The sequence below is a fragment of the Streptomyces sp. NPDC046870 genome (assembly GCF_040704595.1).
Taxonomy (GTDB): domain Bacteria; phylum Actinomycetota; class Actinomycetes; order Streptomycetales; family Streptomycetaceae; genus Streptomyces; species Streptomyces argyrophylli.
Window position 1 is genome coordinate 114759 of record NZ_JBEYXM010000018.1, and the last position, 45655, is coordinate 160413.

General features: G+C 72.8%; 40 protein-coding genes and 1 pseudogene. 21 read left to right on the plus strand and 20 right to left on the minus strand.

The genetic code is table 11. From position 1 onward, the window contains the following. Window positions 1–36: 36 nt before the first annotated feature. Window positions 37–816 carry an exodeoxyribonuclease III gene (locus tag AB0946_RS30015; protein ID WP_366763795.1) on the plus strand — a complete coding sequence of 260 codons (780 nt, stop codon included), beginning with the start codon at window positions 37–39 and terminating at the stop codon, window positions 814–816. A gap of 15 nt (window positions 817–831) precedes the next feature. Beyond that, the gene (locus AB0946_RS30020) at window positions 832–1251 is read left to right on the plus strand and encodes a DUF6278 family protein (protein ID WP_366763796.1); all 420 of its coding nucleotides are present in this window, start codon (window positions 832–834) and stop codon (window positions 1249–1251) included. 394 nt (window positions 1252–1645) lie between these two features. Here the strand turns inward: AB0946_RS30020 and AB0946_RS30025 are convergent, their stop codons facing one another. Both AB0946_RS30025 and AB0946_RS30030 read right to left on the minus strand, forming a co-directional pair. After that, complete coding sequence (locus AB0946_RS30025; protein WP_366763797.1) at window positions 1646–3211, minus strand: CocE/NonD family hydrolase; 1566 nt, start codon at window positions 3209–3211, stop codon at window positions 1646–1648. Between the two features lie 108 nt (window positions 3212–3319). Beyond that, window positions 3320–4066: a hypothetical protein gene (locus AB0946_RS30030; RefSeq protein WP_366763798.1), complete on the minus strand. Its 747-nt coding sequence runs from the start codon at window positions 4064–4066 to the stop codon at window positions 3320–3322. 109 nt (window positions 4067–4175) lie between these two features. Between AB0946_RS30030 and ggt the strand changes: the two genes are divergently transcribed. Further along, the gene (gene ggt / locus AB0946_RS30035) at window positions 4176–5978 is read left to right on the plus strand and encodes a gamma-glutamyltransferase (protein WP_366763799.1); all 1803 of its coding nucleotides are present in this window, start codon (window positions 4176–4178) and stop codon (window positions 5976–5978) included. Between the two features lie 134 nt (window positions 5979–6112). Here the strand turns inward: ggt and AB0946_RS30040 are convergent, their stop codons facing one another. Both AB0946_RS30040 and map read right to left on the minus strand, forming a co-directional pair. Beyond that, entirely contained in the window at window positions 6113–8656 is a 2544-nt protein-coding gene (locus AB0946_RS30040; protein WP_366763834.1) for an ATP-dependent Clp protease ATP-binding subunit, read from the minus strand. 202 nt (window positions 8657–8858) lie between these two features. Beyond that, entirely contained in the window at window positions 8859–9635 is a 777-nt protein-coding gene (map, locus tag AB0946_RS30045) for a type I methionyl aminopeptidase (RefSeq protein ID WP_366763800.1), read from the minus strand. A 61-nt stretch (window positions 9636–9696) separates the two neighbouring features. Between map and AB0946_RS30050 the strand changes: the two genes are divergently transcribed. The 8 genes from AB0946_RS30050 to AB0946_RS30085 all read left to right on the plus strand — a co-directional run bounded on the left by AB0946_RS30050 (window position 9697) and on the right by AB0946_RS30085 (window position 19244). Next, window positions 9697–9948 carry a helix-turn-helix transcriptional regulator gene (locus tag AB0946_RS30050; RefSeq protein WP_366763801.1) on the plus strand — a complete coding sequence of 84 codons (252 nt, stop codon included), beginning with the start codon at window positions 9697–9699 and terminating at the stop codon, window positions 9946–9948. Between the two features lie 423 nt (window positions 9949–10371). After that, the gene (locus AB0946_RS30055; protein ID WP_366763802.1) at window positions 10372–11211 is read left to right on the plus strand and encodes a nitrilase-related carbon-nitrogen hydrolase; all 840 of its coding nucleotides are present in this window, start codon (window positions 10372–10374) and stop codon (window positions 11209–11211) included. After that, complete coding sequence (locus tag AB0946_RS30060) at window positions 11208–12491, plus strand: aspartate aminotransferase family protein (RefSeq protein ID WP_366763803.1); 1284 nt, start codon at window positions 11208–11210, stop codon at window positions 12489–12491. The genes AB0946_RS30055 and AB0946_RS30060 overlap by 4 nt, the downstream gene beginning before the upstream one ends. Window positions 12492–12508: 17 nt before the next feature. Then, window positions 12509–14074 carry a PucR family transcriptional regulator gene (locus AB0946_RS30065; RefSeq protein ID WP_366763804.1) on the plus strand — a complete coding sequence of 522 codons (1566 nt, stop codon included), beginning with the start codon at window positions 12509–12511 and terminating at the stop codon, window positions 14072–14074. Between the two features lie 155 nt (window positions 14075–14229). Beyond that, the gene (locus AB0946_RS30070; RefSeq protein WP_366763805.1) at window positions 14230–15072 is read left to right on the plus strand and encodes a nitrilase-related carbon-nitrogen hydrolase; all 843 of its coding nucleotides are present in this window, start codon (window positions 14230–14232) and stop codon (window positions 15070–15072) included. 101 nt (window positions 15073–15173) lie between these two features. Next, window positions 15174–16568, plus strand: coding sequence for a dihydropyrimidinase (gene hydA / locus AB0946_RS30075; RefSeq protein ID WP_366763806.1), 1395 nt, complete (start codon window positions 15174–15176; stop codon window positions 16566–16568). An 11-nt stretch (window positions 16569–16579) separates the two neighbouring features. Continuing rightward, entirely contained in the window at window positions 16580–17599 is a 1020-nt protein-coding gene (locus AB0946_RS30080) for a TIGR03842 family LLM class F420-dependent oxidoreductase (protein ID WP_366763807.1), read from the plus strand. A 121-nt stretch (window positions 17600–17720) separates the two neighbouring features. Then, on the plus strand, window positions 17721–19244 hold the full coding sequence (locus AB0946_RS30085) for an NCS1 family nucleobase:cation symporter-1 (RefSeq protein WP_366763808.1): 1524 nt from the start codon (window positions 17721–17723) through the stop codon (window positions 19242–19244). 128 nt (window positions 19245–19372) lie between these two features. Here AB0946_RS30085 and AB0946_RS30090 read toward each other — a convergent pair whose 3' ends face one another. The 4 genes from AB0946_RS30090 to AB0946_RS30105 all read right to left on the minus strand — a co-directional run bounded on the left by AB0946_RS30090 (window position 19373) and on the right by AB0946_RS30105 (window position 22566). Then, complete coding sequence (locus AB0946_RS30090) at window positions 19373–20041, minus strand: hypothetical protein (RefSeq protein ID WP_366763809.1); 669 nt, start codon at window positions 20039–20041, stop codon at window positions 19373–19375. A 184-nt stretch (window positions 20042–20225) separates the two neighbouring features. Further along, window positions 20226–21290 carry a biotin/lipoate A/B protein ligase family protein gene (locus tag AB0946_RS30095; RefSeq protein WP_366763810.1) on the minus strand — a complete coding sequence of 355 codons (1065 nt, stop codon included), beginning with the start codon at window positions 21288–21290 and terminating at the stop codon, window positions 20226–20228. A 117-nt stretch (window positions 21291–21407) separates the two neighbouring features. Next, complete coding sequence (locus tag AB0946_RS30100; RefSeq protein WP_366763811.1) at window positions 21408–22049, minus strand: flavin reductase family protein; 642 nt, start codon at window positions 22047–22049, stop codon at window positions 21408–21410. Between the two features lie 58 nt (window positions 22050–22107). Further along, complete coding sequence (locus AB0946_RS30105) at window positions 22108–22566, minus strand: MarR family transcriptional regulator (RefSeq protein ID WP_366763812.1); 459 nt, start codon at window positions 22564–22566, stop codon at window positions 22108–22110. Window positions 22567–22775: 209 nt separating this feature from the next. Between AB0946_RS30105 and AB0946_RS30110 the strand changes: the two genes are divergently transcribed. The 6 genes from AB0946_RS30110 to AB0946_RS30135 all read left to right on the plus strand — a co-directional run bounded on the left by AB0946_RS30110 (window position 22776) and on the right by AB0946_RS30135 (window position 29308). After that, a complete protein-coding gene (locus AB0946_RS30110; protein WP_366763813.1) occupies window positions 22776–23729 on the plus strand; it encodes an ABC transporter permease in 954 nt (317 codons plus the stop codon). 139 nt (window positions 23730–23868) lie between these two features. Next, window positions 23869–25689 (plus strand): gamma-glutamyltransferase, encoded by a 1821-nt coding sequence (locus tag AB0946_RS30115; RefSeq protein WP_366763814.1) that lies wholly within the window; start codon window positions 23869–23871, stop codon window positions 25687–25689. A gap of 108 nt (window positions 25690–25797) precedes the next feature. After that, a complete protein-coding gene (locus tag AB0946_RS30120; protein ID WP_366763815.1) occupies window positions 25798–26643 on the plus strand; it encodes an inositol monophosphatase family protein in 846 nt (281 codons plus the stop codon). Window positions 26644–26731: 88 nt separating this feature from the next. Next, window positions 26732–28150: an NAD(P)/FAD-dependent oxidoreductase gene (locus AB0946_RS30125; RefSeq protein WP_366763816.1), complete on the plus strand. Its 1419-nt coding sequence runs from the start codon at window positions 26732–26734 to the stop codon at window positions 28148–28150. 21 nt (window positions 28151–28171) lie between these two features. After that, the gene (locus AB0946_RS30130; protein ID WP_366763817.1) at window positions 28172–28681 is read left to right on the plus strand and encodes an O-acetyl-ADP-ribose deacetylase; all 510 of its coding nucleotides are present in this window, start codon (window positions 28172–28174) and stop codon (window positions 28679–28681) included. Between the two features lie 162 nt (window positions 28682–28843). Beyond that, the gene (locus AB0946_RS30135; RefSeq protein ID WP_366763818.1) at window positions 28844–29308 is read left to right on the plus strand and encodes a hypothetical protein; all 465 of its coding nucleotides are present in this window, start codon (window positions 28844–28846) and stop codon (window positions 29306–29308) included. Between the two features lie 28 nt (window positions 29309–29336). Here the strand turns inward: AB0946_RS30135 and AB0946_RS30140 are convergent, their stop codons facing one another. Together AB0946_RS30140 and AB0946_RS30145 are read right to left on the minus strand one after the other, a co-directional pair. Continuing rightward, on the minus strand, window positions 29337–31070 hold the full coding sequence (locus tag AB0946_RS30140; protein ID WP_366763835.1) for a PLP-dependent aminotransferase family protein: 1734 nt from the start codon (window positions 31068–31070) through the stop codon (window positions 29337–29339). 51 nt (window positions 31071–31121) lie between these two features. Further along, window positions 31122–31829: a phenylalanine--tRNA ligase beta subunit-related protein gene (locus AB0946_RS30145; protein ID WP_366763819.1), complete on the minus strand. Its 708-nt coding sequence runs from the start codon at window positions 31827–31829 to the stop codon at window positions 31122–31124. A gap of 341 nt (window positions 31830–32170) precedes the next feature. On the opposite strand from AB0946_RS30145, the gene AB0946_RS30150 reads away from it, so the two are divergent. The 3 genes from AB0946_RS30150 (at window position 32171) to AB0946_RS30160 (ending at window position 35110) form a co-directional block, all read left to right on the plus strand. Continuing rightward, window positions 32171–33043, plus strand: coding sequence for a methylenetetrahydrofolate reductase (locus AB0946_RS30150; protein ID WP_366763820.1), 873 nt, complete (start codon window positions 32171–32173; stop codon window positions 33041–33043). Window positions 33044–33130: 87 nt separating this feature from the next. Further along, window positions 33131–34609: an AlkA N-terminal domain-containing protein gene (locus AB0946_RS30155; RefSeq protein ID WP_366763821.1), complete on the plus strand. Its 1479-nt coding sequence runs from the start codon at window positions 33131–33133 to the stop codon at window positions 34607–34609. A 9-nt stretch (window positions 34610–34618) separates the two neighbouring features. Then, window positions 34619–35110 carry a methylated-DNA--[protein]-cysteine S-methyltransferase gene (locus AB0946_RS30160; protein WP_366763822.1) on the plus strand — a complete coding sequence of 164 codons (492 nt, stop codon included), beginning with the start codon at window positions 34619–34621 and terminating at the stop codon, window positions 35108–35110. A gap of 39 nt (window positions 35111–35149) precedes the next feature. On the opposite strand, the gene AB0946_RS30165 is transcribed toward AB0946_RS30160, so the two are convergent. The 3 genes from AB0946_RS30165 to AB0946_RS30175 all read right to left on the minus strand — a co-directional run bounded on the left by AB0946_RS30165 (window position 35150) and on the right by AB0946_RS30175 (window position 37610). After that, a complete protein-coding gene (locus AB0946_RS30165) occupies window positions 35150–35875 on the minus strand; it encodes a Sir2 family NAD-dependent protein deacetylase (protein ID WP_366763823.1) in 726 nt (241 codons plus the stop codon). Between the two features lie 138 nt (window positions 35876–36013). Beyond that, complete coding sequence (locus AB0946_RS30170; RefSeq protein ID WP_366763824.1) at window positions 36014–36508, minus strand: NUDIX hydrolase; 495 nt, start codon at window positions 36506–36508, stop codon at window positions 36014–36016. 28 nt (window positions 36509–36536) lie between these two features. Next, window positions 36537–37610, minus strand: a complete 1074-nt coding sequence (locus AB0946_RS30175) for an ADP-ribosylglycohydrolase family protein (protein WP_366763825.1) — start codon at window positions 37608–37610, stop codon at window positions 36537–36539. A gap of 165 nt (window positions 37611–37775) precedes the next feature. Between AB0946_RS30175 and AB0946_RS30180 the strand changes: the two genes are divergently transcribed. Continuing rightward, on the plus strand, window positions 37776–38912 hold the full coding sequence (locus AB0946_RS30180; protein WP_366763826.1) for a glycerate kinase: 1137 nt from the start codon (window positions 37776–37778) through the stop codon (window positions 38910–38912). Window positions 38913–39062: 150 nt separating this feature from the next. On the opposite strand, the gene pssA is transcribed toward AB0946_RS30180, so the two are convergent. The 7 genes and pseudogenes from pssA to AB0946_RS30215 form a co-directional block, all read right to left on the minus strand. Beyond that, window positions 39063–39881, minus strand: coding sequence for a CDP-diacylglycerol--serine O-phosphatidyltransferase (pssA, locus tag AB0946_RS30185; RefSeq protein WP_171159550.1), 819 nt, complete (start codon window positions 39879–39881; stop codon window positions 39063–39065). Window positions 39882–39903: 22 nt separating this feature from the next. Next, window positions 39904–40560 carry a phosphatidylserine decarboxylase gene (locus AB0946_RS30190; RefSeq protein WP_171151175.1) on the minus strand — a complete coding sequence of 219 codons (657 nt, stop codon included), beginning with the start codon at window positions 40558–40560 and terminating at the stop codon, window positions 39904–39906. Between the two features lie 170 nt (window positions 40561–40730). Next, entirely contained in the window at window positions 40731–41936 is a 1206-nt protein-coding gene (locus AB0946_RS30195; RefSeq protein WP_366763827.1) for an acyl-CoA dehydrogenase family protein, read from the minus strand. A 2-nt stretch (window positions 41937–41938) separates the two neighbouring features. After that, complete coding sequence (locus AB0946_RS30200) at window positions 41939–42451, minus strand: MaoC family dehydratase (RefSeq protein ID WP_366763828.1); 513 nt, start codon at window positions 42449–42451, stop codon at window positions 41939–41941. Window positions 42452–42456: 5 nt separating this feature from the next. Beyond that, window positions 42457–43422 (minus strand): CoA ester lyase, encoded by a 966-nt coding sequence (locus AB0946_RS30205; protein ID WP_014675984.1) that lies wholly within the window; start codon window positions 43420–43422, stop codon window positions 42457–42459. Continuing rightward, window positions 43419–45470: a protein meaA gene (locus tag AB0946_RS30210; RefSeq protein ID WP_366763829.1), complete on the minus strand. Its 2052-nt coding sequence runs from the start codon at window positions 45468–45470 to the stop codon at window positions 43419–43421. Before AB0946_RS30210 ends, AB0946_RS30205 begins: the two co-directional genes overlap by 4 nt. 17 nt (window positions 45471–45487) lie before the next feature. Then, window positions 45488–45655: pseudogene (locus AB0946_RS30215) on the minus strand (crotonyl-CoA carboxylase/reductase); the annotation flags it as partial.

The following is a 45655-nucleotide window of genomic DNA, read 5'->3' on the forward strand; positions in this document are numbered from 1 at the left end:
GCGGCGTTGTCGGACCCGCCAGGTAGGTTGTGAAGCATGCGCATCGCTACCTGGAACGTGAACTCGATCACCGCCCGCCTTCCCCGGCTGCTGGCCTGGCTGGAGAGCAGCGGCACCGACGTGCTCTGCCTCCAGGAGGCCAAGGTCGCCGAGGAGCAGTTCCCGTTCGACCAGCTCCGCGAGCTGGGCTACGAGGCCGCGGTGCACGCGACCGGCCGGTGGAACGGCGTGGCGGTGCTCTCCCGCGTCGGCATCGAGGACGTGGTCAAGGGCCTGCCCGGCGACCCGGGCTATGACGGCGTGACCGAGCCGCGCGCCCTCGCGGCGACCTGCGGCCCGGTCCGCGTCTGGTCGGTGTACGTGCCGAACGGCCGCGAGGTCGGCCACCCGCACTTCGCCTACAAGCTCCAGTGGTTCGAGGCGCTGAGGGCGGCCGTGCACGGCGACGCGCAGGGCAGCCGCCCGTTCGCGGTGCTGGGCGACTACAACGTCGCGCCGACGGACGACGACGTCTACGACCCCGCCGCCTTCGAGGGCTCCACCCATGTCACCCCGGCCGAGCGCGCCGCGCTGGCCGCCCTGCGCGAGGCGGGCCTGGACGACGTCGTGCCGCGCCCGCTGAAGTACGACCACCCCTACACCTACTGGGACTACCGCCAGCTCTGCTTCCCGAAGAACCGCGGCATGCGCATCGACCTGGTGTACGGCAACCAGCCGTTCGCGGACGCGGTCAAGGACGCCTACGTCGACCGCGAGGAGCGCAAGGGCAAGGGCGCCTCCGACCACGCGCCGGTGGTGGTCGACCTGGACGTGTGATGCCACGCTGGGTCCATGAACCTTCCGTTCCTGGGCCCCCGGCACGCGAAGAAGGCCGGAGCGGCGCTCCGCGCCGACCCCGAGGCGGTCGCCGCGCTGCTGTCCGAGTGCGAGCTGCTGCGCTCGCAGGCGGCTCGGGCGGGCGTCCTCCTCGACGACACCCCGGCCTCCCTTGAGGCCCTGGACCAGATGGTCCCGCGCTGGCGGGACGACCCGGAGATCCTGCCCTGGCTGGGCCACGACGCCGGGCTGTACCTGGGTACGGTCGTCGTGCGCACCGTACCCGGCGCCGCCTGGCGGATCCGGCCCGACGGCGAGCCCGTCGTACGCCTCGCCTCCGGCCGTGCGGTGGAGGTGGTGCCGGCCGGGGAGGAGTGGGCGGTGAGCGGGGTTCCCGAGCTGTCCCAGCTGTACGCGGAGATCTCCGAGACCTGACGCCCGGGCCGGCGCCGCGCCCCTGTCATCCCGCTCGCCGTCGGCGCACCGCCGCCGCGCGGGCCCGGCAGCACCGATCCCCTCGAACGCGCCCGGGCCGGGGCCCCGTTCGCGCCCGCCGTGCGCGAGCCCCCTACGAGGAGTTCCTCCCCGCGGGGAACCCATCGCCTCCAACCTCGACTACGATTTGCCGTTCATCCCTGTGGTGATGGTGAGGTCGCCGATCCGCATCGGATGTGCGTGCTGCTCTCCCGGTTCGCCGACCGGGTGTCCCGGCGGGAGCGGCGCGGCCCCAGGACCAGGGGACGGCGCACGCCGCTGCCGGGTCCCGGGGGCGCTGCCGTCAGGGGGGCGGCAGTTCAACGGGCCAGGCTCGTCCGGCGGCAGCCGGAGATCACTGCTCGCCGAGCGGGACGGACACGTACGACGGGTCGTCCGGGGGCGAGGAGAAGGTCAGCTGCGCGCCGGACGGGTTGTGCTCGGCGTAGAGCGGGTCGACCGTGTCGACCACCAGCGCGAGGCGGTGCCCGGCGGGGACGTCGTAGGCCGTGGAGTACAGGTCCACGTCGACGGCGAACGGTTCGCCGGGCGTCCGCCCGTGCCAGGTCCAGGGTGCGTGCGTGACGAGCTTGCCGATGCCGAGCGGGCCCACGTCGTACAGGTAGGCGATGAACGTGCCGCTCTCCCCGGTCGGGGTGAGCGTGGTGTGCAGGGTGGCCGTGCCGCGCACCCGCTGGGCGGTGCCGTACCTCTCCGACTGCCACACGGCCGCCCAGCGGCGCGGCAGCAGCGGCACGTAGGCGGTGGGCGGCAGTTGGGCGACCTGGTCCAGGATGCTGGAGAGGAAGACGGTCCCGCCGTCCGCGCCGGAGTCGACGTTCGCGTGGATGGTGGGCGAGCCGGTGAGTGCGACCTCGCGCCGGCTCGCGGTGACCGACTTCCAGTCCCGGTAGCCCTCGTACGCCCCCGCGGTACGGGACGTGAGCCGGACCGGCTGCTCGCGGTCGACGCCGTTGTCGGCGCCCCCGAGGTAGTGGTCGAACCAGCGCCGGGTGTCCGTCCACACGTCGTTGGGCAGTCCGAACAGACCGGTGAGTTCGGGTGTCGCGTGGTCGCCGGGGCGCAGTTCGAGCCGCTTCGGGACGGTCAGCTTCTCGTAGAAGGAGGCGTACTGGTTCACCGGGAACACCGTGTCGCCCCAGGCGTTGGCCAGCATGACGGCGGCGCCGTTCTTGTTGAGCTGGTCCACGTACGTCATGGCGGAACGTTTCCGCCCCCAGTCGATCATCTCCTGTTCCTTCGACAGGTCCGAGGCGTACAAGTTGTCGAAGATGGCGCGCAGTTCGGCGCTCTCGCGGCCGGTGAGGGTGGCCGCGCCGTCCAGCACGGCCGCCGCCTGGAGGTGCTGGGTGCGGCCCGAGTAGATGGAGTCGATCAGGTCGGCCCACCCGCTGAGCGCGGCCACGGCCCGGACACGCTTGTCGTGCGCGGCGGTGAGCAGGCTGATCCCGGCGCCGTACGACACCCCGGCCATGCCGATGTGCTCCGGGTCGGCCGGGGTGTGGGCGAGGGCCCAGTCGATGACCCTGGAGGCGTCCGCCGTGTCGGGCGGGCCGGCCACTTCTATCCGGCCGCCGGACTGCCAGAACCCGCGCACGTTGTAGGTGAGCACCACATAGCCGGAGTCGGCCAGCTCCCGGGCCTGGGCCAGGTACTCCACCTGTGGCAGGCCCCAGCTGGTGGGAAGCACGATGAGCGGGTAGCGGCGTGAGCCGTCGGCGCCCCCGGGGGTGAGGACGTTGGCCTTCAGTACGGTGCCGCCGTCGCCGGCGATGTCGACGAACCGGACGCCGGGGGCGGCCTCGGCGGCCGGTGCCAGACCGACGACCGAGCCGGCGAGCAGGGCCGCCGAGACGGCTGTGGCGGCGGAGGCGCGCAGCGCGGTGCGGCCGTGTCCCATGGGTCACTCCTTCACTCGTGTCCGTGCAAAGTGACCCGACGGTAACCGTGCCCTCTTACCGCAAGTAACCCGTCGGTAAGTTACGTGCGGGTAAAGATTGTTGAAGTGTCACTCGGCGGTGCTGGGAGCGGGCTCCGGCAGCGGTGTCCGTGCCGCCCGCGTCACGTCCGCCACCAGCTCCACCACATCCGGGCCGTACGCCTGGGAGTTGACGACCTTCAGCAGCAACACGAAGGAGCCGCCGCCGTACTTGCGGGCCAGCCGCTCGTGGTGGCGGGCGAGGTAGCGGGTCGCCGCCTGGTTGGTGATCGCCCGTTGGCCGCAGAAGAGGAACACCGGGCGGGTGTCCGGACCGCCGTCCGCGGTGAGCCGGGCGAGCAGCACGTACTCGCTGCGGCCGCCGTCCATGCGGTACTCCTCACCGCCGATCCGGATGGCGCCGACGTCCGGGCCCGTCGCGGCCTCCGCGTTCATCCGCACGCCCGGCAGCAGCGAGGAGAGGTGGGCCTCCATCCGGCGGTTCGAGGCGGGACCGCCGAGGCAGAACTCCGTGCGCTCGCCGAACCCCTGCTGGGCGGCGTCGTGCGCGACCACCCGCGCGTGGGCGTTGCAGTCCTTGATGAGGGCGGACAGTTCCAGCAGGGCGAACACGTCGTGCCGCATCACCGACAGCTCCGGTCCGCCCGCGTTGCGGTTGACCACCAGCAGCGACTCGGCGTGGTCCGGCAGCCCGAAGAAGACCTGCTTGCGGCGCAGCCGGCGCTTCCACAGGTACGTCCGGGCGACCCAGCCCAGCGCGGCCGAGACGCCCGCGGCTATGACTCCGAGGACGATGTTGCGCACGTCGTCGTTCATGGCCGCGCATGGTAGCGGGCCCGGGCGACGGCCACGGTGCGCAGGCGTACTGTCGGTAGTACCGGTTATCCGGTTACGCTGCGCGGACTTGTCCCGACGGGAGGTACGGATGGGTCGTCCAGGCACGCGGAAACTGGCGGTTCTGGCGGTCTCGGCCGCCGTGGTGTCGATGGGGGCGGCCGCGCCGCCCGCCGCCACGGCGGACAGAACGCCGGCGAAGGTCCCCGTGGCCGTCGGCTACGGCGGCGCCGTCGCCAGCGTCGACGCCGACGCATCCGCCGCCGGCATCGAAGTGCTCAAGCACGGCGGCAACGCGGTCGACGCCGCCGTCGCGACCGCCGCCGCGCTCGGCGTCACCGAGCCCTACTCGGCCGGCATCGGCGGAGGCGGCTACTTCGTCTACTACGACGCCAAGTCCCGCACGGTGCACACCATCGACGGACGCGAGACCGCGCCGCTGAGCGCGGACGCCGACCTGTTCACGGAGAACGGCAAGCCGCTCGCCTTCGCCGACGCCGTCAGCAGCGGCCTGAGCGTCGGCACCCCGGGCACGCCCGCCACCTGGCAGCAGGCGCTGGACCAGTGGGGGAGCAAGCGGCTCGGCACCCTGCTGAAGCCCGCCGAGCGCATCGCCCGGGACGGCTTCACGGTGGACGACACCTTCCGTGCGCAGACCGCGTCCAACGAGACCCGGTTCCGCTACTTCCCGGACACCGCCAAGCTGTTCCTGCCGAACGGACGGCTGCCCGTCGTCGGTTCCACGTTCAGGAATCCCGAACTCGCCCGGACCTACGAGCAGCTGGGCCGGCAGGGCGTCGGCGCCGTCTACCGCGGTGACATCGGCGACGACATCGTCAAGACGGTCGAACACCCGCCCGTGGACCCCGCCTCCGGCTGGAACGCCCGCCCCGGCAAGCTGGCCGAGAAGGACTTCGCCGTCTACCGCGCCAAGTTCCAGGCGCCCACCAGGACGTCGTACCGCGGTCTGAACGTGTACTCCATCGCGCCCTCCTCCTCCGGCGGCACCACCGTCGGCGAGGCGCTGAACATCCTGGAGAACACCGACCTGTCGAAGGCGAGCGAGGTGCAGTACCTGCACCACTTCATCGAGGCCAGCCGCATCGCCTTCGCCGACCGCGGGCGCTGGGTCGGCGACCCCGCCTTCGAGAACGTGCCGACGAAGGAGCTGCTGTCCCAGCGGTACGCCGACTCCCGCGCCTGCCTGATCAAGGACGACGCGGTCCTCGCCAGCCCGCTCGCTCCCGGCGACCCCCGGCACCCGGCGTCCTGCGGCCAGGGCGGTACGGCGGCCCCGACGACCTACGAGGGGGAGAACACCACCCACCTCACCGCGGCCGACAAGTGGGGCAACGTCGTCGCCTACACGCTCACCATCGAGCAGACCGGCGGCAGCGGCATCACCGTCCCGGGCCGCGGCTTCCTGCTCAACAACGAGCTGACCGACTTCTCCTTCGCCCCGGCCAACCCGGCCGTGCACGACCCGAACCTGCCCGGCCCGGGCAAGCGGCCGCGCTCCTCCATCTCCCCGACGATCGTCCTGGACCGGCACAACAGGCCGGTCGTGGCGCTCGGTTCACCCGGCGGCGCGACCATCATCACCACCGTGCTGCAGACGCTCACCGGGTTCCTGGACCGGAAACTGCCCCTGGTGGACGCGATCGCCGCACCGCGCGCCAGCCAGCGCAACGCCGCCCGGACCGAGCTGGAACCCGGGCTGTACGACAGTGACCTGCGCAAGCGGCTGGAGGCCATCGGGCACAGCTTCAGCCTCAACCCGGAGATCGGGGCGGCCACGGGCGTGCAGCGGCTGCCGGACGGCAGGTGGCTGGCCGCCGCCGAGAAGGTACGGCGCGGCGGCGGCTCGGCGATGGTGGTCCGCCCGGCGCGCTGACGCCGAGCCGGCCGCGGCGCGCCGGAGGACGTCGTGAGCGGGTTGTCGGGCGGAACCGGGGTGACGCCCCGGAGCCCGGCCGACAGCCCGCCCGGCACGACATCGGCCGGGGTGGATGGTCCCCGGCCGCCGGGTCAGAGTTCGGGCGCGGGCGGCCGGTCCGCTTCCGTGCGGAACTCCAGCCGTCCGTCCCGCGCGTCCACGGTCACCCGGCTGCCCTCGGAGATCGTGCCGTCGAGCAGCAGCCGCGACAGCTGGTTGTCCACCTCCCGCTGGATGGTGCGGCGCAGCGGCCGGGCACCGTACTCGGGCTGGTAGCCGCGCTCGGCGAGCCAGTCGACGGCCGCGCCCGTGAACTCCACCGAGACGCCCTGCCCGTCCAGCAGCCGCCGGGTCGTCTCCAGCAGCAGATCGGTGATCTGCCGCAGCTGCTCGCTCGTCAGCTGCCGGAAGACCACGATCTCGTCGATCCGGTTCAGGAACTCCGGCCGGAAGTGCTCGCGCAGCGGCCGCAGGATCTGCTCGCGCCGCGCCGCCTCGTCGGCCTCCGCACCGCCCGGCCCGAAGCCGATCCCGGCACCGCGCCGGGTGATCGCCTCCGAGCCCAGGTTGCTGGTCATCACGATGACCGTGTTGGTGAAGTCCACGGTCCGGCCCTGCGAGTCGGTGAGCCGGCCGTCGTCGAGCACCTGGAGCAGGATGTTGAACACGTCCGGGTGCGCCTTCTCCACCTCGTCCAGCAGCAGCAGCGAGTACGGGTGCCGGCGCACCACCTCGGTGAGCTGGCCGGCCTCCTCGTGGCCGACGTACCCCGGCGGGGCGCCCACCAGCCGGGAGACGGTGTGCCGCTCCTGGTACTCGCTCATGTCCAGCCGGACCATCCGGTCCTCGCTGCCGAACAGCGCCTCCGCCAGCGCCCGCGCCAGCTCGGTCTTGCCGACGCCGGTCGGGCCGAGGAACAGGAAGCTGCCGATGGGCCGGTTCGGGCTCGCCAGGCCGGCGCGGGAGCGCAGCACCGCCTCGGACACCACGGCGACCGCCTCCTCCTGGCCCACCACCCGCTGGTGCAGGTGCCGCTCCAGGCCGAGCAGCCGTTCCTTCTCCTCCTGGGTGAGCCGGCTGACCGGGATGCCGGTCTGCCGGGACACCACCTCGGCGATGGCCTCCGCCGTCACCTCCAGGTCCTGGCCCTCGTCGGCCTTGGTGCCGCCGGTCACCTGGGCGATCCGCTGCTTCAGCTCGCCGATCCGGTCGCGCAGCTGCTTGGCCTGCTCGTAGTCCTCGTCCGCGACCGCCTGGTCCTTGTCCCGGACCAGCTGCTCGACCTCGCGTTCCAGCGCGCGCACGTCCGTGCCCTTCGTCCGGGCACCGAGCCGGACCCGTGCGCCCGCCTGGTCGATCAGGTCGATCGCCTTGTCCGGCAGCCGCCGGTCGGTGAGGTACCGGTCCGACAGCTCCACGGCGGCGACCAGCGCCTCGTCGGAGTAGCGGACCTGGTGGTGGGCCTCGTACCGGTCGCGCAGCCCGCGCAGGATCTCGATCGTGTCCTCGGGCGTCGGCTCGGGCACCAGGACCGGCTGGAACCGGCGGGCCAGTGCCGCGTCCTTCTCGATCCGGCGGAACTCCTCCAGCGTGGTCGCGCCCACGATGTGCAGCTCGCCCCGGGCGAGCGCGGGCTTGAGGATGTTCCCGGCGTCCAGCGTGCCGCCCTCGCCGCCGGAGCCCGCGCCCACGACGGTGTGCAGCTCGTCGATGAATACGATCAGCCGGTCGGAGTGGGCGCGGATCTCCTCCACGATGTTGTTGAGGCGCTCCTCGAAGTCGCCCCGGTAGCGGGTGCCGGCCACCACCCCGGTGAGGTCCAGGGCCACCACCCGGCGCCCTGCCAGGACGTCCGGGACCTCGCCGTCCGCGATCCGCTGGGCCAGGCCCTCCACGATGGCCGTCTTGCCGACGCCCGCGTCACCGATGAGTACCGGGTTGTTCTTGCCGCGCCGCGACAGCACCTCGATGGTCTGTTCGATCTCCGTCTCCCGGCCGATGACCGGGTCGATCCGGCCCTGCCGGGCCATGTCGGTCAGATCGCGGCCGTACTTGTCCAGGGTCGGCGTGCCGGTGGGCCGCTGGCGCTGCCGCTCCGGGCGGGGCGGCGCGCCCTCCGGCGCCTCGGGCGGCAGGCCGCCCGCCGAGAACCGGGCCGCGTGCAGGATGTGCCCGGCCGCCGAGTCCGGGTTCGCCGCCAGCGCGCTCAGCACGTGCTCCGGGCCGATGTACCCGGCGCCGCTGGCCCGCGCCATGTCGTGCGCGTCCAGCAGGGCGCGCTTGACCGCCGGGGTCAGCGACAGCGAGGTCGGCGGCGGTGCCTCGCCGGGCTGGTGCTGGACGGGGCCCGCCCGGTCGTCGATCTCCGTCGCGAGCGAGTCCGGGTCCGCGCCCGCCCGGCTCAGCAGGCTCCGGGTGGGCTCCGTCGACACGGCCGCGCGCAGCAGGTGCTGGGTGTCCAGATCCCGGCTGCCGTGCTCGGCCGCGTACTGGGCGGCCCCTCTGACCAGCTCCCGGGCCGGCTGGCTGAGAAGGCGGCCGATGTCGATGTGGCGGGGCCCGGGGGCTCCGCCCGAGCCGCCGAAGAAGCGGGCCAGGAATTCACCGAAGGGGTCAGGAGGGTAGCCGTTGGTCATCGCGTGGGTTCCTTCGCTGACGACATGCGGAGCGGCCGGGTAACCCGGGGGCGGGTTGCTCATGCCCACGATGACACGATCCTTGAGGGCGGGCACGTTCGCCCAGCGGAGTGCGGGGCCGGTCCCGCGCGGCGGCCGGAGGCGTGTCGTGACCGCTCGCGCCCGGGGGGCGGGTCCGCGTCCGCGACACGCCCCGCGCCGCTCAGGAAGCCTCGCGGGCCGTCAGGACCCGGGGGCCGTCCTGCGTGATCGCGACCGTGTGCTCGCAGTGGGCCGCGCGGGAGCCGTCGGAGGTGCGCAGGGTCCAGCCGTCGGCCGCCGGGTGGTAGGCGTCGCTGCCGCTCGCGATCACCATGGGCTCGATGGCGAGGACCATCCCCGGGCGCAGCGGAAGGCCGCGGCCGGGGCGGCCCTCGTTCGGGACGTCGGGCTCCTCGTGCATACGGCGGCCCACGCCGTGGCCGCCGAAGCCGTCCGGGATGCCGTAACCGGCCGTACGGCAGACCCGGCCGACGGCGTGCGCGATGTCGCCGACGCGGTTGCCGGCCACCGCCGCCTCGATGCCCGCGGCCAGCGCCCGCTCGGCGGTCTCGATCAGCCGCAGGTCCGCGGGGCGCGGGCTGCCCACCGTGAAGCTGATCGCCGAGTCGCCGGCCCAGCCGTCCAGCAGCGCGCCGCAGTCGACGGAGAGCAGGTCGCCGTCGCGGAGCCGGTACCGGGTGGGGATGCCGTGGACGATCGCGTCGTTCACCGAGGCGCAGATCACCGCGGGGAAGGGGGTCGGCGCGAAGGAGGGGCAGTAGCCGAGGAACGGCGAGGACGCGCCCGCCTCGCGCAGCACCTCCCGGGCCACCTCGTCCAGCTCCAGCAGGGAGACGCCGACGTGCGCGGCCTCCCGTACGGCCGTCAGGGCCCGGCCGACGACCCGGCCCGCCGCGTGCATCGCGTCGATCGACGTGTCCGTCTTCAGTTCCACCATGCCAATTACTATACCGGTATTTGAATGGGTGTAGGGGTGGGGTGGTATTAGAATGGGTCGTATGGTGCGCACCCCCCTCACCCCCGAAGAGCGTGAACGCGGCGAGCGGCTCGGGCAGTTGCTGCGGGCGGCGCGTGGCGGGCGCAGCATGGTCGACGTCGCCGCCGAGGCGGGCGTCTCGGCCGAGACGCTGCGCAAGATCGAGACGGGGCGGGCGCCGACGCCGGCGTTCTTCACCGTGGCCGCGCTGGCACGCGTCCTCGGCCTGTCGATGGACGAGCTGGTCGCCCGGTGCGCCCTGGTGACCGCCTGAAGGGCCCCGTACGGCGGGGCCGGGCGCGCCACGGCCGAGGCCCCGCGACGGGCGCTCGCGCACTGCCGGAAAACTACGGGTAGCGGGCCCGTAACGCCACTGGTGTTGCCTGGTGCGCGGCAGGCGGCCGACCACGTCCGCGTCCGTACTCCCGGCGGGGCCGCCCGGCGGCACCGGGACCCCGGGCACGCGGCGCGTGCCGCCGGGTGCCGCGTGACGGACCGGGGTGGATAGTGTCCCGGTGTGTCACGATCCGTGCCCCGGGGCCGGGCCGGCGGCTCACCCGCAGGGGTGCCAATCGAGATCGACTCAGCGGGTTGGCGGCGATGGTCTTGGCAAGGGCCGCGCGGAGGCTTACTTTCGTCCCTCTACGGCCTGCTCTACGGGCGTAGAGGCTCTGACGTCGTGTCGAAGGAGCAGCTCATGACCAACGTCGTCCGCGCCGCTCTGGTCCAGGCCACCTGGACCGGCGACACCGAGTCCATGATCGCGAAGCACGAGGAGCACGCCCGCGAGGCGGCCCGCCGGGGCGCGCGGATCATCGGGTTCCAGGAGGTCTTCGCCCCCTACTTCTGCCAGGTCCAGGAGCCGGAGCACTACCGCTGGGCCGAGCCCGTGCCCGACGGGCCGACCGTGCGTCGGATGCGGGAACTGGCGCGCGAGACCGGCATGGTGATCGTCGTGCCGGTCTTCGAGGTCGAGCAGTCCGGCTTCTACTACAACACCGCCGCCGTGATCGACGCCGACGGCAGCTACCTCGGCAAGTACCGCAAGCACCACATCCCGCAGGTCAAGGGCTTCTGGGAGAAGTACTACTTCAAGCCCGGCAACCTCGGCTGGCCCGTCTTCGACACCGCCGTCGGCAAGGTCGGCGTCTACATCTGCTACGACCGCCACTTCCCGGAGGGCTGGCGGCAGCTCGGGCTCAACGGCGCCCAGTTGGTCTACAACCCGTCCGCCACCCACCGGGGCCTGTCCGCCTACCTGTGGCAGCTGGAGCAGCCCGCCGCGGCCGTCGCCAACGAGTACTACGTCGCCGCCATCAACCGGGTCGGGCGGGAGGAGTACGGCGACAACGACTTCTACGGGACGTCGTACTTCGTCGATCCGCGCGGACGGTTCGTGGGTGAGGTCGCGAGCGACAAGGGCGAGGAACTCCTCGTCCGGGACCTGGACTTCGACCTCATCGAGGAAGTGCGGCGGCAGTGGGCCTTCTACCGCGACCGCCGCCCCGACGCCTACGAAGGGCTGGTGCAGCCGTGAACGACCTCTACTCCCGCCACCGCAGGGTCCTGCCCGACTGGCTCGCCCTCTACTACGACGACCCGATCGAGATCAGCCACGGCGAGGGACGCCACGTCTGGGACACCGCCGGCCGGCGCTACCTGGACTTCTTCGGCGGCATCCTGACCACGCTGACCGCGCACGCCCTGCCCGAGGTGACCAAGGCGGTCAGCGAGCAGGCCGGCCGGATCATCCACTCCTCGACCCTCTACCTCAACCGGCCGATGGTCGAACTCGCCGAGCGGATCGCCCAGGTGAGCGGCATCCCGGACGCCCGGGTGTTCTTCACGACCTCCGGAACCGAGGCCAACGACACCGCCCTGCTGCTCGCCACCACCTACCGGCGCAGCAACACCGTCCTCGCCATGCGGAACAGCTACCACGGCCGGTCCTTCAGCGCGATCGGCGTCACCGGCAACCGCGGCTGGTCCCCGACCTCCCTCTCCCCGCTCCAGACCCTGTACGTCCACGGCGGCGTGCGCACCCGGGGGCCGTTCGCCCACCTCGACGACCGCGCGTTCATCGACGCCTGTGTCGCCGACCTGAAGGACGTCCTCGGCCACACCCGGCCGCCGGCCGCGCTGATCGCCGAACCCGTCCAGGGCGTCGGCGGGTTCACCTCCCCGCCGGACACCCTCTACGCCGCCTTCCGGGAGGTGCTGAAGGAGCACGGCGTCCTGTGGATCTCCGACGAGGTGCAGACCGGCTGGGGCCGCACCGGAGACCACTTCTGGGGCTGGCAGGCGCACGCCCGCAGCGGCCCGCCGGACATCGTCACCTTCGCCAAGGGCATCGGCAACGGCATGTCCATCGGCGGGGTCATCGCCCGCTCCGAGATCATGAACTGCCTGGACGCCAACAGCATCTCCACCTTCGGCGGCACCCAGATCACCATGGCCGCCGGCCTCGCCAACCTCACCTACCTGCTCGAACACGACCTCCAGGGCAACGCCCGGCGCGTCGGCGGCCTGCTCCTGGAGCGGCTGCGGGCGGTCGGCGCGCAACTGCCCGGGGTGCGGGAGGTGCGCGGCCGGGGGCTGATGATCGGTGTCGAGCTGGTCAGACCGGGCACGGACGACGCCGACCCGCAGGCCGTCGCCGCGGTGCTGGAGGCGGCCCGGGAGGGCGGACTGCTCCTCGGCAAGGGCGGCGGGCACGACACCAGCGCCCTGCGGATCAGCCCGCCGCTGTCGCTGACGGTCGCCGAGGCCGAGGAGGGCGCGGCGATCCTGGAACAGGCGCTGAGGAGCACGTACTAGAGAACAGGTGTACGGCCATGAGCATCACCTCGGAATCCCGGCACGTGCTGGAACCCGCCCTCTCCGTGCGCCAGGTGCTGACCCTGGAGCGCGTGCTCGCCGGGGAGCCCGAGGTGGTGGCCGGCGCCGCGCAGCTCGACCGGCCGGTGCGCTGGGTGCACGTCGCCGAGGCCGCCGACGTCGGCGTCATGCTCAGCGGCGGGGAGATGGTCCTCACCACCGGTGTGCTGCTCGCCGGGGACGAGGCCCGGCAGGCCGAGTACGTCCAGTCCCTGCACCGGGCGGAGGCGGCGGCCGTCGTCCTCGGCCTCGGCCGGGCCTTCCCCGCACCGCCCGAGGTGATGCGCCGGGCCGCCGAGCGCTGCGGGCTGCCCATGGTCGTGCTGCACCGGCCGTTCCCCTTCGCCGAGCTCACCGAGGAGGTCCAGTCCCGGCTCGTGCGGCGCAAGTTCGCCGCGATCAGCCTGTCGGAGAGCGTGCGCACCGCCCTCACCGGGCTGATCACGGCCGGGGCGCCGCTGCAACGGCTGCTCGACGAGGTCGCCCGGCACGCCGGCTGCCCGGTCGTCGTCACCAACCTCGCCCACCGCGTCCTCGGCACGGCGGGGGAGCGGTCCGCGGTGGACGACGTGCTGCGCGACTGGGAGCGGATCGCCCGGCAGGCCGGCGGCGCCGCCGGTGACGGCTGGGTCCGCGCCGAGCTGGGCGGGCGCGGGGAGCGGTGGGGGCGGCTGCTGCTGTGCGGCTACCGGGGCGACGCGGCCACCGGGCGGCTGCTCGCGGACCGGGCCGCCGAGGCACTGGTGCTGCACCGGATGCTCGGCGGGACCCCCGCGCACAGCTGGGAGGAGCAGTCCGCGCAGGGCCTGCTGACCGACCTGGTCTCCGGGGTCGTACCGGCCCGGCAGCTGCTGCCGCGGGCCCGGGCGGCCGGGCTGCCGGTCAACCGCCGCACCTTCGTGCCGCTCGTCGTCCAGGGCCGCACGGCCGGGCAGCTCGACCGGGTGCTGCGTCTGCTGGGGCTGCCCGGCCTCGTCGCCGAGCTCGCCGACGGCGCCGCCACCGTGCTGCTCAGCCTCCCCCGCGACCAGGACGCCGAGGCGCTCACCGCGCACTTCGCGACCCGGCTGCGTGCCGCGTCCCCGGCCGTGGTCGCCGCCGCCGGTGCCCGCACCGCGTGGGACGACGTGCCCGCCGGGCTGCGCGAGGCACGGCACGTCGCCGACGCCGTCGCCGGCTCCGCCGCCGCCCTGGACCTGCCGGCCGTCGTCCGCCTCAAGGACGTCCACCTGCGCGGGCTGATCCGTCTGCTGCGCGACGATCCGCAGGTGCAGTCCTTCGCCGAGCGCGAGCTCGACGGGCTCCTGTGCGACGCCGAACCGGAACTGCTGAACGTCCTGCGGACCTATCTGGCGACGGGCCGCAACAAGTCCCGCACCGCGCAGCTCCACCACGTCTCCCGGCCGGCCCTCTACCGCCGCCTGGAGGCCATACAGGCCCGCCTCGGGATCGACCTGGACGACTTCGAACAGGCGGCCTCCGTGCACATCGCGCTCCTCGCGCACGACGCGCAACAGGGGTGAAACATGCGACGACCTGCGACAACGGCGGTGAAACATGGGACCGGGAACGCGTGACACGGTGGCACGCCGACCACCCGCGGACGTGACACGCTGCCCGTCGAACCGGCCGTCCGGGCTTCCTACGCTCACCGCACACCGAGCTACCGGAGGTCCCGATGAGCCGAGTGATCCGTGCCGCCCTCTTCCAGACCGCATGGACCGGCGACAAGGAGTCCATGATCCAGGTGCACGAGCAGGCGGCCCGCGACGCCGCCGCCCAGGGTGCCCAAGTCCTCTGCTTCCAGGAGCTGTTCTACGGCCCCTACTTCTGCCAGGTCCAAGACAAGGCGTTCTACGAGTACGCCGAACGGATCCCCGAGGGCCCGACCGTCCGGCGCTTCCAGGCCCTCGCCCGCGAGCTGGGCATCGTCCTGGTCCTGCCCATGTACGAGGAGGAGCAGCCCGGCGTCCTGTACAACACGGCCGCCGTGATCGACGCGGACGGCTCCTACCTCGGCAAGTACCGCAAGACCCACATCCCGCAGGTCCAGGGCTTCTGGGAGAAGTTCTACTTCCGCCCCGGCAACAGCGGCTGGCCCGTCTTCGACACCGCCGCCGGCCGGATCGGCGTCTACATCTGCTACGACCGCCACTTCCCGGAGGGCTGGCGGGCGCTCGGCCTCGCCGGCGCCGAGATCGTCTTCAATCCGTCGGCCACCTCGCGCGGCCTGTCCCGCTACCTCTGGCAGCTGGAGCAGCCGGCGGCGGCCGTCGCCAACGAGTACTTCGTCGGCGCGATCAACCGGGTCGGCGTGGAGGACCTGGGCGACAACGACTTCTACGGCACCACCTACTTCGTGGACCCCGAGGCCCGGTTCGTCGGCGAGGTCGCGAGCGACAAGGAGACCGAACTCGTCGTCCGCGACCTGGACCTGGCCAAGCTCCGCGAGGTCCGCGACCGCTGGCAGTTCTACCGGGACCGGGCGCCGGGGGCGTACGACCCGCTGACGGCGCCGTAAGGCACGCCCGGGGCGCGGGGCCGTATCCGACGTGCGGCTCCGCCGCGTGGGCGCCACCAGCCACAGACGACCCGCAGACGGCCACGACAGAGAGGCAGCCCATGACCACGCGCACCGTCATCCGCGGTGGCCTAGTCATCACCGCGTCCGACGAGATCCACGCCGACGTCCTCATCGAGGACTCCCGCGTCGTCGCCCTCGCCGCGCCCGGTTCACAGGACTGGAACGCGGACCGCACGATCGACGCCACCGGGAAGTACGTCATCCCGGGCGGCGTCGACGCCCACACCCACATGGAGCTGCCGTTCGGCGGCACCTTCGCCTCCGACACCTTCGAGACCGGCACCCGCGCCGCCGCCTGGGGCGGTACGACGACCGTCGTGGACTTCGCGGTGCAGAGCGTCGGGCACACCCTGCGCGAGGGCCTGGACACCTGGCACGCCAAGGCCGAGGGCAACTGCGCGATCGACTACGCCTTCCACATGATCGTCTCCGATGTGAACCAGGAGACGCTCAAGGAGATGGACCTGCTGATCGAGGAGGGGGTCACCAGCTTCAAGCAGTTCATGGCCTACCCCGGAGTCTTCTACAGCGACGACGGGCAGATCCTGCGCGCCATGCAGCGCTCCGCCGAGAACGGCGGGCTGATCATGATGCACGCCGAGAACGGCATCGCCATCGACGTCCTGGTCGAACAGGCCCTCGCCCGGGGCGAGACCGACCCGCGTTACCACGGCGAGGTGCGCAAGGCCCTGCTGGAGGCGGAGGCCACCCACCGGGCCATCAAGCTCGCCCAGGTCGCCGGCGCGCCCCTCTACGTCGTCCACGTCTCCGCGATGGAGGCCGTGGCCGAACTGGCGCGGGCCCGCGACGAGGGGCTGAACGTCTTCGGCGAGACCTGCCCGCAGTACCTGTTCCTGTCCACCGACAACCTGGCCGAGCCCGGCTTCGAGGGCGCCAAGTACGTGTGCAGCACGCCCCTGAGGCCGAAGGAGCACCAGGCCAGGCTGTGGCGCGGCCTGCGGACCAACGACCTCCAGGTCGTCTCCACCGACCACTGCCCCTTCTGCTTCACCGGCCAGAAGGAACTCGGCCGCGGCGACTTCTCCAAGATCCCCAACGGCCTGCCGGGCGTGGAGAACCGGATGGACCTGCTCCACCAGGCGGTCGTGGACGGGCACATCTCCCGCCGCCGCTGGATCGAGATCGCCTGCGCCGCCCCGGCCCGGATGTTCGGCCTGTACCCGAAGAAGGGGACCATCACCCCGGGCGCCGACGCGGACATCGTCGTCTACGACCCGCACGCGCAGCAGGTGATGTCCGCCGAGACCCACCACATGAACGTCGACTACTCGGCGTACGAGGGCAAGCGCGTCACCGGCCGCGTCGAGACGGTCCTGTCCCGCGGTGAACTCGTCATCGACCAGCGGGAGTACACCGGACGCGCCGGGCACGGCGTCTTCACCCCGCGCTCCACCTGTCAGTACCTCACCTAGGAGTGGCGCCCATGGACTTCGGACTCGTCCTCCAGACCGACCCGCCCGCCTCCCGGGTCGTCAGCCTGATGAAACGGGCCGAGCGCAACGGCTTCCGCTACGGCTGGACCTTCGACTCCGCCGTGCTCTGGCAGGAACCGTTCGTGATCTACAGCCAGATCCTGGCCAACACACAGAAGCTGAAGGTCGGGCCGATGGTCACCAACCCCGGCACCCGCACCTGGGAGGTCACCGCCTCCACCTTCGCCACCCTCAACGACATGTTCGGCAACCGCACCGTCTGCGGCATCGGCCGCGGCGACTCCGCGATGCGCGTCGCCGGCCGCAAACCCAACACCCTCGCCCGGATCAGCGAGGCCATGAAGGTCATCCGCGCCCTCGGCCGGGGCGAGGAGGCCGACCTCGGCGGCACCAGGATCCGGTTCCCGTGGATCAAGGAGGGCGCCGAACTGCCCGTCTGGATGGCCGCGTACGGACCGAAGGCGCTGAAGATGACCGGTGAGGAGGCCGACGGGTTCATCCTCCAGCTCGCCGACCTCTACCTGACCGAGTACATGGTGAAGGCCGTCAAGGACGCGGCGGCAGCGGCCGGCCGTGACCCGTCCGAGGTGACGATCTGCGTCGCCGCCCCGGCGTACGTCACCGAGGACGCCTCGCCCGAGGCCCTGGCGCACGCCCGCGACCAGTGCCGCTGGTTCGGCGGCATGGTCGGCAACCACGTCGCCGACCTCGTCGCCCGGTACGGCGAGCACTCCGCGCGGGTCCCCGGGGAACTCACCGACTACATCAAGGCCCGGCAGGGCTACGACTACGCCCACCACGGACGCAGCGGCAACCCGGACACCGCGTTCGTGCCCGACGAGATCGTGGACCGGTTCTGCGTCATCGGCCCGGTCGAGAAGCACACCGAGAAACTGACCGCGCTGCGCGCCCTGGGCGTCGACCAGTTCGCGGTGTACGACATGCACGACGCGCAGGAAGCAACCATCGAGGCCTACGGCCACCACGTCATCCCCGCCGTCAACTCCTGACCACCGCCCACGCCTTCCCAGTCCCCCCACGCCCCGCTTGGTCTCCCCTCCCCGCCGTCTTCGGGGAGGGGGCTGGTGCCCGCACGGCCATCCCGATCCGTCTCTCCCGATTGGCCAGCCCATGACCGACACCGCTCCCACGGCCAGACCGATATCCGGCCAGGTCACCCTCCCCGACGGGCGCGTGGAACTCGCCCCCGGCACACCGCCGCCCAGCGGCCCCTACGCCAACCAGGACCTGCTCCCGGTCCCCGTGGCCGGGCGCACCTGGACGACGTACAACTTCTCCGCCCTATGGGTCGGCATGGCCCACAACACCGCCTCCTGGACCCTCGCCTCCGGGCTGATCGCGGTGGGCATGGACTGGAAGCAGGCGGTGTTCACCATCGCCCTCGCCAACCTGATCGTGCTCGTGCCGATGCTGCTGACCGGGCACGCGGGCCCCAAGTACGGCATCCCCTTCCCGGTCTTCGCCCGCGCCTCCTTCGGCGTGCGCGGCGCCAACCTGCCGGCCGTCGTCCGGGCGCTGGTGGCGTGCGGCTGGTTCGGCATCCAGACCTGGATCGGCGGTGAGGCGATCTACTTCCTCGCCGGGAAGCTGATCGGCGACGGCTGGAGGAACGCGGGGCACATCGGCGGCCACGCCTGGACCATGTGGCTGTCCTTCGCCGTCTTCTGGGCGATCCAGGTGGCCATCATCCACCGCGGCATGGAGACCATCCGCCGCTTCGAGAACTGGGCCGCGCCGTTCGTCCTGGTCGGCGCCTTCGTGATGCTGTGGTGGATGAGCGGCAAGGCCGGCGGTGTCGGGCCGCTCTTCGACCAGCCGTCCAAGCTCGGCTGGGGCGGCGACTTCTGGAAGCTGTTCTGGCCCTCCCTCATGGGCATGATCGGCTTCTGGTCGACGCTGTCGCTGAACATCCCCGACTTCACCCGCTACGGCAGGAGCCAGCGCGCGCAGACCTGGGGCCAGGCCCTCGGCCTGCCCACCACCATGACCCTGTTCGCGTTCCTGTCCGTGCTGGTCACCTCCGGCTCGCAGGCCGTGTACGGAGAACCCGTCTGGGACCCGGTGCAGCTCGCGGCGAAGACGGACAACGTGGTCGGCCTGCTGTACGCGCTCGTGACCGTCCTGGTGGCCACACTGTCCGTGAACATCGCCGCCAACCTGGTCTCCCCGGCCTTCGACTTCTCCAACGTCGCGCCCAGGAAGGTCAGTTTCCGCACCGGCGCCCTGATCACCGCCGTCCTCGCCGTACTGATCTGCCCGTGGAAGCTGTACTCCGACCCGCAGGGCTACATCTTCACCTGGCTCGGCCTGGTCGGCGGCCTGCTCGGCACGGTCGCCGGCATCCTCGTCGCCGACTACTGGCTGCTGCGCCGCACCCGTCTGGACCTCGGCGACCTGTACCGCCCGGGCGGCCGGTACTGGTACGCGGGCGGCTGGAACTGGCGGGCGGTCGTCGCCTTCCTGGCGGGCGGTTTCCTCGCGATCGGCGGCGCGAGCCTCAAGCCCCTGGCCGACGGCCGCCCCGTCCCCGCCCTGGCACCCCTCGCGGACTACGGCTGGGCGGTCGGCCTCGGCACCTCCCTGGTGCTGTACCTGGCCCTCACCCTGGCCTCCGGGCGGCGCGCCGGCGGCTGAGCGGACCGGCACCGTCAGGGGCGCGGCGCCCGGGCAGTCGTCGGCCGCGGCCCCGGCCCGGGCCGGCCGCACCGCGCCCTCGCGAACAGCACCGGACGACGTGCCGGGCCATCTGACCGGTGTGCGGCTCAGCCCCGGCCGGTGCCCAGCGCGGCCACCGCGGACTTCGCCGCCTTGATGGCCCCCTTGTTGATCTCGTCCGTACCGGGGGCCTTCTTGCTCTCGAAGTCGCTGCCGTTGTAGGTGACGACGACGAGGGCGTTGGCGGCACGCACCAGCACCACGCCCTCACGGGTCTGCTGGCCGTCCTCCGTGGTGAGGTTGACGACGGAGTAGGCGCCGTCCCCGAGCCCGGGGACGGCCCCGCCGCCGCTCTTCTCGGCGACCCGCTGCTCGTACTCCTTCTTCGCCTGCTGGTCGGACTCGCTGATCTCGAAGGACACGTCGAGCCAGCGGTAGTCGTAGCCCTGGAGCGCGTTCCAGGAGCAGGTGCGGCGCAGTGCGGTGTCCGTGGACGGGATCTCCTTGCCGGCCGTCTTCGCCCCGGGCACCAGGGACTTGACGGTGCCGGCGGGCACGGCGGAGCAGGGGGCGGGCGCGGTGCCGTACGTCTTCGCCGCCGTGGTGGACGACGGGGCGGCGGTGGAGGACCCGGCGGGCGTCTTCTGGGCCGTCGGGTGCCCGGCGGAGGCCGGCGGCGTGGCCGGACCGGACGTCAGCGCCCAGCCGGCACAGGCGAGCACCGCGACCGGCGTCAGACGCGCGGTGAGAGCGAGCGGCAGAGGAAGGGAACGCACGGCGCACTTCTCGTGGGGGAGGGGGTGCGGAAGGGGTCCGCATGGTGGACGGGGACGACAGTCTCACACGACTCCCTGTGCGGCGGAAGGGCCAACTCGCTGCGTACCCACCCGGTCACGGGCGCGCGTTCACGACGTACTGCTCTGCCTGTTATGCACCATCGCCGACGCGGCGCGGGCAGAGCTACGGCACCCTCGCCGTCCACTCCGGCGACGAGAACTTGGTGCGGGCCAGCTCCTCGGCCCGGGCCAGCTCCTCGTCGGTGACCTTGCCCCGCTCCAGGCCGTACCGCGCGCGGAAGGAGGCGATCATCCGGTCGATGACGGCCTCGCGCGCCAGCCCCGTCTGCCGCCGCAGCGGGTCGACCCGCTTCTTCGCGCTCCGGGTCCCCTTGTCGGACAGTTTCTCCCGCCCGATCCGCAGCACCTCGACCATCTTGTCCGCGTCGATGTCGTACGACATGGTCACGTGGTGGAGCACGGCACCCGGGCCGCCGCCGGGGCCGACGATCCGTTTCTGCGCGGCGCCGGCGATCTTGCCCTGGTCGGTCGCGATGTCGTTCAGCGGCTGGTACCAGGCCCGGATGCCCATGTCGCCGAGGGCGCCCAGCACCCAGTCGTCCAGATAGGCGTAGCTGTCCTGGAAGGACAGGCCCTGCACCAGGGACTCGGGCACCGACAGGGAGTAGGTGATCGTGTTGCCCGGCTCCACGAACATCGCGCCGCCGCCGGAGATCCGCCGCACCACCTCGATGCCGTGCCGGGCGGCGCCCTGCGGGTCCACCTCGTTGCGCAGCGACTGGAAGCTGCCGATGATCACCGCCGGCGCGCCCCACTCCCACACCCGCAGCGTCGGCGGCCGCCGGCCCGCGGCCACCTCGGCGGTCAGCACCTCGTCCAGCGCCATGTGCAGGGCGGGCGGCTGCGGGGCCTCGTGGATCAGCTGCCAGTCGTAGTCCGTCCAGTCCGTGGCGTGCGCGAGCGCGCGGCGCACCGCGGTGCCGACGCCCTCCGGCGTCAGCCCGTACATCACCGTCCCCGCCGGCAGCGCCGCCTCGATCCGCGCGGCCAGTCCCGCCGCGTCCGTGTCCGCCGGCGCGCCCTCCAGCGCGCGGTCCACCGCTTCCAGCGCCTCGTCCGGTTCCAGGAAGAAGTCTCCCGCGACGCGCACGTGCCGCAGCACGCCGTCCTCGACGTCCACGTCCACGACGACGAGCTTGCCGCCGGGCACCTTGTACTCACCGTGCACTGCCTGCGCCTCCGTTCCTCCGCGGGGGATCAACGCCGGGTCCGGCCGTGGTGTTCCCCCGCACCGCCGGTCGCGTCCCCCGGCGGTGCGGGAGCTCCTCAGCCGGTCGGCGTCCGCTCAGGGGGAGGGTGGCGGGGGGTGCGGGGGAGAGCCGTTCCCTTCGGGTTCCTCGTAGGGGATGCGGTTCAGGTGGATGATCTTGCCCAGCGTGCCCCACTCGTCGCCCCCGAGCTTGGTGAGGGGCCGCAGCCGCTCGGAGCCGGGCCGGCCGCCGACGATGTACTCCTGCGTCGCGGCGGCGTGCAGCACCCGGCCGAACACGAGGGTGGAGTTGCCCATGCGCAAGGTCGTGTGCGAACGGCATTCCAGCACGACGGGTGAGGCGGCCACCCTGGCCGGGCGGACCCGCAGGCTGGGCTCGCGTTCGATGCCGGCGACGTCGAATTCGCTGACGGTCCGGGGGAAGTCGGTGGCGGTTGCGTTGATCATCCGCAGCAACGGCTCCGAGGAGAAGTTGACGACGAACTCGCCTGTGTCCTCCACGTTGCGCAGCGAGTCCTTGCGGCCGATGGAGGTGAACTGGACGATCGGCGGGTCGGTGCTGGCGATGCTGAAGAAGGAGTGCGGGGCCAGGTTCTCGGTGGTTCCGTCGGGTGTGATCGTGGACACCCAGGCGATCGGGCGTGGGACGACGACGGAGGTCATGAACGTGTAGAAGGCATCGCTGCCCATGACCTCCGGATCGAGTTCGACGCGCATGACGGTGAGTATCCGTGGCAGGCGTGGGCCGGCCCCGCCGAAACGCCGCGGCGTCGGCTCAGCAGTCGCCGACCGGTCCGAGCGCCTGGGGGTTGAGGGCGCCGAGCATGCGCCGGAGGTGGGCACGGACCTGTTCCCGTTCGTCGGGCGCGAACGGCTCCAGAGCCTCCTGTTCGCACGGTTCGACGGCGGCTTCGGCCCGCAGTGCGAGCTCCACGCCGGCGGCCGTGACGGACATCTCGACGATCTTTCCGTGGGTGGGATGGGCCCGCCGTTCGACCAGGCCGCGCTCCACCAGGTCCCGCAGCGCCGTGCCCATGGACTGTGCGGTGATGCCGCAGCGGCGGGCGAGTTCGGCGCTGGACAGGGCCCCGTCCCGGCTCAACCGGACGAGGGCGCTGAACTGTGCCTGGGTCAGCTTGAGCGGGCGCAGCGCCTGGTCCATGCGCTGGACGTACGCCTGCGAGAGCTGCCAGATCAGATAGCCGACGCGCTCGCCGGGGTCCTTCATCGTCATCGACGCCTCCGACGTATCTGTTAACTTATATAAGTTACCTTACACAATCCGAGCGCCGAGGCACCATGTCCGCTACCGCGTCCAGCAGTCGAAGCCATCCCGCCGACACCATGACGGGGCCGGGCCGGCACCGTCACCACCCGGGTCCCCGGACGGACGCGCCCCCCGAGCGCCCGGGTCTGACCGGACCGAAGGCGGTGCTCAAGCCCGTGATCACCGTACTGACCATCGGTCTGGTCTTCGTCAGCGTCTTCCTCGCCGCCTTCCACACCCCCCAGGCGCACCGCCTGCCGGTCGCCGTCGCCGCGTCCGACAAGACCGCGGCACTCTTCGACGTCCGGCTGCAGCGCGTCTCGCCGGACGCCTTCCAGGTCGACCGGTACCCGGACGACGCCTCGGCCCGCCGGGCGGTCGAGCACCGCCGCGCGTACGCCGCGCTGCTGGCCGACGGCGGCAAGCCCGGCATCGTGTACGCGGGTGCCAACGGCCCCGCCGTGTCCGCGCTGGTGGCGCCCCTCGGCAGTCTGTGCGCCCCCGCCTGCCACACCGCGCAGCAGAAGCTGCCCGTGACCGACATCCTTCCCCTGTCGCGGGGGGACAGCCGCGGTCTGTCGGTCTTCTACGCGTCCTTCGGTCTGGTGCTGGCAGGCTTCCTCTTCGGCCAGATGACCTACCAGGTGGCACCGCGCCTGTCCTTCGGGCAACGCCTGTGCAGTCTGACGCTGTTCGCGGTCGTCGGGGGGCTCGCGGCCACACTGATCGCGAGTACGGCCTTCGGCGCCATACCCGGCCCCTTCCTGGGCATCGCGGGACTGGTGGTGCTGATGGCGGGGGCCGTGGCGGCGGCCACCGTGCTCCTGATCCGCGTCTTCGGCCCCGCCGGAGTCCCGGTGGCGTCGATCTTCATGCTGGTCATGGGGAACGCAACGAGCGGTGGGGTGCTCCCGCCCGAGTTCCTGCCGGGCTGGCTGAGGCCCCTCGCCTCGGTGATGCCCGCGGGCGTCGGCGTCCGCGCACTGGACGGGATCGCCTACTTCCACCACGACGGACTGACCAGCGGCGTCCTGGTGCTGTCCGCATGGATCGCGCTGTGCGTCACGGCGCTGTACTTCCTCGACCGGATCGCCGCGTCCGCCGCGATCCTGCACGCCGCGAGACCGTGAGGCACGCCGTCCGGAACAGGACCCGGACGGCGTGCGGAGCGAAACGACCATCCGAGGACGTGCTCACCCTTCCCGGATCTCCCCGCGGACGGTTTTGATGGCGGATATGGCCACCGACGCGCCGACACCGAGGTGAGAGATGCAGTCCACGACCCGGCCCACACTCCAGGGCACCTTCGGCATGGTGTCCTCCACCCACTGGCTCGCCTCCCAGTCGGCGATGGCGGTGCTGGAGGACGGGGGCAACGCGTTCGACGCGGCCGTGGCCGGGGCGTTCGTGCTGCACGTCGTGGAGCCGCACCTCAACGGCCCGGCCGGCGAGGTGCCGATCCTGCTCGCCCCGGCGGGCGGCGCGGTGCGCGTGCTGTGCGGGCAGGGCGTGGCCCCGGCGGGTGCGACGGCGGCCCACTACCGGGGGCTCGGGCTGGACCTCGTACCGGGCACCGGACCGCTCGCCGCCGCCGTGCCCGGTGCCTTCGACGCCTGGCTGCTGCTCCTGCGCGACCACGGCACCAGGTCGCTGGACGACGTCCTGAAGTACGCCATCGGCTACGCCGAGCACGGGCACGCGCCCGTGGAGAACGTCGGCCTGACCGTCGAGAGCGTACGGCGGCTGTTCGAGACCGAGTGGACCTCCTCGGCGGAGCTGTACCTGCCGGGCGGCCGGGCACCCCGTCCCGGCGCCCTGCTGCGCAACCCCGCCCTGGCCGCCACCTGGAAGCGGCTGCTGGCGGAGACCGCCCGCGCGGGCGGCCGGGAGGCCCGGATCGACGCCGCGCGCGAGGTGTGGCGCTCCGGCTTCATCGCCGAGGCCCTGGTACGGCAGTCCCGCCGGCCCACCCTGGACACCAGCGGCGAGCGGCACACCGGCACCCTCACCGAGGCCGACCTCGCCGGCTGGTCGGCGGCCTACGAGACCGCGGTGACGTACGACTGGAACGGCTGGACGGTGTGCAAGGCCGGCCCCTGGAGCCAGGGCCCGGTGCTGCTCCAGCAGCTCGCCCTGCTCCCGCCCGAGCTGCCCGCCTACGGCTCCGCCGACTACGTCCACCTGCTGATCGAGGGCTGCAAGCTCGCCATGGCCGACCGCGAGGCCTGGTACGGGGACGCCGCCGAGGTGCCCCTCGCGGACCTGCTGTCGGACGAGTACAACGCGGCGCGGCGCTCCCTCGTCGGAAAGGAGGCGGACCACGGGCTGCGCCCCGGCAGCCCCGGCGGCCGTGCCCCGCGGCTGCCCGCACAGGCACGCGCGCGCGTGGGGGACGGCGCGGAGCCCGGCTTCGACCCGATGGGCGCCGGCGAGCCGACCGTGGCGCGGCTGCCCGGCGAGCCCGAGGTCGCCGCCGACGGCACGACCCGCGGCGACACCTGCCACCTGGACGTCGTCGACCGCTGGGGCAACATGATCGCGGCCACGCCCAGCGGCGGCTGGCTCCAGTCCAACCCCGTCGTCCCCGAGCTGGGCTTCCCGCTCGGCACCCGCCTGCAGATGACCTGGCTGGAGGAGGGCCTGCCGGGCACCCTCACCCCCGGCCGCCGCCCCCGCACCACCCTCAGCCCGTCCCTCGCGCTGCGCGACGGCGTGCCGGTCATGGCGTTCGGCACGCCCGGCGGGGACCAGCAGGACCAGTGGCAGCTGCACTTCCTCCTGGCCGCCGCCCTGCGCGCCCCCGTCCGCGGCGGCCTCGACCTCCAGGGCGCCATCGACGCCCCCGGCTGGCACAACGACAACCACCCCAGCTCCTTCCACCCGCGCGGCCGGCACGCCGGCGGCGTGACCGTGGAGTCCCGCATGGACGCCGAGGTGATCGAGGAGCTGCGGCGGCGCGGCCACGACGTCACCGTCGGCCCCGCCTGGTCCGAGGGGCGGCTGTGCGCGGTGGCCCGGGACCCGGAGACCGGCGTGCTGTCGGCGGCGGCCAATCCCCGCGGCATGCAGGGGTACGCCGTCGGCCGCTGACGGCCCGGCCCCGCGAACGCCGCCGGTCCCCGCTCTTCATCCCGATTCCACCCCGGGTTCACCGGACGGGGGCGGGGATTGTCAGTGCGACGTGCTCTCATGGGAGGCATGATCGAAGAGACGGAGACCATCGAGGAGTTTCTCGCCCGCTGCTCGGCCGACGTGGAGGAGGCGGTCCGCAAGGCCGCCGCGGCCGAGATCCTGCCCCGCTTCCGCCGCCTCGCCGCGCACGAGGTCGACCAGAAGAGCGGGCCGCACGACCTGGTGACGGACGCCGACCGCCTCGCCGAGCTGCGGCTCACCGAGGACCTCGGCGCCCTGCTGCCCGGCTCGGTCGTCGTCGGCGAGGAGGCGGTGCACGCCGACCCGGCGGTGTACCGGGCACTGCAGGGCGACGTACCGGTGTGGATCGTCGACCCGGTCGACGGCACCCGCCAGTTCGTGCACGGCGACGACGGCTTCTGCACCCTGGTCGCGCTCGCCCGGCGGGGCACCGTGATCGCCTCCTGGACCTACGCGGCGGCACGCGACCAGTTCGCCACCGCCATCCGCGGCCAGGGCGCACACCTCGACGGCGAGCGGCTGTTCGCGGGGCCGCCCACGCCCGGCCGGGACCTCGTCGTCGCCACCTCCCACCCGGACTACACCACCGACGAGCAGAAGCGCGCGCTGCGCTCCCTGTGGACCGAGGGCGTCGCCCCGCGCGCGTGCGGCTCGGCGGGCCTGGAGTACCTCGCCGTGGCCCGGGGCGAGCTGGACGCCGTGGCGTTCTCCTGGGAGGCCGCCTGGGACCACGCGGCCGGCCTGCTCCTGGTCGAGGAGGCGGGCGGCACGCACCTCACCCTGACCGGCGAGCCGTTCCGCGTCACCGGCGGCAACGCCCTGCCGTTCACGGCCGCCCGGGACGCCGCGACCGCCCGCCGGGTGGCGGACCTGCTGCGCACCGGGTCCTGACCTGCCGGGACCACCCGGGCCGGGGCAGTGTCGGACCCCCGGCATATCCTGATCCCGAATGGCCGTCGGCTGACGAAGGGGTCCGAAGGTGCCGTCGATGCTCGATGCGGTCGTGGTGGGTGCGGGACCGAACGGACTGACCGCAGCCGTGGAGCTGGCCCGCCGCGGCTTCTCCGTGGCCCTGTTCGAGGCGAAACCCACCGTCGGCGGCGGCGCCCGCACCGAGGAGCTGACCCTGCCCGGCTTCCGGCACGACCCGTGCTCGGCCGCGCACCCCCTCGGCATCAACTCCCCGGCGTTCCGCGCCCTTCCGCTCGACCGGTACGGCCTTAAATGGCTGCACGCCCCGCTGCCCATGGCCCACCCGTTCCCGGACGGCACCGCGGCCGTGCTCTCCCGCTCGGTCGCCGAGACCGCCGCCTCCTTCGGACCGCGTGACGCGGGCGCGTACCGCAGACTGGTCGAGCCGCTCCTCGCCCACTGGGACACCCTCGTCCGGGACTTCATGTCCCTGCCGCTGACCGCGCTGCCCCGCGACCCCGTCACCCTGGCCCGCTTCGGCCTGGCCGGGCTCCCGCCGTCCACCTGGCTGATGCGCCGCTTCAAGGACGAACGGTTCAAGACGCTCTTCGCCGGGCTGGTCGGCCATGTGATGGCACCGCTGGGCGGCCTGGCCACCAGCGCCATCGGACTCGTCTTCGCCCTCTCCGCGCACGCCCGCGGCTGGCCGGTGCCCCGCGGCGGCTCCCAGGCCATCTCCGACGCCCTCGCCGCCTACCTGACCGACCTCGGCGGCGCCGTGCACACCGACTACGAGGTCAAGCGCCTCGACGACCTGCCGCCCGCGCGCGCGTACGTCTTCGACACCTCGCCCGCCGCGCTCGCCCGGATCGCCGGCTTCGGCGACCACTACGCGCGCTACCGCTACGGCCCCGGCGTCTTCAAGATCGACTACGCGCTGGACGGCCCGGTGCCCTGGACCGCGCCCGAGGCCCGCACCGCCGGCACCGTCCAGATCGGCGCGAGCCACACCGAGATCGGCACCGCCCTGCGCGCCGTCTCCCGCGAGGGCCGCGCCCCCGACCGGCCGTTCATGATCACCGTGCAGCCCAGCCTGGTCGACCCCACCCGCGCCCCCGACGGCAAGCACGTCTTCTGGGCCTACGGCCATGTGCCGAACGGCTGGTCAGGCGACCTCACCGACGCCATAGAACGCCAGCTGGAGCGCTACGCCCCCGGCTTCCGCGACCGTGTGCTCGCCCGCGCCACCGCCGGACCCGCCGAGATGGCCGCCCGCAACGCCAACTACGTCGGCGGCGACATCGCCTGCGGCGCGGCCTCCGGACTCCAGTTGCTGCTGCGCCCCAAGCCGACCCTGTTCCCGTACCACACCCCCCACCCGGCCGTCTTCATCTGCTCCTCGGCCACCCCGCCCGGGCCCGGTGTCCACGGGATGTCCGGACACAACGCGGCCAAGGCGGTCTGGCGGAGACTGAGACAGACCTGACGACCACCAGCCGAGGCAGACATGACCGCCATCACCCTCGTCCAGGGCGACATCACCCGGCAGCACGCCGACGCCATCGTCAACGCGGCCAACTCCTTCCTGCTCGGCGGCGGAGGCGTGGACGGCGCGATCCACCGCCGGGGCGGCCCCGCCATCCTCGAGGAGTGCCGCGCCCTGCGCGCCTCCCGGTACGGAAAGGGCCTCCCCACGGGCCGGGCGGTCGCCACCACGGCGGGCGACCTGGACGCCCGCTGGGTGATCCACACCGTGGGACCCGTCTGGTCCGCCACCGAGGACCGCTCCGGCCTGCTCGCCTCCTGCTACCGCGAGTCCCTGCGCGTCGCCGACGAACTCGGCGCCCGGACCGTCGCCTTCCCGGCCGTCTCCACCGGCGTCTACCGGTGGCCGATGCAGGACGCGGCCCGCATCGCGGTGGAGACCGTACGGAACACGCCGACGGCGGTGGAGGAGGCGCGGTTCGTGCTCTTCGACGAACGGGCGTACGCGGCGTTCGCCCGGCAGGCCGGCTGACGCACGCCGCCGCCGACCGGCTCCGGCCGATCGAGCGATGCCACCCGAACGGCGTATCCCTCGGTGCGCCCGGCGGCTGCCTGGCCAACGCTCGGAGTGCCCACCCGCTCCCCGGGAGCGCGCGGGCATCCGGACGAACGGGGAGGCAGAAAGGACACGCTCATGAGCCAGGCAGCGCAGCCCACCGGACCGACCAGCCCGGGCGGCAAGTGGCCGCCGCGGCAGCCCGGCGCCCGGAGCGGCGCCTGGGCGACCGGCGGCGTGACGTTCGCCGGGGTCCTGATGGTGTGCAGCGGCCTCCTCGCCCTCTTCCAGGGGATCGCCGCCGTCACCGGGGACGCCGTCTACTACCGCATCGGCAGCTACATCTACAAGATGAACCTCACCGGCTGGGGCACGATCCACATCGTCATCGGCGCCCTGGTCCTGGCGACGGGCGTGGGCCTGCTCATGCACATGGCCTGGGCCCGAGCCGTCGGTATGGTCCTCGTCGCGTTCAGCCTCATCACCCAGTTCCTGTTCCTGCCGTACGCGCCCGTGTGGTCACTGATCCTGCTGGCCATCGACGTCTTCGTGCTCTGGGCGCTGGCGTCCGGCCACGAATCCGGTCACGAGGCGGCGGGCTGAGACCCCGCCGGCGTCCGGCCCGCCCCCGTCACCCCAGCTCACGCAGGGTCCTGCCGAGCAGCGCCACGCCCTGCGCCACGACACCCGGCGCGGTGGCCGCGTAACCGAGGACGAGACCGGGCGGTCCGGGCGCCTGCCGGTGCCAGGACAGCGGCTGGCACTTCACACCCCGCGCGAGCGCCGCCGCCGCGAACTCCGTGTCGGGCACGTCGGAGGCGTACGTCACCGTCAGGTGCAGGCCCGCCGCGGCCCCGTGCACCCGCGCCCCCGGAAGGTGCTCGGCGAGCGCGGCGATCATCGCGTCCCTGCGCCTGCGGTGGCGCCCGCGCACCAGCCGCAGGTGCCGCTCCAGCTCCCCGGACCGCATCAGCCGGGCGAGCACCAGCTGCGGCAGCACCGCGTTGCCCAGGTCGTTGAAGCGTTTGGCGTCGGTCAGCGCCGTGCGGTAGCGGGCCGGTGCCACCAGCCAGCCGATCCGCAGCGCAGGCGCGAGCAGTTTCGACACACTGCCCAGGTAGCAGACCCGGTCGGCCAGCAGGGCGCGCAGCGCCGGGACCGGGGGCCGGTCGTAGCGGTGCTCCGCGTCGTAGTCGTCCTCCAGGATCAGCCCGCCGTGCCGCGCCCACTCCAGCAGTTCCCGACGGCGTTCGCCGCTGAGCACCACGCCGGTGGGGAACTGATGGGCGGGCGTGAGCAGGACGGCCCGGGCGCCGGTCGCCCGCAGCGCGTCGACCCGTACGCCCTCCTCGTCGACCGGCACCGGCGGGGTGGCCAGGCCACCGTTGCGCAGGTGCTGGCGGGCCCCCAGCGAGCCGGGCTCCTCCACCGCGACCGCGTGGACGCCGTCCGCCCGCAGCACCGGGTGCAGCAGGGTGAGCGCCTGCGCGGTGCCCGCGACGATCAGCACCGCGTCCGGGTCCACGCGCACTCCCCGCACCCGCGCGAGCCAGTCGGCGACGGCCCGCCGCAGCGGGGACGCGCCGCGCGGGTCGCCGTAGCCGAGCTGCTCGGCGGAGAGTTCGGCCAGCACGGCCCGCTCGGCCCGCAGCCAGGCGGCGCGGGGAAAGGTGGTGAGGTCGGGCCGGCCAGGCGTGAAGTCGACGGCGGCCGGCGCGGCCCGCAAGGCGTCGAACACCTCCGCGCCTGGGTCCCCACCGAACAGCCCGCCGGATCCACCGCCCTCCCCGGGATGCGGCCCGGCGGACCCGCCGACGCGGTCACCGGCGCACGGGCGGGCGGGCCCGTCGTCCGCTCCCTGACCGGCGTACCGCCCTTCCGGCCGGCCGGCACGCTCACGCCCGGACGACCCGGCCAGGTCGCCGGCGTCACCCGGGCGGCCCCGCCCACCGGCGACGCCGGCGCTTGAGGCACCGGCACCGTTCCCGCCGCCCACCCCCCGCACACCCGGCGACCCGCTCGCACCCGCCGCGTCCCCCGTTCGCGGCACGCCCCCGTCCCCGGGCCGCTCACCCGCAGCCGGCGGCGGCACGGTGGCGAACGGCGCCGCCACCACCACCGTGCCGCCGCGGCGGCGGCCCGCCACCTGGCCGTCCTCGGCGAGGCGCCGGTACGCCTCGGTCACCACGCCCCGCGACACGCGCAGTTCCGCGGCGAGCACCCGGGTCGGCGGCAGTCTGCTGCCCACCGTCAGCCGGCCGTCGGCTATGGCCTGCCGCAGCCGTGCGGCCAGCCACTCCGCCTTCCCGCCCGCGGGCACGTCGGTGACCGCCAGTTGCAGGAAGTCCGAGCCGCGTGCCGGCATCTCCACCGTGTCCCGCCCCTCGTCCACCCCGCCCATACTGCCCTCGGCCGGTCAGTCCCCGAAGACGAACTCCGCGGCGGCCGGGGTGAGCACGGCCGCCGCCGTGGTGGCCGCCCAGTGCGCCGCCACCTCCTCCTCGACCGTCTTCAGCACCTCGGCCACGCTCTGCGCGCCGCCCTCGTGCATCGCCTCCGTCACCACCAGCACCCTCCCGGTGTGCGTGCCGACCGCCGAGTGGCCGCTCTGCCGGTGCGTCCAGCGGCGGGCGTGGGCCCGGCCCGCGGAGTCGACGAAGGTCACCTCGCCGGGTGACGGACGCTCGACGGCGCCGCCGAACGCCGTGTACGTCTCGTCCCCGAGGGCCGGGCGCACCTCCAGCAGCGGCCCGGTGATCCGGTCGACGTCGAGGACGGCCACCGGAACGGCGTACGCCACCGAGATCGCGTTGCACAGGTCCACCAGCGGATGGATGCGCGGCAGCGCGCCCTCCTTGCGCAGCCGGCGCAGCAGTGACTCGGAGGCGGACCGGTACTGCGTCGGCTTCAGCCCCATCCGGGCGAAGGCCCGCCGCCAGGCCAGCACCTCGGGGAACTCGCCCTCGGTGGCTCCCGCCAGCCGTGCGACGGCCCGGGCGGTGTACGCGGCGGCGCGGGGCCCGGTGTCCACGGGGGCGCCGACGCCGGCGGCGTACAGCGCACCGGCGGACAGGCCGGGGAAGGCGGCCCGGACCGGTTCGGCATGCCGGAATCGCACGGTCACGCCACCACCGCTCGGGCTGCCGGGTTCGACGAAACGCTCAACGGGACCTCCTCGACGATCGGAACCCCCACCCTGCCCACCCCTTGGCCCGACGACCAGAACCAAACAAGGCCCGTTTCACCGGTCCATAACCCGGCACGGGACGGACATCAGCGTTCCGTCCTCACCGGCCCACCGGCCTCGCCGCGGTCCGCCCGCCCACCAGCCGTCCCCGCCCCCGGCCCACACGAACACCGACCCCGCATGACATCATCGGCCGGGCCCGCACCCCCCGTGGCGGCCGCGGCGCGCCGTGTCGCCGTACGAGGAGCACGAGGAGTACGAGGAGCACGAGGAGCACGATGGACCCCGCGCTGCTGGACGACTTCTCCCTGGAGATGACCGGCAAGGACGTGCCCGGGCTGGAGGAGGCGCGGGACGGCATCCCGCCCGGCACCCGGATCAACATCACGTTCCTGGCCGGCGAGGACACCCCGACCCGGCTGGCCGCCGCCCGGGCGGTCAAACGGCTCGGTTTCGTCCCCGTACCGCACCTCTCCGCCCGCCGCCTGCCCTCCCGGGCCGCCCTGGAGGAGTTCCTCGCCGGGCTCGCGGCCGACGGCACCGCCGGGAACGTGTTCGTCGTCGGCGGCGACCCGGCCCGGCCCGAGGGGCCCTACGAGGACGCCCTCGCCGTCCTGCGCACCGGGCTGCTGCGTCCCCACGGCGTCCGGCACGTGGGGATCGCCGGCTACCCCGAGGGCCACCCCGGCATAGCCGACCGGCTGCTGTGGTCGGCGCTCACGGACAAGGCGGCGGTCCTCGGGGCCGACCGGTTCACGGGCGACGTCATCACCCAGTTCGGCTTCGACGTCGACCCGGTGCTCGCCTGGCTGGAGGCCCTCCGCGCGCGGGGCGTGACCCTGCCCGTCCGCGTCGGCGTCCCCGGACCGGCGGGGGTGCGCCGGCTGCTGCGCTACGCCGGCCGGTTCGGCGTCGGCACCAGTGCCTCCGTGGCCCGCAAGTACGGCCTCTCGCTGACCAACCTGATGGGCACGGCCGGCCCGGACCGCTTCCTGCACGCACTGGCCGACCGCTACGACCCGGCCCGGCACGGCACGGTGAAGGTGCACTTCTACACGTTCGGCGGTCTGCGGGCCACCGCCGACTGGATCACCCGCTTCCGCCACGGAACCGAACACCTGAGTGAGGTGCGAGAGACCGCTCGATCATGAGATAAGCGGCCGGGGGTCCTGGCCAGGCCCACATTGATGTCGGATTCCCGCCAGCGGCCGGGGCGCGCGCCGGGCCATGCTGGACGTATGCAGACAGGGATGCCCCTCGACCGGGAGCACTGCGTACGCGCCGTGCGGTCCAAGGACGCGCGCTTCGACGGATGGTTCTTCACGGCCGTCCTGACCACCCGGATCTACTGCCGGCCGAGCTGCCCGGTCGTGCCGCCCAAGCCGGAGAACATGACGTTCTACCCGAGCGCCGCCGCCTGCCAGAACGCCGGGTTCCGGGCCTGCAAGCGCTGCCGCCCGGACACCAGCCCGGGTTCCCCGGAGTGGAACGCGCGCGCCGACCTCGTCGCCCGGGCCATGCGGCTGATCGCCGACGGGGTCGTGGACCGCGAGGGCGTGCCGGGGCTCGCCGCCCGGCTCGGCTACAGCACCCGGCAGGTGGAGCGCCAGCTCCTCGCCGAGCTGGGCGCCGGCCCCCTCGCACTCGCCCGCGCGCAGCGGGCCCAGACCGCGCGGCTGCTCATCGAGACCACGGCCCTGCCGATGGCCGAGATCGCGTTCGCGGCCGGATTCGCCTCCGTCCGCGCCTTCAACGACACCGTCCGCGAGGTCTTCGCGCTGTCCCCGAGCGAGCTGCGCGCCCGGGCCCCGAAGAGCGGCGCGGGCACCCCCGGCGTGCTCTCCCTGCGGCTGCCCTTCCGCGCCCCGCTGAACCCGTCCAACCTGTTCGGCCACCTCGCCGCCACCGCCGTGCCCGGTGTCGAGGAGTGGCGCGACGGCGCCTACCGCCGCACCCTGCGACTGCCGTACGGCCACGGCATCGCCGCGCTCGCGCCCCGCCCCGACCACATCGCCTGCCGCCTCACCCTGAGCGACCTGCGCGATCTGACCGTGGCCATCAGCCGCTGCCGCCGCCTGCTCGACCTGGACGCCGACCCGCTGGCGGTCGACGGCCATCTGCGCACCGACCCCTCCCTCGCGCCCCTGGTCGACCGGGCCCCGGGCCGCCGGGTGCCGCGCACGGTCGACGAGGCCGAGTTCGCCGTCCGGGCCGTGCTCGGACAGCAGGTCTCCACGGCCGCCGCCCGCACCCACGCGGCCCGCCTGGTCACCGCGCACGGCAAGCCCCTGGACGACCCCGAGGGCGGCCTCACCCACCTGTTCCCCTCACCCGAGGCGCTGGCCGCCGTCGACCCCGAGAGCCTGGCGATGCCCCGGACCCGGCGCACCACCTTCACCACCCTCGTCCGCGAACTCGCCGACGGCGGCCTGCACCTCGGCGTGGAGGCCGACTGGGCCGAGGCCCGGGCCCGGCTGCTCGCGCTGCCCGGCTTCGGGCCCTGGACGGTGGACGTCATCGCCATGCGCGCCCTCGGTGACCCCGACGCCTTCCTCCCCACCGACCTCGGCATCCGGCGCGCCGCGAAGGAGCTGGGCCTGCCGGCCACCCCGGCCGCGCTCACCGCCCGCGCGGAGACGTGGCGGCCCTGGCGGTCGTACGCGGTGCAGTACCTGTGGGCGACGGACAGCCACCCGATCAACTTCCTCCCGGCCTGAAGGGCTCCGATGAACCACCACACCGTGATCGACAGCCCGTACGGGCCGCTCACCCTCGTCGCCGACGCCGACGGCGCCCTGTGCGGCCTGTACATGGTGGACCAGCGGCACCGCCCCGGCGAGGAGCGGTTCGGCCCGCGCGACGACAGCCTGCCCGTCTTCGCCGAGACGGCCGAGCAGCTGACGGCGTACTTCTCGGGCGAGACCAAGGAGTTCACCGTCCGGCTCGGCCTGCACGGCACACCGTTCCAGCGCGACGTCTGGCGGCAGCTGACCGCCATCCCGTACGGCGAGACCCGCACCTACGGCGAACTGGCCGACGCCCTCGGCAACCCCCGGGCCTCCCGCGCCGTGGGCCTCGCCAACGGCCGCAATCCCGTGGGCATCATCGTCCCCTGCCACCGTGTGATCGGCTCCGACGGCAGCCTCACCGGCTACGGCGGCGGCCTGGACCGCAAGCGCCGCCTGCTGGACTTCGAACGGGGATCCGTGCTGTTCTGACCCCGGTCCGGCCCCGCCGACGGCGCCGGCCGGGCGTCCTCAGCCGCTCAGCGTGCGCAGGAGCGCGGGCAGCGCGGTGCCGATCGGTTCCCGGACGACCTCGTCGGCCCGGTCGTCGTAGGGCGTGGGCTCGGCGTTCACGATGACGAGGCGCGCGCCGTGGTCGGCGGCCACGCCGGCGAGGCCGGCGGCGGGCTGCACCTGGAGGCTGCTGCCGACGGCGATGAACACCTGGCAGGCCTTGGTGACCGCCACGGCCTGCCCGAGGACCACCGGGTCCAGCCGCTCGCCGAACATCACCGTCGCCGACTTCAGGATGCCGCCGCACTCCAGGCACGGCGGGTCCGTCTCGCCGGCCTCCACCCGGGCGAGGGCGTCCTCCATCGGCCCCCGGGCCCCGCACCCGGTGCACACCACGCCGCGGGCGCTGCCGTGGAGTTCGAGCACCTTGCGGGCGGGCATACCGGCGAGCTGGTGCAGGCCGTCCACGTTCTGCGTGATGACCCGGACCGGGACGCCGGGCCTCTCCAGCTCGGCGACGGCCCGGTGCGCCGCGTTCGGCCGGGCCTGGAGCGTCCGGTTCTCGCGGCGCATCTGCCAGGAGCGCCGCCGGATCTCCGGGTCCGTCATGTAGTACTCGTACGTCACGAGCTTCTCGGCCTCCGGGTCGCGCCGCCACAGTCCGTTCGGCCCGCGGTAGTCCGGGATGCCGGAGTCGGTGGAGATACCGGCCCCGCTGAGCAGGGCGACGAGGGGCTTGGCCATGGCACCGAGGGTAGGGCGGGCGGCGTGGCCGCCGCGAGCGGATAACCGCGGGCGCCGCACACAGGCGCGGGACGACGCGCGGTGGGCGGCGGGCCGCGCGACACGCGGGGCCGGTCGGCCGTACGGCGGGCCGGACGGTCAGGCCACGCGGTGGCCGTTCTCCAGTTCCGCCGTGCCGGAGCCGTCCGCGAGGACGTCCAGCGCGGCCAGTACGCGGCGGCCCAGCGCCCCGGGCAGATGGGCGGTGAGGTCCTCGCGGGCGACCAGGCGCCAGGAGAGCAGCTCCTCCTCCTGCAGACGGATGGCCTTCAGCTCGTCCCCGGTCAGGACACCGCCGTCGTACAGGTACGCCACCAGCGGCGGCCGGCCCCTGCCGTGCACCCAGTCCACGGCCAGCAGCCGGCCGAGTTCCCGGTCGAGCCCGATCTCCTCCAGCGTCTCCCGGCGGGCACCCTGGCGCGGCGTCTCCCCGTCGTCGGACTCGATGGTCCCGCCCGGAAGGGCCCAGCCGTCACGGTAGTTGGGTTCGACGAGCAGCACCCGCCCCTCGGCGTCCCGGAAGAGGGCGGCGGCCCCGGCGAGGACACGGGGCAGGCTCGCGATGTACGCGGCGAAATCCTGGGTCGTGGTCATTGGGGAAGGGTAACCAGCCGGCCGCCGGCTACGTCCCGCTCGTCGCAAGGCGCAGGGTGCGTTCGGCCAGCGCGCTGATCCGCACGCCGTCGAAGCCGAACACCGCGCTGCGCACCGTGTCCTCCAGCGGGTCCCGCCAGTGCGCCGGAACGGCCTGCGCCCCGGTGAGGACCCCGGCCACCGAACCGGCCGTCGCCCCGTTGGAGTCGGTGTCCAGGCCGCCGCGCACGGTCAGGGCGATGGTCCGGGTGAAGTCGCCGTCGCCGTACAGCAGTCCGGCGGTGAGGACGGCGGCGTTCGGGACCGTGTGGATCCAGCCGAGCCCCGCGGTCTCCGCGGACACCGTGGCCAGGGTCTCCTCCCAGGGCAGCCGCGCCTCGTGCAGGCTCGCCACCCGCCGCACGGTCCGGGCCAGCCGGCTGCTCGCCGGGACGACCGAGAGCGCGGTGTCCAGGGCGTCCCGGACGCCCGGGGCGGTGAACGCGGCCGAGATCAGCGCGGCCGCCCACATCGCGCCGTACACGCCGTTGCCGGTGTGCGAGAGCACCGCGTCCCGGCGGGCCAGACCGGCGGCCCGGACGGGATCGCCGGGACAGGTCCAGCCGTAGACGTCGGCGCGGATCAGCGCGCCGATCCACTCCTGGTAGGGGTTGTCGTACGTCGCCGTCAGCGGCGGTTTCAGCCCGTTGGCGAGGTTGCGGTACGCGGCGCGCTCCGCCGTGAACGTCTGCAGGTACGGCAGCCTGAGCAGCCACAGGTCGCCGACCTGCTCGGTGCTGAAGCCGAAGCCGTGGGTCTCCAGCAGGTGCAGGCCGAGGATCGCGTAGTCGACGTCGTCGTCCCGGCAGCTGCCGTGGATCCGGCCGCGCACGCAGGCGCGCCACTCCGGGCGCAGGACGGCGGCCTCCTCCGCGTCGGCCGGCTCGGGCAGGTAGTCGGTCAGCGGCAGGGCCGCGGCCCGGCGCAGATAGCGGTCGATGCGGTCGCGCGTCCACACCTCGCCCTGCTCGACCGGCTTGCCGAGCATGTTGCCCGCGATCCGGCCGAGCCAGCCGCCGTGGACGCGGTCGGCCAGGTCCGGACCGCTGCGCTGGGTGCTCATGGCAGGGGTGTACCCACTTCGTCCGGCCGTCTCCCAGTGCCTTGACCAGGGTTCGGGCGGGGCATGACGGCGGGGGTGCCCTGCGGTTATGGTCACAGCGGCGCGACTGGCCCCGACGTGCGCGGGGCCCGGAAGCAAGGGGAATGCAAGGTGGCGGACGCTGCAGTGAACGAGACCCGTCGGGTGCTCATCGCCGCGGACAAGTTCAAGGGCTCGCTGACGGCCGTGCAGGTCGCCGAGCGGGTGACGGCCGGGCTGCGCCGGGTCGTGCCGGACCTCCAGGTGGAGGCGCTGCCCGTGGCCGACGGCGGTGACGGGACCGTGGACGCGGCGGTCGCGGCCGGTTTCGAGCGCCGGGAGGTGCGGGTCGCCGGGCCGCTCGGCGATGAGGTCACGGCCGCGTTCGCGCTGCGCGGAGGCACCGCGGTGGTGGAGATGGCCGAGGCGAGCGGCCTGCAACGGCTGCCCGCCGGGGTCTTCGCACCGCTGACCGCCTCGACGTACGGCTCCGGGGAGCTGCTGCGCGCCGCGCTCGACGCGGGCGCGCGGACGATCGTGTTCGGCGTCGGCGGCAGCGCCACGACGGACGGCGGCGCGGGCATGCTGTCCGCGCTGGGCGCGCGGTTCCTGACCGAGGAGGGCGAGCCGGTGCCGCCGGGCGGCGGCGGACTCGCCGGCCTCGCGCGGGCGGACCTGTCCGGCCTGGACCCGCGGCTGTCCTCGGTCGAGCTGGTGCTGGCCAGCGATGTCGACAACCCGCTGACCGGCCCGCAGGGCGCGCCGGCGGTGTACGGCCCGCAGAAGGGGGCCTCGCCGGACGACGTGGCGACGCTGGACGCGGCGCTGGCCCACTTCGCGAAGGTGCTGGAAGCGGAGACCGGGCCGCGGGCCGCCGGGTACGCGGCGGCGCCGGGTGCGGGCGCGGCCGGGGGCATCGGCTACGGCGCCCTGCTGCTCGGTGCGCGGTTCCGCCCCGGCATCGAGGTGATGCTCGACGTGCTGGGCTTCGCGCCGGCCCTGGAGCGGGCCTCGCTGGTGATCACCGGGGAGGGGTCGCTCGACGAGCAGACGCTGCACGGCAAGGCGCCGGCGGGGGTCGCCGCGGCGGCGCGGGCGGCGGGCAAGGAGGTCGTGGCGGTGTGCGGGCGGCTGGCGCTGCCGACGGAGGCGCTGCTGCGGGCCGGCATCGCCCGGGCCTACCCCCTGACGTCCGTCGAGCCCGACGTCGCCAGGTGCATCGCGGACGCGGGGCCGATCCTGGAACGGGTCGCGGCGCGGCTGGCCGAGGACCACCTGAGCTGAGCCCCCGGGGCGCAGCCCTCGGAGCTCCGGTCCGCCCACCGTTCGGCTCGGTGGGCCGAGCGGGGGCGCAGCCCCCAGGGTGCGCGAGCACGAGCGAGGGGCCCCTGCCCACCCGGGTAGGGGCCCCTCGTCGTACACCTGCCCGTGCCGCTACGGCAACTGCGCCGCCCGGGCCTCGCGACGGTTGTCGCGGAAGTTGTTCACCCGCCGCGCGGTGGCGAACAGCGGAATCACCGCGCCCATCACCAGCTGCAGCGCGCAGCCCGTCTGGAGGAGCAGCTGTCCGCTGGGCGCGTCGAAGGCCCACGCCGCCAGCAGCCCCATCGACAGCACGATCCAGGAGAGCATCGCGCCCGCGAGACGCCCCCGCGGCTTCGGGTACTCCACCCGGCTCACCATCAGCCACGCGGTCCCGAGGATCGCCAGCAGCGTCGCGACGAACGGCAGCTCCAGCAGCACGATCGAGACGACCGTCAGCGCGCCGAACGGCGAGGGCATGCCCTGGAACATGCCGTCCTTCATGGTCACGCAGCTGAAGCGGGCCAGTCTCAGCACCACGGCGAGCAGCACCACGATCGCGCCCACCGCCGCCACCCGCTGGTGCGCGTCGTCCGCGACCATGCCGTAGACGAGGACGAAGTACGCGGGGGCCAGTCCGAAGCTGATCAGGTCGGACAGGTTGTCCAGCTCCGCGCCCATCGGGGACGAGCGCAGCTTGCGGGCCACCAGCCCGTCGAACAGGTCGAAGACCGCCGCGCAGAGCATCAGGATGACCGCCGTGGCCGCGCTGTGGCGGGCCATGCCGGACTCCTGGCTGCCGGTGAGGTGCGGGATCAGGATGCCGGTGGTGGTGAAGTACACCGCCATGAAGCCGCACGTGGCGTTGCCCAGCGTCAGGGTGTCCGCTATCGACAGGCGGAGGGAAAGAGGCATCTCCTCCTCGTCGTCCACCCCGTCCGCCTCGGGCACCCAGCCCGCCTGGGTCTCCGGATCAATCACGGTCAATGCGAGTCACCCCAGCCACGGTCTTCTGGCCGACCTCGACCGCGACCTCCACGCCCTCGGGCAGGTAGAGGTCGACACGCGAGCCGAAGCGGATCAGACCGATACGGTCGCCCTGCTCGACCTTCGTGCCCTGGGGGAGGTAGGGCACGATGCGACGGGCCACCGCGCCGGCGATCTGGATCATCTCGATGTCGCCGAGTTCGGTGTCGAAATGCCAGACTACGCGCTCGTTGTTCTCGCTCTCCTTGTTGAAAGCCGGAACAAAGCCGCCGGGGATGTGCTCGACGGACGTCACGGTGCCCGCGAGGGGCGCGCGGTTGACGTGCACGTTGAGCGGGCTCATGAAGATGGCGACGCGGGTACGCCCGTCCTTCCACGGCATGATGCTCTGCACCACACCGTCGGCGGGCGAGATGACCCGGCCCGGGGCGATCTCGCGCTCGGGGTCGCGGAAGAACCACAGCATGCCCGCCGCGAGCGCGGTGGCGGGCACGGCGACGGCCTTGGCGACGCCCGAGCGGCGAGCGCGGGCCAGGCTGAGGGCTGCGGTGGCGACGGTCGGGAGAAGCCACGGCGATGCTCCGCGCGCGAGGCGTACGCCGGCTCGGCTGTCGCGAGGTGCAGAGGTTTGGCTGTGGGGCATGGATGACCTTCGTAGCGGATGATGCCGCGCTCTGACGGGGGACGGCGGCTTTCCCGGGATCGTACCGGTCGCGGGCCACAACTGGGCAAGCCAGGAAGCCGAGTCGGCGGCCGAAGAGTGTCTACGGGGTGTGATCTTCTTCTCGAAGAAAACACCCCGTACCCGGACAATCAGCCCTGGAACCGATACTCTTCGAGCAGCCTGCGCCCGATGATCATTTTCTGGATCTCGGCGGTACCTTCACCGATGAGCAGCATCGGCGCCTCGCGGTAGAGGCGCTCGATCTCGTACTCCTTGGAGAAGCCGTAGCCGCCGTGGATCCGGAAGGCGTCCTCCACGACCTCCTTGCAGTACTCGGAGGCGAGGTACTTCGCCATCCCCGCTTCGAGGTCGTTTCGTTCCCCGGAATCCTTTTTGCGTGCCGCGTTGACCATCATCGCATGCGCGGCCTCGACCTTGGTCGCCATTTCCGCAAGCTTGAACTGGATGGCCTGGTGCTGGGCGATCGGCTTGCCGAACGTGTGCCGCTGCTGGGCGTACCGGACCCCCAGTTCGAAGGCGCGCTGAGCGACGCCGCAGCCACGCGCCGCCACATTGACGCGGCCCACCTCGACGCCGTCCATCATTTGGTAAAAACCTCGGCCGGTGACCCCGCCGAGCACCCGATCGGCCGGAACGCGCAGTCCGTCCATGATCAGCTCGGTGGTGTCGACGCCCTTGTAGCCCATCTTGTCGATCTTGCCGGGGATGGTGAGGCCCGGGCGGACCTCGCCGAAGCCCGGCTCCTTCTCGACCAGGAAGGTCGTCATCGACTTGTGCGGCGCCGTGCCCTCGGGGTGTCCTTCGTCACTGCGGACCAGCACGGCCACGAGCGAGGAGGTGCCGCCGTTCGTCAGCCACATCTTCTGGCCGTTCAGGACGTACTCGTCGCCGTCCCTGACCGCCTTCGACGTGATCGCCGACACGTCCGAGCCCAGCCCGGGCTCCGACATCGAGAAGGCGCCCCGGACGTCGCCGGCCGCCATCCTCGGCAGGAAGTGGTCCTTCTGCTCCTGCGTGCCGTGCTGCTTGAGCATGTACGCGACGATGAAGTGGGTGTTGATGATGCCGGACACCGACATCCAGCCGCGGGCGATCTCCTCCACGCACAGCGCGTAGGTGAGCAGCGACTCGCCCAGGCCGCCGTACTCCTCGGGGATCATCAGACCGAAGAGGCCGAGCTCCTTCAGGCCGTCCACGATCTGCTGCGGGTACTCGTCGCGGTGCTCCAGCTCGGTCGCGACCGGGATGATCTCTTTGTCGACAAAGTCCCGGACGGTGGAGAGGATCTCCTGCTGGACGTCGGTCAGACCGGCGGTCTGGGCGAGACGGGCCATGGCTACTTCTCCTGCTCCTTGAGCTCGGGGCGGCCCGGCTGCTCGCCGCCGCGCTCCTTGATGTACGTCTCGGTGGGCACCATCACCTTGCGGCGGAAGACGCACACCAGGGTGCCGTCCTGCTTGTAGCCCTTGGTCTCGACGTAGACGATCCCGCGGTCGTCCTTCGACTTCGACGGCCACTTGTCCAGCACGGTCGTCTCGCCGTAGACCGTGTCGCCGTGGAAGGTCGGCGCCACGTGCCTGAGCGACTCGATCTCCAGGTTGGCGATCGCCTTGCCGGAGACGTCCGGGACGGACATGCCGAGCAGCAGGGAGTAGATGTAGTTCCCGACCACCACGTTCTTGCCGAAGTCGGTCGTCTTCTCGGCGTAGTTGGTGTCCATGTGGAGCGGGTGGTGGTTCATGGTGAGGAGACAGAACAGGTGGTCGTCGTACTCCGTGACCGTCTTGCCCGGCCAGTGCTTGTACGTCGCCCCGACCTCGAACTCCTCGTACGTGCGTCCGAACTGCATCGCCGTCACGCCTCCGGGATCTCGAACGTGCTGGTGCGCCGCATGCCGGCGGCGCGGCCCTTGCCGGCGATGACCAGGGCCATCTTGCGGCTGGCCTCGTCGATCATCTCGTCGCCGAGCATCGCGGAGCCCTTCTTGCCGCCCGCCTCGGACGTGTAGTAGTCGTACGCGTCCAGGATCAGCTCGGCGTGGTCGTAGTCCTCCTGCGACGGCGAGAAGACCTCGTTGGCGGCGTCGACCTGTCCCGGGTGCAGCACCCACTTGCCGTCGAAGCCCAGCGCGGCGGCGCGGCCGGCGACCTCGCGGAAGCCGTCGACGTTGCGGATCTGCAGGTAGGGGCCGTCGATCGCCTGGAGGTCGTTGGCGCGGGCGGCCATCAGGATCTTCATCAGGATGTAGTGGTAGGCGTCCGCCGGGTAGCCGGGCGGCTGCTCGCCCACGACCAGGGACTTCATGTTGATGGAGGCCATGAAGTCGGCCGGGCCGAAGATGATCGTCTCGACGCGCGGGGAGGCCTGCGCGATCTCGTTGACGTTGTTCAGGCCCTGCGCGTTCTCGATCTGGGCCTCGATGCCGATCCGGCCGACCTCGAAGCCCATCGTCTTCTCGATCTGCGTCAGCAGCAGGTCCAGGGCGACGACCTGTTGGGCGTTCTGCACCTTCGGCAGCATGATGCAGTCCAGGTTCGGACCCGCGCCCTCCACCACCGTGACGACGTCCCGGTACGTCCATTCGGTCGTCCAGTCGTTCACCCGGACCACACGCGTCTTGCCCGTCCAGTCGCCCTCGTTGAGGAACTTGACGATGGTGTGCCGCGCCTCGGGCTTGGCGAGCGGCGCGCACGCGTCCTCCAGGTCCAGGAAGACCTGGTCCGCGGGGAGGCCCTGCGCCTTCTCCAGGAAGCGCGGGTTGCTGCCCGGTACGGCCAGGCAGGAACGCCGCGGGCGAAGGCGGTTGACGGGGGTGGTCATGCGGGGACCTCCAGGGGGTCGAGCTTGTTCGCTGTGCGGATCTCGTCGACGATGCGGCCGATGATCCCGGTGATGTCGAAGTCCTTCGGGGTGAAGACGGCGGCCACGCCGGCTTCCCTCAGCTGCTCGGCGTCACCGTTGGGGATGATGCCACCGGCGATCACCGGTATATCTGTGGCACCGGCCACACGCAGCCGCTGGAGCACATCGGGGACCAGCCGGGCGTGTGAACCCGACAGGATCGACAGGCCCACGGCGTGCACGTCCTCGGCCAGGGCCGCGTCCACTATCTGCTCGGGCGTCAGCCGGATGCCCTGGTACACCACCTCGAAGCCGGCGTCCCGCGCGCGGACGGCGATCTGCTCGGCGCCGTTGGAGTGCCCGTCCAGACCCGGCTTGCCGACCAGGAAGCGCAAGCGGGCGACGCCCAGCTCACGGGCGGTGGCGTCCACCCTGGCGCGGACCTCGGCGAGCGCCGAGCCCGCCTCGACGGCGACGGCCACCGGCGCGGAGGAGACCCCGGTGGGCGCCCGGTACTCGCCGAACACCTCGCGCAGGGCGCCCGCCCACTCGCCGGTGGTGACCCCGGCGCGGGCGCACTCCAGGGTCGCCTCCATCAGGTTGTCGGTGCCCTTGGCGGCCTCCTTCAGCCGCTCCAGCGCCTTGCAGGGACGCGGGTGGTTGAAGGGCGGCTGGTAGCGGGTGTCCCGCCAGTGCCGGAGGGACTCGACGACGCGGGCCTCGACCGCCGGGTCGACCGTCATGATGGCCGTGTCCAGGTCGGCGGTGAGCGGGTTGGGCTCGGTGCCCTCGAAGATGTTGACGCCGACGATCTTCTCCTCGCCGGACTCGATCCGCGCCCGGCGCTCGGCGTGCGAGGCCACCAGCTGCGACTTGAGGTAGCCGGACTCCACGGCGGCCAGCGCGCCGCCCATCTCCTGGATGCGGCCGATCTCCGCCAGGGTGTCCTCGACCAGCTGGTCCACCTTGGCCTCGACCACCTTCGAGCCCTCGAAGATGTCGTCGTACTCCAGCAGGTCGCTCTCGTAGGCGAGGACCTGCTGGATGCGCAGGCTCCACTGCTGGTCCCAGGGCCGGGGCAGGCCCAGCGCCTCGTTCCAGGCGGGAAGCTGCACGGCACGCGCGCGTGCGTCCTTGGAGAGCGTCACCGCCAGCATCTCCAGCACGATCCGCTGGACGTTGTTCTCGGGCTGCGCCTCCGTCAGGCCGAGCGAGTTGACCTGGACGCCGTACCGGAACCGGCGCTGCCTGGGGTCCTCGATGCCGTACCGCTCACGGGTGACCTTGTCCCAGATGCGGCCGAAGGCGCGCATCTTGCACATCTCCTCGATGAAGCGGACGCCCGCGTTCACGAAGAAGGAGATACGGGCGACGACGTCCCCCATGCGCTCCGGCGGCACCTGGCCGGAGTCGCGCACGGCGTCGAGGACGGCGATGGCGGTGGACATCGCGTACGCGATCTCCTGCACCGGCGTGGCCCCGGCCTCCTGCAGGTGGTAGCTGCAGATGTTGATCGGGTTCCACTTCGGGATGTGGGAGACCGTGTACGCGATCATGTCCGTCGTCAGCCGGAGCGAGGGTCCCGGCGGGAAGACGTGGGTGCCCCGGGACAGGTACTCCTTGACGATGTCGTTCTGGGTCGTGCCCTGGAGCTTGGTGATGTCCGCGCCCTGCTCCTCCGCGACGACCTGGTAGAGCGCCAGCAGCCACATGGCGGTGGCGTTGATGGTCATCGAGGTGTTCATCTGCTCCAGGGGGATGTCCTGGAACAGCCGGCGCATGTCACCGAGGTGCGCGACGGGCACGCCCACCCGGCCGACCTCGCCGCGCGCGAGGATGTGGTCGGGGTCGTAGCCGGTCTGCGTCGGCAGGTCGAACGCCACCGACAGACCGGTCTGGCCCTTCGCCAGGTTGCGCCGGTACAGCTCGTTGGACGCCTCCGCCGTGGAGTGACCGGCGTACGTCCGCATCAGCCACGGCCGGTCCTTTTCCTTCCGCGCGGCAGGCGCTGTCTGACGCTCTGTCATCTGTGACCTCCCGGCTCTCAGACGTTCCGGAAGCGGTGGATGGCGTCGATGTGCTTGGCGCGCATCTCCTCGTCGCGCACGCCCAGGCCTTCCTCGGGGGCGAGGCAGAGCACGCCGACCTTGCCCTGGTGCAGGTTGCGGTGCACGTCGTAGGCCGCCTGGCCGGTCTCCTCCAGGGAGTACGT

Excerpts from the sequence above, each read along its gene's own strand:
- AB0946_RS30015 (WP_366763795.1), top strand. The coding sequence starts at position 37 with ATGCGCATCGCTACCTGGAACGTGAACTCGATCACCGCCCGCCTTCCC.
- AB0946_RS30020 (WP_366763796.1), top strand. The coding sequence starts at position 832 with ATGAACCTTCCGTTCCTGGGCCCCCGGCACGCGAAGAAGGCCGGAGCG.
- AB0946_RS30025 (WP_366763797.1), bottom strand. The coding sequence starts at position 3,211 with ATGGGACACGGCCGCACCGCGCTGCGCGCCTCCGCCGCCACAGCCGTC.
- AB0946_RS30030 (WP_366763798.1), bottom strand. The coding sequence starts at position 4,066 with ATGAACGACGACGTGCGCAACATCGTCCTCGGAGTCATAGCCGCGGGC.
- ggt (WP_366763799.1), top strand. The coding sequence starts at position 4,176 with ATGGGTCGTCCAGGCACGCGGAAACTGGCGGTTCTGGCGGTCTCGGCC.
- AB0946_RS30040 (WP_366763834.1), bottom strand. The coding sequence starts at position 8,656 with ATGACCAACGGCTACCCTCCTGACCCCTTCGGTGAATTCCTGGCCCGC.
- map (WP_366763800.1), bottom strand. The coding sequence starts at position 9,635 with ATGGTGGAACTGAAGACGGACACGTCGATCGACGCGATGCACGCGGCG.
- AB0946_RS30050 (WP_366763801.1), top strand. The coding sequence starts at position 9,697 with ATGGTGCGCACCCCCCTCACCCCCGAAGAGCGTGAACGCGGCGAGCGG.
- AB0946_RS30055 (WP_366763802.1), top strand. The coding sequence starts at position 10,372 with ATGACCAACGTCGTCCGCGCCGCTCTGGTCCAGGCCACCTGGACCGGC.
- AB0946_RS30065 (WP_366763804.1), top strand. The coding sequence starts at position 12,509 with ATGAGCATCACCTCGGAATCCCGGCACGTGCTGGAACCCGCCCTCTCC.
- AB0946_RS30070 (WP_366763805.1), top strand. The coding sequence starts at position 14,230 with ATGAGCCGAGTGATCCGTGCCGCCCTCTTCCAGACCGCATGGACCGGC.
- hydA (WP_366763806.1), top strand. The coding sequence starts at position 15,174 with ATGACCACGCGCACCGTCATCCGCGGTGGCCTAGTCATCACCGCGTCC.
- AB0946_RS30080 (WP_366763807.1), top strand. The coding sequence starts at position 16,580 with ATGGACTTCGGACTCGTCCTCCAGACCGACCCGCCCGCCTCCCGGGTC.
- AB0946_RS30085 (WP_366763808.1), top strand. The coding sequence starts at position 17,721 with ATGACCGACACCGCTCCCACGGCCAGACCGATATCCGGCCAGGTCACC.
- AB0946_RS30100 (WP_366763811.1), bottom strand. The coding sequence starts at position 22,049 with ATGCGCGTCGAACTCGATCCGGAGGTCATGGGCAGCGATGCCTTCTAC.
- AB0946_RS30105 (WP_366763812.1), bottom strand. The coding sequence starts at position 22,566 with ATGACGATGAAGGACCCCGGCGAGCGCGTCGGCTATCTGATCTGGCAG.
- AB0946_RS30115 (WP_366763814.1), top strand. The coding sequence starts at position 23,869 with ATGCAGTCCACGACCCGGCCCACACTCCAGGGCACCTTCGGCATGGTG.
- AB0946_RS30120 (WP_366763815.1), top strand. The coding sequence starts at position 25,798 with ATGATCGAAGAGACGGAGACCATCGAGGAGTTTCTCGCCCGCTGCTCG.
- AB0946_RS30130 (WP_366763817.1), top strand. The coding sequence starts at position 28,172 with ATGACCGCCATCACCCTCGTCCAGGGCGACATCACCCGGCAGCACGCC.
- AB0946_RS30135 (WP_366763818.1), top strand. The coding sequence starts at position 28,844 with ATGAGCCAGGCAGCGCAGCCCACCGGACCGACCAGCCCGGGCGGCAAG.
- AB0946_RS30140 (WP_366763835.1), bottom strand. The coding sequence starts at position 31,070 with ATGCCGGCACGCGGCTCGGACTTCCTGCAACTGGCGGTCACCGACGTG.
- AB0946_RS30150 (WP_366763820.1), top strand. The coding sequence starts at position 32,171 with ATGGACCCCGCGCTGCTGGACGACTTCTCCCTGGAGATGACCGGCAAG.
- AB0946_RS30155 (WP_366763821.1), top strand. The coding sequence starts at position 33,131 with ATGCAGACAGGGATGCCCCTCGACCGGGAGCACTGCGTACGCGCCGTG.
- AB0946_RS30160 (WP_366763822.1), top strand. The coding sequence starts at position 34,619 with ATGAACCACCACACCGTGATCGACAGCCCGTACGGGCCGCTCACCCTC.
- AB0946_RS30165 (WP_366763823.1), bottom strand. The coding sequence starts at position 35,875 with ATGGCCAAGCCCCTCGTCGCCCTGCTCAGCGGGGCCGGTATCTCCACC.
- AB0946_RS30170 (WP_366763824.1), bottom strand. The coding sequence starts at position 36,508 with ATGACCACGACCCAGGATTTCGCCGCGTACATCGCGAGCCTGCCCCGT.
- AB0946_RS30175 (WP_366763825.1), bottom strand. The coding sequence starts at position 37,610 with ATGAGCACCCAGCGCAGCGGTCCGGACCTGGCCGACCGCGTCCACGGC.
- AB0946_RS30190 (WP_171151175.1), bottom strand. The coding sequence starts at position 40,560 with ATGCCCCACAGCCAAACCTCTGCACCTCGCGACAGCCGAGCCGGCGTA.
- AB0946_RS30195 (WP_366763827.1), bottom strand. The coding sequence starts at position 41,936 with ATGGCCCGTCTCGCCCAGACCGCCGGTCTGACCGACGTCCAGCAGGAG.
- AB0946_RS30200 (WP_366763828.1), bottom strand. The coding sequence starts at position 42,451 with ATGCAGTTCGGACGCACGTACGAGGAGTTCGAGGTCGGGGCGACGTAC.
- AB0946_RS30205 (WP_014675984.1), bottom strand. The coding sequence starts at position 43,422 with ATGACCACCCCCGTCAACCGCCTTCGCCCGCGGCGTTCCTGCCTGGCC.
- AB0946_RS30210 (WP_366763829.1), bottom strand. The coding sequence starts at position 45,470 with ATGACAGAGCGTCAGACAGCGCCTGCCGCGCGGAAGGAAAAGGACCGG.